The following is a 55345-nucleotide window of genomic DNA, read 5'->3' as shown; positions in this document are numbered from 1 at the left end:
CCTGGCGCAGGAGGGCGAGGCGCTCGGCTACGGCTACGCCACCGTCAGCGACCATGTGGTGATCCCGACCGACATCCACGCGAAATACCCCTATACCGACACCGGCGAATTCCCGGCCAGCAGCCGCGGCGAGCGGCACGAGCAGCTCACCCAGGCGATGTTCGTGGCGGCGAAGACGACGCGGCTGCGCATCGTCACCTCGGTCATGGTGGTCCCGCACCGTCCGGCCATGCTGGCGGCGAAGATGATCTCCACCATCGACGTGCTCTCGGGCGGGCGGCTGACGCTTGGCATCGGCGCGGGCTGGCTGCAGGAGGAATTCGAGGCCCTGCAGGTCCCCGACTTCGCCGCCCGTGGCCGGGTGACGGACGAATACATCCTGGCGGCGAAGGAGCTCTGGACCTCCGCCGCGCCGCGCTTCGAGGGCGAGTTCGTGCGCTTCCACGACATCGGCTTCGCACCGAAGCCCGTCCAGCCCGGCGGCCCGCCGATCTGGGTGGGCGGGGAGAGCGGCCCGGCCCTGCGGCGCACCGCGAAGCTCGGCGATGCCTGGTACCCCATCGGCACCAACCCGTCCTTCCCGCTCGACAGCCTGGCGCGCTACCGCTCCGCCATCGCCAAGCTGCACGGCCTGGTGGAGAAGGCGGGCCGCGATCCCGCCAAGGTCGGCCTCGCCTACCGCGTGCAGAAATACGGGCCGGAGGTGCCGGCCACCGCGGGCGATGGCGAGCGCCGCCTCTTCTCCGGCCAGCCCGGGCAGATCGCGGACGACCTGAAGGCGATGCGCGACCTGGGCGTGCAGGGCCTGGACCTGACCTTCCCCGGCGCGACGGTCGAGGAGGTGGTCGCCGGCATGCGGGCCTTCCGCGACGAGGTGATGGGGAGGCTCTGACCATGCGGCTTGGCCTCACCCTCAGCCTCGGCGCCGGCGTGGACACCGCGCTGGTGCTGGAAGCCGAACGCCTCGGCTACAGCAGTGTGTGGTGCGGGGAGAGCTATGGCAGCGATGCCGTCTCGCCCGTCGCCTGGGTGCTGGCGCGCACCACGCGCATCAAGGCCGGCACCGGCATCATGCAGATGCCCGGCCGCACGCCGGCCTGCGCGGCGATGACGGCGATGACGCTGCAGCAGCTCTCGGAGGACCGCTTCCTCTGCGGCGTCGGCCCTTCGGGGCCGCAGGTGGTGGAGGGCTGGCATGGCCAGGCCTATGGCACGCCGCTGGAGCGGACCCGCGAGTACATATCGATCATCCGGGCCATCGTGGCGCGGGAGAGGCCGCTGGAGCACCAGGGGCAGCATTACCGCATTCCGTATGACGGGCCGGATGCGACCGGCCTCGGCAAGCCGCTGAAGAGCATCCTGCATGGCAAGCCGCTGAAATTCTACTGCGCCTCCATCACTCCGGGCGGCATGCGGCTGGCGGGCGAGGTCGCCGACGGCAACCTGCCGATCTTCATGTCGCCAGAGGGCGCCGACCTGATAACGAAGCCGACCTTGGAGGGCATGGCGAAGGCCGGCAAGGCGGCCGACCTGACGCAATTCGACGTCGCGCCCTATACCAAGATCCGCGTCGGCGACGACCTGCAGGCCTGCCGTGACGCGGTGAAGCCGGAACTCGCGCTCTATATCGGCGGCATGGGCGCGCGCGGGAAGAACTACTACAACGACTATGCGAAGCGCCTGGGCTATGGCGAGGCCGCGGCCGCCATCCAGGACGCCTATCTCGACCGTCGCCACCGCGACGCCGCGGCGCTGGTGCCGGACAGGCTGGTCGATGAGATCGCGCTGGTCGGCCCGCCCGACCGCATCCGCGCCCGGCTGCAGGACTGGAAGGCAGTGGCGAAGGACGGCAAACTCGGCACACTGGTCCTGACCGGCGCGACGCAGCAGGCGCTGCGGGTCGTGGCCGAGGCGGTGCTCTAGGCGTTTGATCTGCAGAGCAGATTCACACCTTCGAGTGTTTCCACTCTGCGGCGATCTGCTCTAGCGCACCGCCTCCACCAGCTTCGCCCAGCGGTCGAGCTGCGGCAGGATCGCCTCGGATCCGGCCGCATCGAGGCTGAGGACCACGCGCTCCACGCCGAGGTCGCGGTCGGCGAGCAGCGCGTCCCGGTCCTCCTTCACGCCCCAGATGGTGATGGGGCAGTCCTCCTCCCGCCGTCCCGCCTCGGCCAGCAGGGCGCGGAATTGCGGGACCAGCGCCGCCACGTCGGCATAGTGCTTGCGCACGCGGTGCGGCATCCAGCCATTGCCGTAGCGCACCGCGCGCTTCGCGCCCCAGGGGAAGGCGCCGCCGACGATGATGGGCGGGTGCGGCTTCTGCACCGGCTTCGGCCAGGTCATCATCGGGCCGAAGGCCACGAACTCGCCGTGGTATTCGGGCTTCGTCTGGGTCCAGATCGCCTGCATGGCCTCGATCCGCTCCCGCGCCAGCTTGTGGCGGGTGGCGAAATCGGTGCCGTGGTCCTCGATCTCGTCCTGGTTCCAGCCATTGCCGACGCCGAAGAGGAAGCGCCCGCCCGAGACCTGGTCGATGGAGGCCACCAGCTTCGCCGTCTGGATCGGGTCCCGCTGCACCACCAGGCAGATGCCGGTGCCGACCTTCAGTGTCCGCGTCGCGGCCACCGCGGCGGTCAGCGTCACGAAGGGGTCCATGACGTCGTAGTACATCTTCGGCAACTCGCCGCCGCCGGGATAGGCGGCGCTGCGCGCCAGCGGGATATGGGAATGCTCCGGCGCCCAGACGCTCTCGAAGCCCCGCTCCTCCAGCGCCATGGCGAGTTCCGCCGGTGTCATGGAATAGTCGGTGAAGAACATGGCCGCGCCGACCTTCATGGCCTTCCCTCCCGCCCTCGTTGCCGGGAAGGCTGGACCGCGGAGCCGGTGGCGGCAAGGGCTCATGCCGGGCAGCATGAGTGCTGGCCGGCATGGCGTATTGCCCGGCGCGCAGCTGCCACACCGGGCTCCCATCGCAGCCAGGCTGCGATAGGGACCGAGCATCAGGCCGCGAGCGCGCTCTTCCCCGGCATCGCGCCGCCGCGCAGCGCGCCCGCCCGCACATCGCCCCACTGGTCCGCATGGCCCGCCGGCAGGGCGCGGCTGAGCGGGCTCGCCAGCCAGATGCGCAGCAGGTTGCGCTTCCCGCCCGCGCCGTCGGCATAGGCGGTGCGGCCGTGATAGGTGACGTGCTGGTTCATGAGCTGGATCTGCCCGGGCTCGAAGGGCATCTCGATGCAGAGCTCGTCGGCGATCGCGGCCAGCAGGTCCATGGCCTCCACCTGCTCCGGCCGCAGCGGCGGCACGCTGGGCTGGCCCTGCGCCAGCTCGACATAGGTGCGGCTGTATTGACTGGTGAAGTCGCCCTTCGGCCCGCGGGCGAAGACCGGCATGGGGAAGGGGCGGGCGGCCATGCCCTCGCCCTCCTCGTCGGCCGAGCGGGCGCGCCAGAAATCCTGGTAGAGCACCGCCAGCAGGTCGGGCCGCCGCGCCGCCATGGCGTCCTGGACCGCCACCGTGGAGACGATGCGGGAGACGCCGCCCTCGATCCCGTTGGAGGCGCAGAGCAGCGTCAGCAGGTCGCATTTGTCGGTGTGCCAGCGCAGCGGCCCGGTGGAGCGGCTGCGCGCCCGCGCCGTGCCGCTGGCCACCGCCGCGCCGGTGCCGGTCTCGTCCTTCACCTCCGCCAGGATCTCGCCCGTGGTGTTCTGCGGCAGCGGCGTGCCGAGATGACACATCAGCCCCCAGAAGACCCGCTTGAGGTCGGGCAGCGAGTAGCGCGCCGGGTCGAGGCCGGTGAGGCGCACCAGGCCGCGGCCATGCTCGAGCTCCTCGGCCACCTGCGCCAGGAAGCCGGCGGTCTCCGGCAGCGGGAAGTCGCGGGCGTCGAAGCGCGGCGGGGCGCGGTCGCCGAGGCCGGCCAGCGCCGAGTCGATCTCGCGCGCCGCGGCGGCAGGAAGCTGCATGATCCAGGAGGGGTCGCGGGCCAGCTCGGCGCCGGTCCAGGCGGCACGGCCGCCGATGGGGGAGAGCAGTTCGGGCGTCATTCCGGCAGCCTACATGCCGCCCCGGCGCCTGTCTCGCCCCTGCACGGCTTGGCGGGGCGCCGCCGCTCGCGCAGACTTCGCAGATGCAACGACGCGCCCTCCTCGCCGCCTCCCTCGCCCTGCCCCTGGCTGTCCGCGCCCCCATCGCCCATGCCCAGGGCGCCTGGCCCGACCGCCCCGTCCGCTTCGTCGTCCCCTGGCCGCCGGGCGGGCTGAACGACCTGGTCGCGCGCGCCTTCAACGACCCGGTCTCCCGCGCCCTCGGCCAGCCTATCGTCAACGACTTCCGCTCCGGCGCCGGCGGACGGATCGGGGTGGCGGAGGTCGCGCGCGCCGCCCCGGATGGCTACACCATCGGCATGGGCAACCTTGGCCCGTTGACCATCTTCCCGCATCTCTTCAAGGACATCCCCTACGATGCCGGGCGGGACCTGGTGCCGGTGGTGATGTTCGCCGCCTCGCCCCTCGTGCTGGTGGTGGCGAACGACGTGCCGGCGAAGACGGTGCCGGAGTTCATCGCCTGGATCCGCTCCCGCCCCGGCCATGCCAATTACGCCAGCGTCGGCGTCGGCACCGCCCAGCACCTGATCTTCGAGATGTTCAGGCAGCGCGACGGCATCGCCATGGAGCACGTGCCCTTCCGCGGCACGAACGAGAGCCTGCCGGCGATGATGCGCGGCGACATCCAGGCGATGTTCGACACCCTGCCGCTGATGCTGCCGCAGATCCGCGACGGCGCGGTGCGGGCGCTCGCGGTCACCACGCCGGTGCGCGTGCCGCAACTGCCCGATGTGCCGACGCTGATCGAATCCGGCTACCCCGATATCGACGTCTCGACCTGGTATGCGGTGATCGCCCCGGCCGGGACGCCGGCGCCCATCCTGGAGCGGCTGCACAGGGAGTATGTCCGCGTCGCCCTGCTGCCGGAGACGCAGCAATTCCTCGCGGCCCAGGGCCTGATCTACCTGCCCAACGACCCCGGAGTCTTCGCCGCGCGCGTGGCGGCGGAGCGGGCGCGCTGGGGCGAGATCATCCGCAGCCAGGGCATCAAGGTGGAATAGGCTGCCCCAGGAGCGCGAGAGGGGGGCGTGACAGGCGGGCGGGTTCGGTCCTAGCGTTGTTGCTTCGCAGCAAGCCGCCGAGGCCGCCCGATGTCCCTCACCAACCAGCCCGATCCCGAAGCCCGCCGCCGCGTCGTCGAGCAGGACCTGGGCAACGTCATGCACCCGCTGGTCCAGCACAAGGCGCTCGAGCAGAAGCAGATGGTGGTGACCGGGGCGCAGGGCTCCACCATCGTGGACGCCGACGGCTCGACCTATCTGGACGCCATGGCGGGCCTCTGGTGCGTCAATATCGGCTATGGCCGCACGGAGCTCGCGCAGATCGCCGCCGAGCAGATGCAGGCCATGGCCTACTATCCCCACACCGCCATCAACCTGCCCGCCGCGCAGCTCGGCGAGCAGGTGAACCAGTTGATGGGCGGCGACTACCACGTCTATTTCGTCAATTCGGGCTCCGAGGCGAACGAGGCCGGGTTCAAGATCGCCCGGCAATACGCCAAGCACGAGTTCCCCGGCGAGTTCCGCTTCAAGACGATCAGCCGCTACTACGCCTATCACGGCACGACGCTGGCCACGCTGGCCGCCGGCGGCATGGGCGACCGCAAGACGAAATTCGAGCCCTATGCCGGCGAGTTCGTCCATGTCCCCGCGCCGACCTGCTACCGCTGCCCGCTCGGCCTCGAGGCCGGGAAATGCGGCATCGCCTGCGCCAAGCTGATCGAGACGACAATCCAGGGCGAGGGGCCCTCCACGGTCGCCGAGGTGATCGTCGAGCCGATCATGTCCGCCGTCGGCGTCGCCGTGCCGCCCGACGAATACCTGCCGATGGTCGAGGAGATCTGCCGCAAGTACGACGTGCTGCTGCATGTGGACGAGGTGATCAACGGCTTCGGCCGAACCGGCAAGATGTTCGCCCACCAGCACTGGGGCATCAGCCCGGACATCATGGCGGTGGCCAAGGGCATCGTCTCCGCCTACCTGCCGATCGCCGCCACCGTGGTGAAGAACGAGGTCTTCAACAGCTTCCTCGGCGAGGTCGCGGAGGCCCGCCAGGTAATGCAGGTGAACACCTACGGCGGCCACCCGGCGGCGGCGGCCGTCGCGGTCCGCAACATCGAAATCATGCTGGAGGAGAAGCTGCCCGAGCGCGCCGCCAGCATGGGCGCCTACCTGATGGAAGGGCTGAAGGACCGGCTCTTCCGCCACGGCATCACCGGCGACATCCGCGGCAAGGGCCTCCTGATCGGCATCGAGCTGGTGACGGACCGCGAGAGCAAGGTCCAGCTCGACGGCGCGCTGGTGCAGGGCGTGGTGGATACCTGCAAGGCGCATGGCGTGATCGTCGGCCGCTCCGGCGGCGGCGCACGGCATTCCAACACCATCGTCCTCTCGCCCCCGCTGGTGATCACCCGCGGCGAATGCGACACGCTGATCGAGGTGCTGGACCGCGCGCTGGAGGATGCGGTGGCGAAGATGGCCGGCCGCGCCTGACGCGCTGCCGCCGCTGCGGCGGCTCCGCCTGCGGGGCCGCTGCCGGCGACGGGGCGCCCGGCCCTTGCCCACGGGGGCAGGGCACCACGCTCCGTGGGCGCGGGACGGCGCTTGCGGTGCCGGGCCGGCCCGGCATGATGGGTCGCATAACGACATCACGAGGAACGTCATGCGACCGAGACTGGGCCGGCGCGCCGCGCTGGCCCTACCCCTTCTGCCGGCCATCGGGCGGGCGCAGGATTTCCCGCAACGCACCGTCACCATCCTCGTGCCCTCCGCCCCCGGCGGCACGCTGGACGCCCTGGCGCGCTTCTTCGCCCAGGCCATGGCCCCCTCGCTCGGCCGCAGCGTGGTGGTGGAGAATGTGGGCGGCGCCGGCGGGCTGATCGGCATGCAGCGCGCGGCCCGGGCGGAGCCGGACGGCCATACGCTGGCCTTCGGCAATATGGGCGTCATGGCGGTGGCCTATGCCCTCAACCCCAACAGCGGCTTCGACCCGCGGCGCGACATGGCGCCGGTCTCGCTGGTGGCGGATGTGCCGATGGTGCTGGCGGCCAGCCCGCGCGGCGGCATCCGCAGCCTGGCGGCGCTGCTGGACCACATCCGCCGCAGCGGCGAGAAGGCGACCTTCGGCACCGCCGGCCTCGGCACCACCAGCCATCTCGCCCCGGGCTACCTGCTGCACCTGACGGGGTTGAAGGCGACGCTCGTCTCCTATCGCGGCGCCGGGCCGGCGCTGAGCGACCTGGCGGCGGGCACGGTGGATGCGGTGATCGACCAGACCGTGACCATGATCCCCGGCCATCGCGGCGGCACCGCCGTGGCGCTCGCGGTCAGCGGGGCGCAGCGGATCCCGCAATTGCCGGATGTGCCGAGCTTTGCCGAGGCCGGCCTGCCCGGCTTCGACCTGGTGATCTGGAACGGCTTCGCCGCGCCGCCCGGCACGCCGGCCCCGATCCTCGCGCGGCTGGCCGCGGCGATCGAGGCGGCGCAGCAGGACCCGGCGCTGCAGGCGCGGCTTGCGGAACTCGCCAGCACCGCGCCGTCGCCGGAGCAGCGCGGACCCGCGTCGATGCGGGCGCGCATCGACGCCGACGTGGCGAAATGGACGGAGCTGGTGCGGGTCGCCGGGCTGAACCGGGATTAGCCCACCGGCGCCGCGTCAGCCCGCGCGGCGCGGGATCACGCCACCTCCCGCTTCGCCGCCTTCAGGTCGGCGACGAAGCGGGCATATTCCCGCTCCTTGCTCTCCGGATCGGGCAGGCGGAGCAAGTAGGAAGGATGCACGGTCGGGAAGATGCGCAGCCCGTCCGGCGTCTCGATCACCTCGCCCCTGACCTTGGTGATGGCCAGCGGCTTGCCGGTGAGGGATTTCAGCGCTGTCGCGCCGAGCGAGACGACGAGCTGCGGCGCGACGATCTCGATCTCCCGCTTCAGGAAGGGGCGGTAATAGGCGATGTCGCCGGCATCCGGGCTCTGGTGCAGGCGGCGCCGCCCGGTCGGCTTGAACTTGAAATGCTTGACCGCATTGGTGACGTAGGTGGTGGGGCGGTCGATGCCGGCCTCCACCGCCGCGCGGTCGAAGAGCCGCCCGGCGGGGCCGACGAAGGGACGGCCGGCCAGGTCCTCCTCGTCGCCGGGCTGCTCGCCGACGAAGAGCAGCGGCGCGCCCGGCGGGCCCTCGCCGAAGACCATCTGCGTCGCGCTGCTGGTCCAGGGCGGCAGGTCGTTGCGGCGCTCGAGCTCGGCGCGAAGCGCGGCGAGGGCGGCGGCGGGGTCCTCGGTGCGGGAGAAGAGGTCGGGGGACATGCCCTCCGCAACGTCCGGCGGCGCGATCGGCTGCGCCGGGACATGCAGGTTGCGCTGGCGCCGGGCGGCGGCGGGGGTCGCGCCGCGCTCGACCATCTCCGCCACGCGCCGCGGCGCCTCGGCCATCAGCCGGGGGATGTCCCGCGCCTCCGGCAGGTTCTTCCAGTACTTCACCGGCATCTCGGCCCGCATGGCGGCGGGCTTCAGCCGGGCAGGGTTGAAGATACTGGCATAGTAGGCGCGCCAGAGTTCCTCATGCGCGTCTTCCGGCGGTGCCTCCCGCCGCGTGCCGCCGGGGCCCATGCGCAGCGTCTCGCCGTCCCAGTGCGCGCTCGCCTCCGGCGTCAGGATGGACCAGCGCAGCCCGGCGAAGCGGCGGATGAAGAAGCCGGTCTCCGCTTCCAGGATGTGGTGCTCCGGCTCGAACCAGGCGACGTATTTCGGGCCGGCCATGTCCGGCCCGGCCGATTCACGGCTCCGGACGCCGTCCTCCGCTGATCGGGCGGGCGTCTCGATGCAGCGGAAGCGGAGGAAGGCGTGCAGCTTGTGCGCGTCCCGCCGCACGGATTTCGCCATGGCCTGCAGCCGCACGACCTCCGCGTCGGTCGCCATCTGCATGAGGCCGTGCTCGCCATGCGTGATGCGCCAGAGCATGCGGTAGAGCAGGGCGAAGCGCGCGGGGTCGCGGTGGCGGATGCCGATCTCCGCCAGCTCCAGGAAGCTGCGCGGCACGCTGGCGGTGACCGGTGCGGCATCGGGCGCCGGCGCGCCGGCGAAGAGGCCAGGGCTCTCGCCCGCGACGCGCCAGTCCACGCGCTCCGGCGGCACCTCGGCCGCCAGCAGCCGCCGGGCCTGCAGCCGCCAGGCACCGAAATCGGCCGGGCCGGGTAGCAAGATGCCGATGCCGTCGCTCATCGCTGCCTCCGCGACCTGCGGGATGGTCAGGGCCTGGGACATGATGCCGGTCTGCAATGCGGGGTCTGAAGAGGGGCGGGCGGACGCATGGGCTAGAGCAGGGCGAGCTGCTGCGGCCGGGCGCGCGCGGCGAAGGCGGTCTGCGGCGCGAGGCGGGCGCGCAGGTCGGTCCGGTCCAGCAGGCCGCCGCGCGGCCGGTGGTCGGCGGTGACCAGGAAGGGCAGCAGCTTGCCGAGCGGCAGGCGGAGCCGCGCGAGGTCGTCGCTGCGGATGCTGCGGTGGCGGCGCGCCGAGAGCAGCCGGTCCACCGTCTTCGCGCCGAGGCCGGGCACGCGCAGCAGCATCTCCCTGGGCGCGCGGTTCACGTCCACCGGGAAGCGGTCCCGGAGCTTCAGCGCCCAGGCGAGCTTGGGATCGATGCCGAGGTCGAGCATCCCGCCCTCGCCGCCGGCCAGGATCTCGTCCAGTTCGAAGCCGTAGAAGCGGAGGAGCCAATCCGCCTGGTACAGCCGGTGCTCCCGCACCAGCGGCGGCGCGGCCGGCGGCAGCAGCGATGACGCATCCGGGATCGGCGAATAGGCGGAGTAGTAGACGCGCCTGAGGCCATAGCCGGCATAGAGGTTGGCCGAGGTGCCGAGCACCGCGCGATCGTCGGCCGCGTCGGCGCCGACGATCATCTGCGTGCTCTGCCCGGCCGGCGCGAAGCGCGGGGCGGCGGCGCGGCGCTCGGCCCGCCTGGCCTCCTTCGCCTCCTCGATGCACAGGCGCATGCGCGCCATGGCGCGGCGGATGCCGGGGGCGTCCTTCTCCGGCGCCAGCGATTTCAGGCTCCGCTCCTGCGGCAGCTCGATGTTGATCGAGAGCCGGTCGGCATAGAGGCCCGCCCTGGCCAGCAGCTCCGGCGCCGCGTCCGGGATGGTCTTGAGGTGGATGTAGCCCTGGAAGCCATGCTCCTCCCGCAGCAGCCGCGCGACCTCCACGATCTGCTCCATGGTGTAGTCGGGGGAGCGGATGATGCCGGAGGAGAGGAAGAGCCCCTCGATGTAATTGCGGCGGTAGAAGTGCAGCGTCAGCTCCACCAGTTCCTTCACCGTGAAGCGGGCGCGCGGGACGTTGGAGCTGGCGCGGTTGATGCAGTAGGCGCAGTCGAAGACGCAGGCATTGGTCAGCAGCACCTTCAGCAGCGAGATGCAGCGGCCGTCCGGCGCATAGGCATGACAGATGCCCATCCCCTCCGTGCTGCCGATCCCGCCTTTCCGGCTGTCCCGCTTCTCCGTGCCGGAGGAGGCGCAGGAGGCGTCGTACTTGGCGGCGTCGGCGAGGATCTCGAGCTTGTGGCGCAGGTCCATGAGGGGAGCAGGGCTCTCTGGGAGTTCACTATATGTTCCCTGCGCCCGCTGAGGCAAGCCCCCTTGGAGGTCGCCCCGCCCCGGCGCAGGATGCCGGCAACGCCACGGGAATGAGGGGACGTCCATGGGCAAGCGCATCGCCATCATCGGCGCGGGGGCGGTCGGCGGCTATGCCGGCGCGCATATGGTCCGGGCCGGGGAGGACGTGACCTTCGTCGACATGTGGCCCGAGCATGTCGAGGCCATGCGGGCGAAGGGCCTGCGCATCACCCATCTGAAGGACGTGGAAGAGTTCACCGTGCCGGTGAAGGCGATCCACATCACCGACCTGCAGCAGGTCGCGAAGGAACGGCCCTTCGACATCGCCTTCATCTGCGTCAAGGCCTACGACACGGCCTGGGCGACCATGATGGTGAAGCAGTACCTGGCGCCGGGCGGCTATTGCGTTTCCCTGCAGAACTGCATGAACGAGGAGACCATCGCCGGCGTGGTCGGCTGGGGCCGCACGCTCGGGTCCATTGCCTCCTCCATCACGGTCGAGCTGATGACGCCCGGCCATGTCCACCGCAATTCCGGCAAGGGCGGCGCGGCGCATACTGTCTTCCGGGTCGGCGAGGTGCATGGCCGCATCACCGACCGCGCGCAGGAGGTGACGGCGCTGGTGGCCCATGCCGACAGCGCGCTCACCACGACGAATCTGTGGGGCGAGCGCTGGTCGAAGCTGGTGATCAACGCCATGGGCAACGGCATGTCCGCCAGCACCGGGCTGATCAGCAAGGAGATCCTGCTGGACGACACGCTGCGCCACTTCACCGCGCGACTCGGCAGCGAGGCCATCCGCACCGGCCAGGCGCTGGGCTATGTGCTGGAAGAGATCTTCCACATGGACCCGGAGGTCATCGCCCGCGCCGGCGAGGGCGACCCGGCGGCGAAGCGCGACTACGACGAGCACCGGATCAAGGAGGCCAGCAAGCCCGGCGGCGGCGCGCACCGCCCCTCCATGGGCCAGGACATGGTCAAGGGAAGGCGGACGGAGATCGAGTTCCTCAACGGCTTCATCGTGGACAAGGCGCAGGCGATCGGCCTCGCCACGCCAGCCAATGCGGCGCTGACCGAGATCGTCAAGCGCGTGGAGCGCGGCGACCTGCAGCCCGACCCGCGGCACATCAAGGAGCTGCGGCTGAACTGACCGCGGGCCCGGGAGCGGCCATGGCCGCTCCCCCACAAGGAAGAACGAACCCACGGGAGATCCACGTCCATGCGCCTGCCGCGCCGCATCCTGCTCGCCGCCCCGCTGCTCCTCGCCGCGCCCGCAGCGCTGGCCCAGGGGCTGGGCGATTACCCGAGCCGCCCCGTCACCCTGATCGCCGCCGGCGCCGCTGGCGGGCCGACCGACACCATCACCCGCATCGTCGCGGACAGCATGGGGAAGCATCTCGGCCAGCCCGTCGTCGTGGAGAGCATCGGCGGGTCCGTCGTCGGGCCGCAGCGCATGGTGCAGTCCAAGCCCGACGGCTATACGCTGCTGATCAACAACATCGGCATGGCCGCCAGCGCCACGCTCTTCCGCAAGCTGCCCTACGACGTCCCCGGCAGCTTCGCGCCGCTCGGCCTCGTCTCCGACGCCGCCATGACCATCGTCACGCGCCCCGGCTTCCCGGCGCAGGATCTCAAGGGCGTCATGCAGCGGCTGACCACGGAGGCGGAGGCGCTGAACCTCGCCACTGCCGGCCTCGGCTCGGCCGCCAATCTCTGCGGGTTGCTGGTGCAGCAGGCGGCCGGGGCGCGGGCCACCGTCGTCGTCTTCCGCGGCACCGCGCCGGCCATCGCCGAGCTCATGGCCGGGCGCATCGACCTGCTCTGCGACCAGGCGACCAACACCATCCCCTATATCCGAGACGGCCGCGTGCAGGCCTGGGGCGTCAGCAGCCCCGCGCGCCTGGCCGGCCTGCCGGAGGTGCCGACCACCGCCGAGGCCGGCTTCCCCGGCATCGCCATGAGCACCTGGCATGGCCTCTACGCCCCCGCCGGCACCCCGGAGCCGATCCAGGAGCGCCTCTCCGCCGCGCTGCGCGAGACTCTGAAGGAGGAGAAGCTGCGCCAGCGCTATGCCGAATTGCTGACCGACGTACCGTCGGAGGAGCGGCAGACCATCGCCTTCCACCGACGGTTCCTGGTGGAGGAGGTGGCCCGGTGGCGGCCCGTCATCCAGGCCGCGGGCGCCTACGCCGACTGAGCGAAGGCGACCAGCGGCGCTGCGCGCAGGGCGGGAAGGCCGCGCCGGCAAACGCCTTTGTGCGCGCCATGCCGCGCGCAACGGCTTCGGCGACAGCGTCGCCGCACCTACCCTCCGCGCCGTGAACCATCCCGGCCGGGCGCGGTTAACCCGGCATCGCCCGCCCGGCGGCGACAACCCTGCGGAGCCGCGCCATGATCCCTGTCCGCCGTCCTGCCACCCTGCTCCTGGCCCTGCTCCTCGCGGGCCCGGCCCTCGCGCAGCAGCAGGAGCGCGCGGACCCCGCCTGGCTCACCGCCGATCAGGTGCGCACGGTGCTGCGGGCGCGCGGCTACACGGAGCTCGGCAGCCTTCAGCGCGAGGGCGACACCTATCGGGTGATGGAGGCCATCCGCTACGGCGAGAAGGTGCCCGACCTCCGCATCGACGCGCTGACCGGCCTGCCGCGGGAGCAGCCGCCGCTGACCGAGGGCCAGGCCCGCAGCCTGCTGCTCGAGCGCGGCTATACCGGGGTCGAGGAGGTGGGCCGGGAGGGCGAGACGATCCGCCTCCGCGCCTCCCAGAGTGGCACGCCGGTGGAGGTGCGGGTGAATGCGCGCACCGGCACGGTGACGCGCTGAACCGTCCGGCCCTCTGTCGCAGCGAGCCCATGACGGCGCCTAAGGCGTGCCGATGACCGAAGGGCCGAAGGAGTCCCCACGAAGCGCCGCTTCGTGGGGTGCTCCGGATGGCCCGGAGGTCTGAATCGGCTCGCCCAACATACAAGGGCGGCCAGTCGGACAGCCTTCGCATCGGCCGACGGTCCGGCTGACATCGCGGTAACCTGCCGCTGCGGCAGGCAGAGGCGCGCGCCGCCGCCCAGAGGGCGCGCAACGACGCGGCCTCGTCGGGCCTTTCCTGCCCTCGCGCCCATGGCACAATTGCTGCAACCTGAGCGGCAGGAGGGCTCGCGATTGCGCGACTGCGAGGGTCTTGAGCCGGTTCCGGCGGCATGCCGGATCGGATGCCGCTGATGCATCAGCAGGTCCTGCCGCCGCGGCTGGCGCTGACGGGCATCGTCAAGCGCTACGGCAGCATGCTGGCGAACAACGACGTCACGCTGAGCGTCGCCGCCGGCGAGATCCACGCCCTGCTCGGCGAGAACGGCGCCGGCAAGTCCACGCTGATGAAGATCGTCTATGGCGTGGTGAAGCCCGATGCGGGCGAGATCGCCTGGGAAGGCGAGCCGGTCGCCATCCCCGACCCGAATGCCGCCCGGCGCCTGGGCATCGGCATGGTCTTCCAGCACTTCTCGCTCTTCGAGACGCTGACGGTCGCCGAGAACATCGCCCTTGGCCTCGGCAGCACCAGGCCGCTGGCGGAGCTGACCGCCGAGATCCGCGCGGTCGCGGCGCAATACGGGCTGGCGGTGGAGCCGGGGCGGCACGTCCACCACCTCTCGGTCGGCGAGCGCCAGCGCGTGGAGATCCTGCGCTGCCTGCTGCAGCGGCCGAAGCTGCTGATCATGGACGAGCCGACCAGTGTGCTGACGCCGCAGGAGGCGGACGGCCTCTTCGTCATGCTGCGCCGGCTGGCCGCGGAGGGCTGCTCGGTCCTCTACATCAGCCACAAGCTCGAAGAAATCCGCGCCCTCTGCACCGCCGCGACGGTGCTGCGGGCGGGGCAGGTGGTGGCGCGCCGCGACCCGCGGATCGAGACCGCCGAGTCCCTGGCCGAGATGATGATCGGCGGCGGCCTGACCCATACCAGCCGCCCCGCGGCGCGGGAGGCCGGGCCGCCCAGCTTGGTGGTGGACCGCCTGACCCTGCCGAGCGACGAGCCCTTCGGCACCGCCCTGCGCGGGATCGCCTTCGAATTGCGGGCCGGCGAGATCCTCGGCATCGCCGGTGTCGCGGGCAATGGCCAGAAGGAGTTGCTGGCGGCCCTCGCAGGGGAGCGGCGCGCGCCCGCCGGCAGCATCCTGCTGGACGACCGGCCGATCGGCGGGTTCGGCCCGGCGGAGCGGCGCGCCAGGGGCCTGCATTTCATCCCGGAGGAGCGGCTGGGCCGCGGCGCCGTCGCCGAGTATTCCCTGGCCGAGAACGCGCTGCTGACGCGCGTGGACGACACGACGGCGCCGCGCGGGCTGATCGACCTCAAGACGGTCGCCGCCCTCGCGGCGCGGCTGATCCAACGCTACGGCGTGCGCTGTTCCGGCACCGCGGCGCAGGGCCGCAGCCTTTCGGGCGGCAACATGCAGAAATTCATCGTGGGGCGGGAGATCGATGCCGGCCCGCGCGTGCTGCTGGCGGCGCATCCGACCTGGGGCGTCGATATCGGCGCCGCGCTGGCCATCCGGCAGGCGCTGATCGACCTGGCGGCGGGAGGCGCCGGCGTGCTGGTGGTGAGCGAGGACCTCGACGAGTTGCTGGAGATCGCCGACCGCATCGCGGTGCTGAGCGGCGGCCGCCTCTCCCCGCCGGTGCCGGTGGGGGAGACCAGCGTGGAGGCGATCGGCCTGCTGATGGGCGGCGCGGAACAGGTGGCGCATGCGCCTGCGGCTTGAGGCGCGGCCGGAGCCCTCGCGCGCCATGCTCTGGCTCTCCCCGGTGCTGGCGGCGCTGCTGGCGGCGGCCGGGGGCGGCGTGGTCTTTGCCCTGCTGGGCTACGACCCGTTGGTGGCGCTCGGCACGCTGTTCCTCGAGCCGCTCTCGACGCTGGACGGCCTGACCGAGCTGGGGCTGAAGGCGACCCCGCTGCTGCTCTGCGCCATCGGCATCGCAGTCGGCGTGCGCGCGCAGGTCTGGAACATCGGCGCCGAGGGGCAGCTCACCATGGGCGCCATCGCTGGCGGCGGCGTGGCGCTCGCCTTCGGCGGGGAGGGGCACTGGTGGACCCTGCCGCTGATGCTGCTGGCGGGTGCCGCGGGCGGCGGCGCCTGGGCCGCCATCCCCGCGCTGCTGAAGACCCGCTGCAACGCGCATGAGATCCTGACGACGCTGATGCTGAGCTACGTGGCGATCCAATTCCTCGGCTGGCTCGTCCACGGCCCCTGGATCGATCCTGAAGGCTTCAATTTCCCCCAAACGAAGATGTTCGACGAGGATGCGCTGCTGCCGGTGCTGATCGAGGGCTCGCGGCTGAATGCGGGCTTCCTGCTGGCGCTGCTCTCCGTCCCGCTGGCCTGGCTGTTGCTGAGCCGCACCGTCACCGGCTTCCGCCTGCGCACCGTGGGGCAGGCCCCGGCCGCGGCGCGCTATGCCGGCTTCTCCGCCGAGGGCGCGGTCTGGTTCAGCCTGGTGCTCTCGGGCGCGCTGGCCGGCCTTGCCGGCGTCTGCGAGGCGGCGGGGCCGGTCGGGCAACTGCAGCCGCTGATGTCGCCGGGCTATGGCTTCGCCGCCATCATCGTCGCCTTCCTCGGGCGGCTGAACCCCTTCGGCATCCTGCTTGCGTCGCTGCTGATGGCGCTGCTCTACCTCGGCGGGGAGCAGTTGCAGGTCTCCATGCAGCTCCCCATCGCGGCCACCGGGACCATCCAGGGCATGCTGCTCTTCTTCCTGCTGGCGACCGATGTCTTCGTGGACCAGCGGCTGGTGATCGGGGAGGCGCGGCATGGCTGACGGCTTCGCCATCCTGGCCCTGCTGGTCGCCACCATCCGCGCCGCGACGCCGCTGCTGCTGGCCGGCTTCGGGGAACTGGTAGCGGAGCGCGCCGGGGTGCTGAACCTCGGCGTCGAGGGGATGATGCTGGTCGGCGCGGCCGCCGGCTTCATCGCCGCCGCCGGCACGGGCAGCCCGACGCTCGGCCTGCTGGTCGCGGCGCTGGCGGGCCTCGTCATGGCGTTGCTCTTCGGCGTGCTGACCCTGACCCTGCGGGCGAACCAGGTGGCCTGCGGCCTGGCGCTCACCATCTTCGGCATCGGCCTCTCGGCGCTGATCGGCCTGCCCTACCAGGGGACGCCCATCACCGGCCTTGCCACCGTCCTCTGGCCGGGCCTGGATGCGGCCGATCCGGTGACGCAGCAGTTCATGCTGCTCGATCCCGTGGTCTGGCTGGCCGTGGCGGTGCCGGTGCTGGTCTCCCTCTTCCTCTACCGCAGCCGGCGCGGGCTGGTGCTGCGCGCGGTCGGCGAGAGCCACGACGTCGCGCATGCACTCGGCTATTCCGTGCTGCGCGTGCGCTATGCCGCGGTGCTGTTCGGCGGCGCGATGAGCGGCCTCGGCGGCGCCTATCTCTCCCTGGTCTATACGCCGATGTGGACCGAGAACATGGTGGCGGGGCGCGGCTGGATCGCCCTGGCGCTGGTGGTCTTCTCCGCCTGGAAGCCGGCCTGGCTGGCGCTCGGCGCCGTGCTCTTCGGCTTCGTCACGATCGCGCAATTCCATGCCGGCGCCTTCGGCCTCGATGTCTCGCCGCACCTGCTCTCGATGCTGCCCTACCTCGCCACCGTGGTGGTGCTGGTGCTGATCTCCCGCGATGCGACGCGGCTCAAGCTCAATGCCCCGGCGGCGCTGGGCAAGCCCTTCACCGCCGCCGGCTGAAACCCCGAACCGTCAATTGGGACCACGCCTATGACGCTCCACCGACGTTCCCTCCTCGCCGCGCCGGCGCTGATCGGCGCCGCCGCGCTCGCCCGTGGCGCCGCGGCGGCCGACCCTTACAAGGTCGGCTTCCTCTATGTCTCGCCGATCGGCGATGCCGGCTGGACCTACCAGCACGAGCTCGGCCGCCGCGCCGTGGATGCCGCGCTGGGCGCCGCGGTGAAGACCAGCTATGTCGAGAACGTGCCCGAGGGCGCGGATGCCGAGCGCGTCATCCGCCGCATGGCGCAGGACGGCAACCAGCTCATCTTCACCACCAGCTTCGGCTACATGAACCCGACCGAGAAGGTCGCCAAGGCCTTCCCGAAGATCCGCTTCGAGCACGCGACGGGCTACAAGCGCGCCACCAACCTGGCGACCTATTCCGCCCGCTACTACGAGCCGCGCTACCTCACGGGCCTCATCGCCGGCCGCCTCTCCAAATCCGGCATCATCGGCTATGTCGCGGCCTTCCCGATCCCGGAGGTGATCCAGGGCATCAATGCCGTCCTGCTCGGCGCCCGCAGCGTCAACCCGAACGCCACGATCAAGGTGATCTTCACCTCCTCCTGGTTCGATCCGGGCAAGGAGCGCGCGGCGGCCGACACGCTGGTGGCGCAGGGCGCCGACTACCTGACGCAGCACACCGACAGCACCGCCGTGGTCCAGGCCGCGGAGGAGAAGGGCGTGTGGTGCAGCGGCTATGACAGCGACATGCTGAAATACGCGCCGAAGACCCACACGACGGCGGTCGAGATGCACTGGGACGACTACTACATCGACCGGGTGAAGAAGGCGATCGCCGGCACCTGGACCAGCGGCGATGTCTGGGGCGGCATGGCGAGCGGGATGGTCAAGCTCTCGAAGTTCAACCCCGCCCTGCCGGCGCCGCTGCTGGCGGAGGTGAACGCCAAGGCCGAGGAGATCAAGTCCGGCAGGCTGGTGGTCTTCGGCGGCCCGCTGAAGGACCAGGCGGGCGCGGTGAAGGTGCCGGCCGGCAAGGCGCTGACGGATCCGGAGATCCTGTCGATGAACTGGTTCGTCGAGGGCGTGCAGGGCAAGATCTGACGCGCCTCGGCGGGGGCGTCATACCGGCCAGCATGAATGCTGCCCGGCATGGCTTCATGATTGGCGCGCAGCCGCCACGCCAACCCTGCGCGCGATACCGGCCTGCAGACGTCACGACGTCCGCAGGCCTGTATCAATGCCCCCGCAGCACCTCCAGCGCCTGGGAGGTATAGAAGCCCCGCGCGACGCGCTGCGTGCGCGCGGTGCGCCAGCCCGCGAGCGCCGGCTCCGCCTCGATCCGCCGCCGCAGGGTCCTCTCCGCCACCGGCACGATGGCCGGGCTGCGGTCGCCGCGCGGCACCAGCCGCCCGACCGCGAGGAAGGCCTGCAGGAAGGCGCTGCTCGGCGCGAAGGTGAAGAGCATGGATTGGCCGGTGCGGCCGGCGAGGCCCGCCAGCACCCGCACCACATCGGCCGGCCGGTAGTGGATCAGGCTGTCCATGCCGACGACATGGTCGAAATGGCCCAGGGCAGGGTCGAACATGTCGCCGACGCGGAACTCGATCCGGCCATGGCCGTGGTCGCGCCCGATCCTCTCCTGCGCCAGCCCGACCAGGTTGGGCGAGAGGTCGATGGCCACCACATGCGCGCCACGCCGCGCCGCCTCCACCGCCAGCGCCCCGGTGCCGCAGCCGGCATCGAGAATGCGCCGTCCCGCGAGGTCGCGCGGCAGCCAGTCCAGCAGCGTGGCGCGCATCCGGTCGCGCCCCTCGCGCACCGTGGCGCGGATGCCGCTGACCGGCGCGTCGGAGGTCAGGCGCTTCCAGGCCTCGACCGCCGTGCGGTCGAAATAGTGCTCGAGCTGCTCGCGGCGGTCCGCATAGGTGGCGGTCGGCATCGTCCCTCTCCCGTCATACCGGCCAGCATAGATGCTGACCGGTATGATTTGTCGTTCGGCGCGCAGCCGCCACGCCAACCCTGCGCGCGATACCGGGCGGCAGACGTCAAGACGTCTGCCGCCCGGTATCAGGCGGCGGCGCTGACGCCCTCCAGCCGGTCTTCCAGCTCCTCGCCCGCGCGGCGCAGGCGGTCGAGCATGTTGGCATCCGGCGACCAGTAGTTCCGTTCCTGCGCCTCGATCAGCCGGTTGGCGATCTTGGCGGAGGCGGTCGGGTTCAGCTTCGCCATGCGGTCCCGCATCTCCGGGTCCAGCACGAAGGTTTCCGCGAGTTTCTCATACACCCAAGGCTGGACGTCACCCGTGGTCGCGGACCAGCCCATGGTATTGGTCACATGCGCCTCGATCTCGCGCACGCCCTCGAAGCCGTGCTTCAGCAGCGCCTCGTACCACTTCGGATTCAGCGCGCGCGTCCGCGTCTCCAGCGCGACCTGCTCGGAGATCGTGCGCACCACGCCGTCGCCGCGGGTCTGGTCGCCGATATAGGTGCTGGCGGCGCGGCCGCCGCGGGCGCGCCGCACGGCGCGGCTGATCCCACCCAGCGTGTCGAAATAGTGGTCCACGGTGGTCACGCCGACCTCGATGCTGTCGAGGTTCTGGTAGGTCACCTCCACCGTCCGCAGCACGGCGGCGAGCACCGCGTCCTGCCGCGCCGGCCGGCCGTCCACGCCATAGGCGAAGCCCTTGCGCTTGACGAAGGCCTCCGCCAGTTCGTCCTCGTCGTTCCAGGCGCCCTCGCCGACCAGCGCATTGACATGCGCGCCATAGGTGCCGTCGGCATTGCAGAAGACGCGCAGCGCCGCCTGCTCGAGGCTGCCGCCATGCTGCGCCATATGCGCCAGGGCATGGGCGCGGAGGAAGTTTTGTGAGTCGGGCTCCTCGGCGCTCGCCGCCAGCAGGGCCGCCTCGGCCAGCAGCTTCATCTGCAGCGGCAGGAGGTCCCGGAAGATGCCGGAGAGCGTCACCACCACGTCGATCCGCGGCCGCCCCAGCACCTCCAGCGGAATCAGTGCGGCGCCGGCCAGCCGCCCGTAGCTGTCGTAGCGCGGCGCCGCGCCCATCAGTGCCAGCGCCTGGGCGATCGGTCCGCCCTCGGTCTTCAGGTTGTCGGTGCCCCAGAGCACCATGGCCACCGTCTCCGGCAGCCCGTTGCCCTCGGCCATGTGCCGGTCCAGCAGCCGTTGCGCCTGCCGGGCGCCGTCCTGCACCGCGAAGGCGCTGGGCAGCTTGAAGGGGTCGAAGCCGTGCAGGTTGCGCCCCGTCGGCAGCACGTCGAGGCTGCGCAGCAGATCCCCGCCCGGCGCCGGCCGGATGTAGCGGCCGTCCAGCGCCCGCAGGATGCCGGGGATCTCGTGGTCCTCGCCGAGCAGCGCGTCGTAGCGCGCCCGCGCCTCCGGGTCGGCGACGCCGGCCGCGTCCAGCATCTCGGCCCGCTGCGCCGCATCCGGCGGTTCGCCCACCACATGCAGCCCATGCGGGATCAGGGTGTATTCCAGCTCCAGCAGCGCGCGGCCGAGCGCCGCGATCGCCGCCTCGGCATCCTCGCCCCAGACCGGCTCGGCCTGCGCCAGGTTCACCTCGGTCGCCTGCGCCTGGATCAGCCCGGCGAGGGCGGCGCGCTGCCCGATATCCGCCTCCGGCTCCAGGCTCCGCCAGCGGTCGATGCTGGCCTTCAGGTCCAGCAGCCCGCGATAGAGGCCGGCCGCGGCGACCGGCGGGGTCAGGTAGCTGATCAGCGTGGCGCCGGCGCGGCGCTTGGCCAGCATCCCCTCGGACGGGTTGTTGGAGGCATAGAGGTAGAGATTGGGCAGGTCGGCGATCAGCCGGTCCGGCCAGCACTCCCCGGACATTCCCGCCTGCTTGCCCGGCATGAATTCCAGCGCACCATGGGTGCCGAAATGCAGCACGGCATGGGCGCCGAATTCCTCGCGGATCCAGCGGTAGAAGGCGGCGAAGGCATGGGTCGGGGCGAAGCCGTGCTCGAAGAGCAGGCGCATCGGGTCGCCCTCGTAGCCGAAGCCGGGCTGCACGCCGACGAAGACATTCCCGAGCTGGACGCCGAGGACGAAGATGTTCCGCCCGTCGCTCTGCACCTTGCCCGGCGCCGGGCCCCAGCTCCGCTCGATCTCGGCCAGCCAGGGCGTGCGGCGAAGCTGGTCCTCGGCGCTGACCCGCGCCGCGACATTCGCCGTGGTGCCGAAGCGTTCCCGGTTGCCGTTGATCACCATCTCCCGCAGCGTGTCGGCGTCCGGCGGCACCTCCACGCTATAGCCGGCGGCCTGCATCGCCTTCAGCGTGTTGTGCAGGGAGGCGAAGACGCCGAGATAGGCGGCGGTGCCCGTCGTGCCGGCATTGGGCGGGAAGTTGAACAGCACGCAGGCGACCCTGCGCTCCGCCCGCGCGCTGCGCCGCAGCGCCACCAGCCGCGCGACGCGCGCCGCCAGCATCCCGGCGCGCTCGGGGTGCGGCACCATGTCGCGGGCGCAGTCGACGCCGTCGCAGCCGGGGCAGCGCTCCTTCGGGATGTCGGAGGCGCCGCAGCGGCCGCCGAAGGTCATGGGCCAGATGCCGCCGTCGAGTTCCGGGATCGCGACCATCATGGTCGCCTCCACCGGCAGCAGGCCGCGGCGGTCCGCCTGCCACTGCCGCATGGTCTGGAATTCCAGCGGATGCGCGGTGACGTAGGGCACGTCGAGGCGCGCCAGCGCTTCCTCGGCCGCCTGCGCGTCGTTGTAGGCGGGGCCGCCGACTAGGCTGAAGCCGGTCAGCGACAGCACCGCGTCCACGCAGGGCACGCCGTCCCGCAGGAAGAACCGCTCCATCGCCGGCCTGGCGTCGAGGCCGGAGGCGAAGACCGGCACCACGTTCAGCCCGCGCGCCTCCAGCGCCGCGATCATGCCGTCGTAGTGCCGGGCGTTGTTCGCCAGCACATAGGCGCGCAGCAGGATCAGCCCGACCGTGCCGGCGCTGCCGGGGCGGGGCAGGGCGGCCGGGTCCTCCCCCACGCGCCCCGGCATGTGGGGGTGGTAGAGGCCGACCTCCGGATACTCGATGGGCGGCGCCGCGGTCACCGCACCGGCCAGCGCCGCGCGGGGCCCGGCGGCATAGCGGCTGACCAGCAGCGCCACCATGTTCGCCAGGTTGTCCGAGGAGCCGGCCAGCCAGTATTGCAGCGTCAGGAAATAGGCGCGCAGGTCCTGCGCCGTGCCGGGGATGAAGCGCAGGAGCTTCGGCAACTCCCGCAGCATCTTCATCTGGCCCTTGCCGCTGGCCCCCGCGCCCTTCGACTTGCCGCGCAGCCGCTTCAGCAGGCCGACGATGCCCTTGGCCTCGCCCGCCATGCTGAACTTGCCGAGGCGCGTCAGGCGCATGATCTCCGGCGCCGAGAGGCAGCAGGCGATGGCGTCGCACTGCTCCCGCCGCGCGGCCAGCGCCGGCGCGACCAGGCGGATATGGTCCTCGAGGAAGAGCATGCCGACGATCAGGATGTCGGCCCGGGCGATGTCGTCGAGGCAGTGGCGCAGCGCCGCGGGATCGGCGGCGAACTCGTCCGCCGCATGCATGACGAGGTCGAGGCCCGGGAGGCTGCGGCGCAACTGCTGCCGCGCGGCGGTGACGGCGCCGCCGAAATGGCTGTCCATGGTGACGATGGCGACCCGGATCGGGGTCGCGCCCGAAGCCGGGCCGGCGGGCTGGATCAGCATGCCCTGCCGCCTCTGTCGCCCTGCCGCGTCTGGCAGCCGCCGATCACGTCCACGGACCCCCCTTGGAGCAGGCTTTTCTCGGAGGGGTATTTTGGTCCGGCTTCGGCGGGTGTCAATCTAAACTGACGTCCAGTCCGATTGACGTTCGAGCGGGGGGCGCGGTGGCCCGGCGGCGAGCCGCCGCGGAGGGCCACATCGCCGGACGCACAGGCAGGCGGCCCGGCACAGCCTCCGGGAGTCGCGCCCCGGCTCTCTGTCATCAGTCCGTGACAGGCTTCCCGCGCAGGCGCTTGACATCGCCGCGCTTCGTCTTGCCCTCCAGCCGGCGGACCTTCGACCCGAGGGTCGGCCGGGTCGGCCGCCGCGGCGGCGGGGGCGGGGTCGCCGCCTCGCGGATCAGGGCGAAGAGGCGCTCCCGCGCATCCTCCCGGTTGCGCTCCTGCGTCCGGTGGCGCTGGGCGGTGATGACCAGCACCCCCTCCTTCGTCACCCGCCGCCCGCCGAGTCGCAGCAGCCTCTCTCGCACCGGCTCCGGCAGGTTCGGGCTGCGGGCGACGTCGAAGCGCAGCTGGACCGCGGTCTCCACCTTCTGGATGTTCTGGCCGCCGGCGCCCGAGCTGCGCAGGAACTCCTCCTGCAGCTCGCTCTCCTCCAGGCTGATGCGCGGCGTGACCGGGATCATCATGGCGGCAGCGGCGGCGCGGAGGGCTGCTCGTCCTTCAGCGCCACGCCCGTCTCGCCCAGCCGCAGGGCGGCTGCCGCCAGCCAGGCCAGCTTCTCCGCCGCCTGTGCCGCGGAGAGGCCGCCGGGCCGGATGTTGGAAATGCAGTTGCGCTCCGCATCCGTCCGGCCGCGGCGCGGATTGCCGGTGAGGTAGAGGCCGAGGCTGTCCAGGGCGGTGAGCCCCGGTCGTTCCCCAATCAGCATGGCCAGCATGACGGCGCCCATGGCCCCGCCGATCTCGTCGCCCAGCGCCACCCGGGCCTGGTCGGCGAGGATGACCGGCCCGACCTCCAGCCCCGCCCGGCGCAGCAGGGGCAGCGCGGCGGCGATCACCGCCGGCGCCTGGCGCTGCACGCCGGTGGCGCAGAGCCCGTCGGCGACGACGAAGACGAAGGCGCCCGGCGCCGCGGGCAGGCCCGCCAGATCCTCCGGCCGCAGCCGCCGGCCGAGATCGGGGCGGAGGAGGAAGCTCCGCCGGTCCGGCGCCTGGCTCGCCACCCGCACCACCGGCAGGCCGAGCGGGGCGAGCGCCGCGCCGAGCGCCGGATGGTCGAGGGTGGACTGCACCGCATCCCGTGCCTGCGCATGGGCTTCCTGGAAATCGAGATGCGCGGCCGTGGGCAGGCCGTTGCCCGCGCGGCCGAGCGCGACCCGGGCGGCGGTGAAGCGGCGCAGCTCCGCCCAGCGCGCCGGCGCGCTGCCCGCCGGGCGCGTGCCTTCGGCCGGCGCCAGGGCCGCGTCCTCCGGCGGCGTCACGAGAGGCCCACCAGCGCCGGAGCCATGCGCCCGGGCAGCTCGCCCGCGCCGCTCGCGGCCTCGATGCCCATGCGCTCCATCCAGGCCTCGAATTCCGGCGCCGGCCGCTTGCCGAGGGCCGCCCGCAAGTAGAGCCCGTCATGGAAGGAGGTGCTCTGATAGGCCAGCATCACGTCATCCGCCCCCGGCACGCCCATGACATAGGTGACGCCGGCGACGCCGAGCAGCGTCAGCAGCGCGTCCATGTCGTCCTGGTCGGCCTCGGCATGGTTGGTGTAGCAGACATCCACCCCCATCGGCAGGCCGAGCAGCTTGCCGCAGAGATGGTCCTCCAGCCCCGCCCGGGTGATCTGCTTGCCGTCGAACAGGTATTCCGGCCCGATGAAGCCGACCACGGAGTTCACCAGCAGCGGCGAATATTCCCGCGCGACGGCATAGGCCCGCGCCTCGATCGTCTGCTGGTCGCAGCCATGATGCGCCTCGGCCGAGAGGGCGCTGCCCTGCCCGGTCTCGAAATACATCAGGTTGTCTCCAAGCGTGCCGCGCCGGAGCGAGAGGGCGGCCTCCCGCGCCTCCCGCAGCAGGTCGAGCGAGATGCCGAAGCTGCGGTTCACCCCCTCCGTCCCGCCTATGGACTGGAAGACGAGATCGACCGGCGCGCCGCGCTCGATGGCCAGCAGTGACGTGGTGACATGCGCCAGGACGCAGGTCTGGGTCGGGATGGCGTAGCGGTCCCGCACCGCGTCCAGCAGCTCCAGCAGGCGCACCGTGTTCTCGATATTGTCGGTCGCCGGGTTCACGCCGATCACCGCATCGCCGGCGCCGAGCAGCAGCCCGTCCAGGATGGCGGCGGCGACGCCGCGCGGGTCGTCCACCGGGTCGTTCGGCTGCAGCCGGATGGAGAGCCGGCCGGGCAGGCCGAGGGTGTTGCGGAAGCGCGTGGTCACCCGGCATTTCGCGGCGATCGCCACCAGGTCCTGCAGCCGGCAGATCTTGGCGAGTCCCGCCGCCATCTCGGGCGTCAGGCCGGGGGCGAGCGCCGCCAGGGCTTCGGGCGTGGCGGCCTCGGACAGCGCCCAGTCCCGGAAGCCGCCGACGGTCAGATGCGCGACCGGCGCGAAGGCAGCGGCGTCGTGGCGGTCCTGGATCAGGCGGGTGACCTCGTCCGCCTCGTAGGGGATCACCGCCTCCGTCAGGAAGTGCCGCAGCGGCAGGTCGGCGAGCGCGCGCTGCGCCGCCACACGTTCCTGCGCGCTGCCGGCCGCGACGCCCGCCAGCAGGTCGCCCGAGCGGAGCGGGGTCGCGCGGGCCAGCAGGGTGCGGAGATCGGGGAAGACGTAGCGCGTCCCGCCCACCACCTGCGCGAAGCCCATCCCAGCCTCCTCTGCCGCCCTCGCCGGGCCGATGCGCCAGCCTTGGAAATCCCGCCCACGCCGGTCAAGCCCGGCATGGACGCGCCCGGGGCGGGCCTTGCCAGAGGCGGCGGGGCGCGGGATGGTCGCGGGGACGCGGACCGCGCCGGCCAGCCCGGTGCGCGGCCCGCTCGCCAATGCCCGGCCGCGGCGCCGGCGTCCAGTCCGGATGCCGGCGCCGGCCACCGAGGGGAAACGTATGTCAAGCGCGCCGGACGCGGCCACGGACTGGCCCGACCAGATCTTTGCCCTGTTGAAGGAACACGACATCCGCCAGGTCGCCCTGGTCCCGGATGCCGGCCATTCCCGCCTGATCAAGCGGTGCCTCGCCGACAACGACATGAAGGTGGTGACGCTGACCACCGAGGAAGAGGGCATCGCCATGCTCTTCGGCGCCTGGCTGGGCGGCGAGAAGGGCGTGCTGCTGATGCAGTCCAGTGGCGTCGGCAACTGCATCAACATGCTCTCGGTGCCCATCGCGCACCGCACGCCCTGCCCGATGATCGTGACCATGCGGGGCGACTATGGCGAGTTCAACCCCTTCCAGGTGCCCATGGGCAATGCGACCCAGGCGGTGCTGGAGGCCATGGGCACGCTGGTGAAGCGCGCCGATGCGGCGGAGGACGTGGCGCCGACCGTCAACGCCACGCTGCGCCTTGCCTTCAACACCTACCGCCCGACCGCGACGCTGATCGGCCAGCGCGTGATCGGCGCCAAGACATTCGGGAAGTGACGGCCATGACCATAGACCTGGCGCCGAGCGGGCGGCTGGAGCGGCGCTCCGTGGTGCGGGCGCTGCTCGAGGACCGGGGCGAGTTGCTGGCGATCGGCGGCCTTGGCGCCCCGGCCTGGGACATCACCGCGGCGGGCGACGATGCGCGCAACCTGCCGCTCTGGGGCGGCATGGGCGGCGCCGCTATGATGGGCCTCGGCCTGGCGCTGGCGCAGCCTGCGCGCCCCGTGCTGGTTGTCACCGGCGATGGCGAGATGCTGATGGGCGTGGGATCGCTGGCCACCATCGCCACGAAGCAGCCCCGCAATCTCTCCATCGTCGTGCTGGACAACGAGCATTACGGCGAGACCGGGATGCAGGAGACGGCGACGCGCCATGGCGTGGACCTGGCCGGCATGGCGCGGGCCGCCGGCATCGCCGACAGCCGGCAGGTGACGACGCCGGCGGAGGTGCTGGCGCTGCGCGAGGCCATCCGTGCCGGGCGGGGGCCGCTCTTCGCCCAGGTGAAGATCGACGCGGCGAGCCTGCCGCTGGTCCTGCCGCCGCGCGAGGCCAGCATCCTGCAGGCGCGCATGCGGGAGGCGATCCTGGGCCCGGACGCGCACCTGAAATGAGATAACGCCGGCCAGCCGGAGGGGAGGGAAGAAGGGATGCGGCGTCGGCTCCTGCTCGGCTCGGTCGGCGGCCTGGCGCTGGCGCGCGCCGCCCGTGCCCAGGGAACATCGGGCGCATGGGCACCGGAGCGGCCGGTCCGCCTTCTCGTCGGCTTCGCCGCCGGCGGCAGCTCCGACGTCACGGCGCGGCTGGTGGCGCAGGCGATGGGCGAACGGCTGGGCCAGCCGGTGGTAGTGGAGAACCGCCCCGGCGCCGCCGGCAACATCGCAGCCGAGGCGGTGGCGCGCGCGGCGCCGGACGGGCATACGCTGCTCTTCGGCGTCAGCAGCGCGCTCGCCGCCAACCGCGCCCTCTACAAGTCGCTGGCCTTCGACACCTTGCGCGACTTCGCGCCGCTGTCGCAGGTGGCGGTCATCCCCAACCTGATTGTGGTGAACCCCGCGCTGCCGGTGCGCAGCATCCCGGAGCTGATCGCCTATGCCAGGGCGAATCCGGGCAAGCTGAACTATGGCAGCGCGGGTGCCGGAACCTCGCTGCACCTGGCCTCCGCGAGCTTCGCGGCGCGCGCCGGCCTCGACATGGTCCATGTGCCCTACCGCGGCGGCGCGCCGGCGGCGACCGACCTGATCGCCGGCAAGATCCAGATGATCGCCTCCCCCATGGTGGAAGTGATCGGCGCGGTGCAGGCCGGGCAACTTCGCGCGCTGGCCGTGACGACCGCCAAGCGCTCGCCGCTGCTGCCCGAGGTGCCGACGGTGGCCGAGACGCTGCCGGGCTTCGAGGTCCCGCTCTGGAACGGCATCCTCGCCCCGGCCGGCACGCCGCCGGCGGCGATCGTGCGGCTCTCCGACACCATCCAGGATGCGCTGCGCAGCGAGGAGGTCCGCCGCCGCCTGCTGGAGCAGGGCAGCGAGCCCGCACCGAGCACGCCCGAGCAATTCGCCGACTTCATCCGCGCCGAGATTCCGCGCTGGGCGGAGATCGTCCGCGTCTCCGGCGCCTTCGCCGACTAGGTCAAGGGAAGAACAGCATGCCCCATGTCGTCTGCCTCCGCTCCGTCCATGAGGAGGCGCTGGCCATGCTGCGGAACGCCCCCGGCGTGACGCTGGAGGTGCTGGACCCGGTGAATGCCGAGACCATCGCCCGCGCCATGCCGAAGGCGGACGCCATCATCGTCCGGGCAACGCGGATCGACCGCGACTTCCTGCAGCACGCGCCGAACCTGCGGATCGTGGCGCGGCACGGCGTCGGCTACGACGCGGTGGATGTGGAGGCACTGACCGAGCGCGGCATCCCGCTGACCGTGACGCCGGACGCCAATGCGGTCTCCGTCGCCGAGCATGCCATGATGCTGATGCTGAACATCGCCCGCGGCACGGCGGCCTACGATGCCAAGGTGCGGAAGCTGGAATGGATCACCCCGCCGGTGCCGGCGACCTTCGACCTGGCGGGCCGGACCGTGCTGGTCATGGGCTTCGGCCGCATCGGCGGGCGCGTCGCGCGGCTCTGCGCCGCCTTCGGCATGAACGTCCTGGTGCGCGACCCCTATGTGCCGCAGAACACCATCAAGGGCGCTGGCTTCACCCCGGTGAAGGACCTGCATGCGGGACTGGCCGCGGCCGACATCGTCACCGTCCACCTGCCGAGCAACAAGGAGACGAGGGGCTTCGTGAACGGCGAGTTCATCGCCGGCATGAAGCGCGGCGCGGTGCTGATCAACACCGCCCGCGGCACGCTGGTGGAGGAGAAGCCGCTGGCCGCCGCCCTGGCGAACGGCCATCTGGCGGCGGCAGGCCTCGACGTCTTCTGGGAGGAGCCGGCGAAGGCCGACAACCCGCTGCTCAAGCTGCCGAACGTGGTGCTGACGCCGCATTCGGCGGCGGCGACGGAGCAGTCCTTCCGGCGCATGGGCCTCTCCTGCGCCGATAGCATCCTGGCCTGCTTCGAGAACCGGCTGGACGAGGACGTGGTCATCAACAAGGAGGTGCTGCGCGGCAACGCGTAGCCCCGTCCGATCGGCGGAGGATCTGGCGCCGACGGCGCCAGGTCCGAGGCCGTGAATCGGCCGGGCAAACAAGGAGACGCCCATGGTGGACAACCCGCTTCTCACCCTCGCGGAACACGCGGCCTCCTGGCGCACCCGCCCGCTGCCGGCGGAGGTCGCCCACCACGCCCGGCGGGCGCTGATCGACTGGTTCGCGGCGCTGCTGCCGGGGCTCTCCAAGCCGCCGGCGACCCTGCTGGCCGCCGCCATGGCGGCGGAGCGGGGCCCTGGCCGGTCCATCTGCTACGTGGACGGCCAGCCCGGCCCGCTGCGGCACGCCGCGCTGCTGAACGCGACGGCGAGCCACACCGTCGAGTTCGACGACATCTTCCGCGATGCCGGCTACCACCCGGGCTGCCCCACGATTGCACCGGCACTCGCCGCCGTGCAGCAGCAGGGCGGGTCCATGGAGGACCTGCTGCGCGCCATCACGGCGGGTTACGAGGTTTCCTGCCGAATCGGCATGGCGGTGCAGCCGAGCCACTACAAGAACTGGCACACCACCGGGACGGTAGGGACCTTCGGCGCCGCGGTGGCGACCGCGGTCGCGCTCGGCTGCGACGCGGACAGGATCGGGCATGCGATCGCCACCGCCGCGACCTTCGCCGGCGGGCTCCAGCAGGCCTTCCTGTCGGATTCCATGTCGAAGCCCCTGCATCCCGGCCATGCCGCGGATGCCGGCGCCCTGGCGGCGATCGGCGCCGCGGCAGGGGTGACGGGCGCGCTGGATGCGCTGCACGGGCCGAAGGGCTTCGCCGCCGCGACCAGCGAGGACACGGGCAAGTGGGACAAGGCCCTCGCCGACCTCGGCAGCCGGGTCTGCATCACCGAGATGACCTTCAAGAACCACGGCTGCTGCGGCCATATCTTCGCCGCGCTGGATGCCGTGCGCGACCTGCAGCGGGAGAATGGCTTCACCGCCGAAGACGTCACCCGCATCCATGTCGGCGGCTATGGGCCCACGAAGAGCATCTGCGACCGGCCGAGCATCACGACCGAGCAGGAGGCGCGCTTCTCCGTCCAGTTCACCATGGGCGCGCTGCTGGTCCTCGGCGGCGTGCGCATCGCGGCCTTCGCGCCGGAGAACCTGGCGAACCCCGCGATCCGCGCTGTCATGCCGAAGGTGACGGTGGAGCTGGATCCGGAACTTGCCGATGCCTACCCGGCGAAGCGCGCCGCAAAGGTCTGGGTGGACCTGGCCGACGGGCGGCAGCTCTACCGCTACCAGCCGACGCGGAAGGGCGACCCGGACTCGCCGTTGAGCGATGCCGAACTGTCGGAGAAGTTCCGCGAGCTCTGTGCGCCAGTGATCGGGGCGGAGGCGGCCGATACCCTCATCCACAGCCTCTGGCACGGACAGGATGCGCCAGGTGCCTTGCCGCAAACGCTGAAGGCCGCTGCCGAATAGATATCGGGGGCTCTGCCCCCGAACCCCCGCCGGGGGGTCGAGCGACCCCCCCGGACCCCGGCCTGAGTCAGCGGAACTGGGCGGGGAGCCAGAGGGACAGGCCGGGGATGTAGGTGACCAGGGCCAGCACGATCAGCATGGCAAGGTAGAAGGGGCCACTGGTCTTGGTCGCATCCCACATGCTGACCTTGCCGACGGCGCAGGCGACGAAGAGCGCCGGTCCGACCGGGGGCGTGATCAGCCCGATGCCGAGATTGACGATCAGCACCACGCCGAACTGCACCGGGTCCATCCCCAGCGCCTTGACCACCGGCAGGAAGATCGGCGTGCCGATCATGATCAGCGGCGCCATGTCCATGAAGGTGCCAAGCACCAACAGGATGACGTTGATCAGCAGCAAGGTGAGCAGCGGGTCCTCGGTGATGCCCTTCATCAGCGCCACCGTCTGCGCCGGCACCTGCAGCAGGGCCATCAGCCAGCCGAAGGCGGTTGCCGTGCCGATGATCAGCATGACCATGCCGGTGGTGCGCACCGCGCCGCCCACGGCCTCGGTGAAGCCGCGCCAGTTCAGGCTGCGATAGACCAGGACCGTCACCAGCAGGGCATAGAGCACGGCGACGCAGGCGCTCTCGGTCGCGGTGAAGATGCCGCTGCGCACGCCGGCGAAGATGATGACGATCAGCATCAGCCCGGGCAGCGCCGCGACCGCCAGCCGGATCAGCGCGGCCCAGCCCGGGAAGGCCTCCCGCGGGTAGCCGCGGCGGATGGCGACGATCCAGGCGACGACCATCAGCGTCGCCATCATCAGGATGCCGGGGATGATGCCGGCGGTGAAGAGGTCTGCCACGCTGATCGCGCCACCGGCGGCGATGACGTAGAGGATCATGTTGTGGCTCGGCGGGATCAGCAGGTCGATCAGCGCCGCATTCGCCGTGATGTTCACCGCATAGTCCGGCGCATAGCCGCGCGCCTTCATCTGCGGGATCATCACGCCGCCGACCGCCGAGGCATCGGCGACCGCCGAGCCGCTGACGCCCCCGAACAGCGTCGCCGCCACGATGTTCACCTGCCCGAGGCCGCCCCGGAGGTGCCCCACCATCGCGGCCGCCAGCGCCACCAGCCGATCGGCGATCTGGCCGCGCAGCATCAGGTCGCCGGCGAAGACGAAGAAGGGGATGGCCAGCATGGAGAAGACGTTCATGCCGGAGGCAAGCTGCTGGAACACCACGACAGGCGGCAGGTCCATGTAGAGCACGGTGGCGAGCGTCGCGCCGCCGAGCGCGAAGGCGACCGGCGTGCCGATGAGCAGCAGCAGCGTGAAGCCGCCGAGGAGTACCGTGAGTTCCAAGGGGGAATCTCCTGGGATCCAAGGGCCTTAAGCCCTTGGCGGTGGGAGCGCGAGGGAGGCAGAGCCTCCCTCGCTTAGGCGTCGGTCAGCAGCGTGTGCTCGGGCATGCCGGCGGGAGCGTGCCCCGTGACGGCATGCGCCAGCAGCCTCTCCAGCCCGAAGAGCGTGATCAGCACGCCGCCCAGTGCCAGCGGCAGGTATTCGACGGTCCCCGGCAGGCCGAGCGTCGGCAGCGTCGCGTCCCAGACCTCGAGCGCGAGGTCCGCGCCGTACCAGGCCATGGCCGCGCCGAATAGCGTGACCACCAGGTCCGACAGGACCTGGAACACCCGCGTCACCGGCGCGGGCAGCACGTCCCGCAGCGTGTCGAAGCCCATGTGGAAGCCTTCGCGGACGCCCGCCGCCGCCGCGCCCAGGATGACCCAGGCGAGCAGCAGCAGCGCCGAGGCCTCGGCCCAGGCCGGGGTGTCGTTCAGCACGAAGCGGCCGAAGACGCCCCAGGCGACGACCAGCACCATGACCACCATGGCGATGCCCGCCAGCAGGATGGCGCCGCGCGCCACCAGCGCCAGCGCGCCGCCGACGCCGCGATGCAGGGCCTGCATGGCGCTCAGGCCGCCCGGATGCGCTCGACCAGCGACTTCAGCTTGGCGTCCTTGACGAACTGGTCGTAGATCGGCTGGGACAGCTTCTCGTAGGCGGCCTTGTCGGCGTCCAGGATCTGCGCGCCGCCGGCGACGACCTTGGCGCGGGCCTCCTCCTCCATCGCGGTCCAGAGCTTGCGCATATGCGGCACGCTCTCCTTCGCCGCCTGGCGCAGGATTTCCTGGTCGGGCTTGGCCAGCTTGTCGTAGCTGCGCTTGCTCATCGCCAGGATCTCGGGGGAGTTGCTGTGCTCCGTCCGGGTGTAGAACTTCGCCACCTCGAAGTGGCGGGAGGTGAAGTAGGTCGGCTCGTTGTTCTCGGCGCCGTCCACCACGCCGGTCTGCAGCGCGGAATAGACCTCCCCGAAGGGCAGCGGCGTGGCATTGGCGCCGAAGGCGCGCATCAGGGCCACCCACATGTCGGATTGCTGCACGCGGATCTTCAGGCCCTTGAGCGCATCAGGCTCCTGCACCGAGCGGGGCTTGGTATAGAAGCTGCGCGCGCCGCTGTCGTAATAGGCCATGGTGACCAGGCCGTAGGAGGTGGTGTCGCGGCCGATCTCCTCGCCGAGCGGGCCGTCCATCACCTTGTGCATGTGGGCGGTGTCGCGGAACAGGAAGGGCAGGCCGAGCGCGATGGTCGCCGGCACCAGGTTGTTCAGCGGCGCGGTGTTCACGCGGGTGAAGTCGATGACGCCGAAGCGGGTCTGCTCCAGCGTGTCCTTCTCCTCGCCGAGCTGGCGGGAGTGGAACATCTGGATCCTGATGCGGCCGCCGGTCCGCTCCTCGACCAGCTTGCCCATGAACTTCACGCCCTCGATGGTCGGGTAGCCGTCGGGGTGGATGTCGGCGGCGCGGAGCGTGATGCCCTGGGCGGCGGCGCGGTTGGCGATCCAGGGGGTTGCCAGTGTCGCTGCCAGCAGGGCGCGGCGGGACGGGGTGAGCACGGTCATCGGAAGCCTCCTCCTCGGCCCAGGCGGTCTTGCGCCGCCCGGGTGATCTATCGCTGCCATAGCAGATGGCAGAGGGCGCCGGGAAGCACCCTCCGCCGTTCCTATTCCGCGGCCGCGCGCGGCAGCAGGCCCCAGCCGGCCAGCAGGTCGCGCAACGCGGCGGCCGAGCCGGGCGGCAGCGGCCAGGCGGCCGGCGCCCGCGCCGCGCCGACATCGATGCCGGAGAGCGTGAGCGCCGCCTTCACCACCGCGACATTGGCGCCGTTCTGCTCCTCGGACCGCAGCGCCTCGAAGGCATGGATCGCCGCGATCCCGGCATTGGCGCGGGCGAAGTCCCCGGCTCGCAGCGCCTGCAGGATGGCGACCGACTTCTCCGGCACGACATTGATCAGGCCGGAGGTGAAGCCCTGCGCGCCGAGCGCCGTCATGGGCGGCGCCCAGGGCTCGGCCAGGCCGCAGATGAAGGAGACATCGGGCCCGGCGCGGCGGATGGCCTGGGCCAACACCATGACGTTCGGCGTCGCCCATTTCACGCCGACGACGCCGGGCACCCGGCACAGCGACTCGATCGCCGGCAGGCCGATGCCGTCGTTGCGCAGGTAGAGCACCACGGGCAGGCCCGCCGCCTCCGCGACCCTGGCGACATAGGCGACGACGCCGCGGGGCGCGACGAAGGGATCGGGCGGCTGGTGGACCATGATGGCATCGGCGCCATCGGCCCTGGCGCGGCGGGCCAGCGCGCAGGCCTCGACCAGGCTGCGGCCGACGCCGGCCACCACGGCGGTGCGCCCTTCGATCAGCGCCGGCACCTCGGCCTGCATCCGCTCGGCTTCCGCGAAGGAGAGGCCGTAGAACTCCCCGGTATTGCCGTTCACGGTCAATGCATCGACGCCGGCCGCGGCGGCGCGGGCGATGATGGGCGAGAGGCGCTGCGGGACGATCCGGTCCTCGGCATCCATGGGCGTGACCAGGATGCCGGAGATGCCGGTGAGCGCCTTGCGGACGCCCTCGAGCGGCAGGGTCATGGGGCGTGGTTCCTTGTCGAGGTCGTGGGCAGAAGGCCGCCGACCTCGAGCGAGCGCAGCACATGCGCGCGCATCCGGGTCTCGGCCAAGTCGGGGTCGCGCGCCTGCAGCGCGGCGAGGATGCCGGCATGCTCCTCCAGCGCGCGGGGCAGTTCGGTCGGCGTGGCGTTCAGCGCCCGCACCCGGCCGAAATGGTCATAGGCCCGCAGCGCGGCGAGTGAGCGGATGAGGAAGACGTTGCCCGTCGCCTCATGGATCAGGCCGTGGAAGCGCTCGTTCGCCGCGGAGACGAGGTCCGGCTTCCCCGCCGCCGTCGCCTCCCGCATGGCCGCAAGCTGCGCGGCGAGCGCGGCCAGCGCCTCCGCGTCGGCGCGCCCGGCGGTCAGCGCGGCGGCGGCGCCTTCGAGAGCGGCGCGGATGCGGCCCATCTCCGCCTGCCGCTCCGGCCCGAAATCGGCGACGACGGTGCCGCGGCGGGGCAGGGTGACGACCATGCCGTCCTGTTCCAGGCGCCGCAGCGCCTCCCGCACCGGCTGGGCGGAAATGCCGAGCGATGCAGCCAGGCTGCGTTCCGAGATGCGGCTGCCGGAGGGAAGGGCGCCCTGGACGATGGCGTCGCGCAGCCGGCGGTAGGCCCGCTCGGCCAGCGACAACGTATCCTCCTCGGCGAGCCTTGCGACCGGGTGCGGTGCGGCGGCGCTCATGTCCAACTGCTATAGCAGATGGCAGAGCCGATGAACAACCCGCTAGTGGTGGAACATGCCTCCACCCTCGGCATTGTCACGGTGGAACCACCCCGGGGAATTGCGACATGAGCGACGACAGGTCGGACGCGGCATCCGAAACGGAAGAGGGCTTCGTGCTTCTCGAGGGCTGGATGTTCGGCGCGCTGATGTACCCCGCGGCGGTCGAGCGCATCGAGCAGTTCCCGCCCGCCAACGACGACGATCCCACGGGGTAACGCCATCTTGCCCGCCGGCCGCGGCGCGGCCAGCATCGGCGCATGCAGCACATCGCCGACGCCGCCGCCGCCCTGGCCACGGGCCGCATCTCCGCCGCCAGCCTGGTCGATGCCGCGCTGGACCGCATCGCCGATCCGGGCGGGGAGGGCGCACGCGCCTTCACCACCGTGCATGCCGAGGCCGCGCGCGCCCAGGCCCGCGCCATGGACGCGCTGCGCCATGCCGGCCGCGCGCCGAGCCCCTGGGCCGGCATCCCCGTCACGATCAAGGACCTCTTCGACGAGCATGGCCACCCGACGCCGGCCGGCTCCGCCGCGCTAAAGGATGCGCCGCCGGCGGCCGCGGACGCGCCGGTGGTCGCGCGGCTGAAGCGGCTGGGCTTCGTCGTCATCGGTCGCACCAACATGACCGAGTTCGCCTTCAGCGGCCTCGGCATCAACCCGCATTACGGCACGCCGCGGAGCCCCTGGGACCGAAGGACGGGGCGGATCCCGGGCGGCTCCTCCTCGGGCGCCGCGGTCGCCGCCGCCGACCATATGGGCTTCGGCGGCCTGGGCACCGATACCGGCGGCTCCTGCCGCGTGCCGGCGGCGATGTGCGGCGTGGTCGGCTACAAGCCGACGGCGCGGCGCGTGCCCATCAAGGGCGTGCTGCCGCTCTCGCCATCGCTCGATTCCGTCGGGCCGCTCGCGCGCAGCGTCGCCTGCTGCCACCTGCTGGACGCGGTGATCAGCGGCGAGGAGAACCCGGCGCCGCTCGCGCCGCGCGGCGTCGCCGGGCTCCGCCTCGGCCTGCCCCGCGGCACCTTCCTGACCGAGGACATGGACGACACGGTCGCCGGCGCCTTCCAGGGGGCGCTCGCCCGCCTCTCGGCCGCCGGCGCGCGGATCGAGTTGTTCGACATCCCCGAGCTTGCCGAACTGCCGGTGGTGAACGCCACCGGCGGTTTCGCGGCCAGCGAGGCCTGGGCCTGGCATCGCGGCCTGATCGCGGCGAAGGGCGGGCAGTACGACCCGCGCATCCTGGCCCGCATCCGCCGCGGCGAGCGCATGTCGGCCGCCGACTACATCGACCTGGCGCAGCATCGCGCCCGGTTGATCGCCGCCATCGCCGCGCGCACCGGCGCCTATGACGCGGTGGTCACGCCGACCTGCCCGATCATCCCGCCCGCCATCCCCGCGCTGGAGCCGGAGGCGGAGTACAACCGCGTGAACCTGCTGCTGCTGCGCAACACCGCGGTCGGCAATTTCCTCGACCGCTGCAGCATCAGCCTGCCGATCCATCGGCCGGGCGAGGCGCCGGTGGGGCTGATGCTGACCGGCGAGGCGATGGCGGATGCAGCGCTCTTCGCCACGGCAGCGGCGGTGGAAGCGACGCTCGCGCCGCAATGACGCAGCGGTGCGCGAGCATTCCACGTCATCAACCTGCGGATCCGAGACGAGGCACCGCATTGCCGCGTTGTAAGCGGCGTCACATCTTCCGTTGAGCCGTGTTGGGTGAGACTTCGGATGTCGTCCTGATGCCCTGCAGGGGTTCGGACGGACGGCGTTCGGTGACGGCTATTTCCCGGCAAGCCGTTGCCAGACTGGCGGCCCCAACAGGCAGCCAACGGGCCGGCTGGATGCGTCCGGCCGGCCCGCTTTCTTTTCCGCTTGCGGCGACTCGTGCGAAGCTGTTTCGGTGCGGCTCCGTTCCGGGAGACGCATGGATGCTGTCGCGCCGCGCATTGCTCGCTGCCCTGCTCGCCGCCGCGCCCATGGCCGCCCATGCCGCGGCGGCGGTGCGGCCGCAGCCGCCCGATCCCCCGGATACCGTGCAACCGGTGCGCGGCGGCGCCCGCTTCGGCGGCTCGGGCCGCAGCCACAGCCGCAGTGGCAGCCGGCATTTCACGCGCGACTACCGCTTCCGGCAGAAATCCAACCGCTTCTAGCTCCGGGCCGCCGGCGGGGCGCCCTTCGCGGGCGATGCTTGCGCCTCCAGCAGCGCCAGCAGGCCTTCCAGCATCTGCGTCGGCGTCGGCGGGCAGCCAGGGATCACCAGGTCGACCCGCAGCGCGGCGCCGATGCCGCCTTCGACCGCATAGGAGCCCTTGAAGACGCCGCCATCCACCGCGCAGTCGCCGACCGCGACGACGAAGCAGGGGTCGGGCGTGCAGGCGCGGGTGCGCAGCAGCGCCTCCTTCATGTTGCGCGTCAGCGGGCCGGTCACCAGCAGCACATCGGCATGGCGGGGAGAGGCGACGAAGCGCAGCCCGAAGCGCTCGAGGTCGTAGACCACGTTGTTGAGCGCGTTGATCTCGAGCTCGCAGCCATTGCAGCTCCCGGCATCCACCTGCCGGATGGCGAGGCTGCGGCCGAGGCTCGCCCGCGCCGTCTCCTCCAGCCGCTTCGCCAGGGCCCGCACCACCTCGTCCGAGACGACGGGCGCGGGATCGGTCAGCGGCCGGCCGAACAGCCCGCGCGCCAGTTGCGGCCAGAGCATGCGCCTCAAGGGCTGCATCAGAGATCGACACCGCTGTAGGAACAGTTGAAGCTCTTGTTGCAGAGCGGGAAGTCGGCGACGATGTTGCCCTCGATCGCGGCCTCCAGCAGCGGCCATTGCAGCCAGGAGGGATCGCGCGGGAAGACCCCGCGCAGCACGCCGCCCTCGTCCAGCGAGACCCAGTGCAGGCAGTCGCCGCGGAAGGCCTCGACCAGGCCGATCCCCTCGCCGGCGCGCGGCGGCAGCGGCACCAGCAACTCGCCCGCCGGCAGGTCGGCCAGCAGCGCGCGCAGCAGGCGGACGGATTCCCCGATCTCGGCGATGCGCACCCGCACCCGCGCATCGACGTCGCCCTGCGGCAGCACGGGCACTTCCGGCGGCATGGCGTCATAGGGCGCGTAGCGCGCCGCCGTCCTGGCATCGAAGCCGCGGCCGGCGGCGCGGCCGACATGACCGCCTGCCGCGAAGCGCGCGACCAGCGGCGCCGCCACGATGCCGGTGCCGACCACGCGGTCCTGCAGGCTGGCATGCGAGTCGTAGATCGCGACCAGCGCGGGGCTCTCCGCCTCGACCACTTCGAGCACGGCGAGGATCGCCTCCGCTCCGCCGGGCGCGAGGTCGCCGCTGACGCCGCCCGGGACCACGCGGTCCATCATCAGGCGGTGCCCGAAGGCGGCCATGCAGGCGCGCAGCACGCCCTCCCGCAGCGCGCCGCAGCGGGCATGGGGATAGGCGAAGGCGGCGTCGTTGCAGACGAAGCCCCAGTCGTTCAGGTGGTTGTGGATCCGTTCCAGCTCCGCCATGACGGCCCGCAGCGCCAGGGCGCGGGGCGAGGGCACGGCGCCCGTCGCCCGCTCCACCGCCTGCGCGAAGGCCCAGGCATGCGCGACCGTGCTGTCGCCCGAGAGCCGTGCGGCGAAGCGCGCCGCGGCGCGCGCCGGCTTGCCCAGCATCAGGCCGATATGGCCCTTGTGCAGGTAGCCCAGCCGCTCCTCCAGCCGCGCCACCGTCTCGCCCTGGACGTGGAAGCGGAAATGCCCCGGCTCGATGATGCCGGCATGCACGGGCCCGACCGGGATCTGGTGCACGCCCTCGCCCTCGACGGGGAGGAATTCCGGCTGCGGCGGTGCCGCCGTGACCGCGGCGGGCCTGGCCGAGAGCGGCGCCGCCTGCGGCCAGTGGCCATGGTCGAGCCAGGGGCGGAGGTCGACCGCCCCTTCCGCCACATGGCCCCAGAGGTCGCGGACCATGCGCTCGAACCGCACCGCGCCGGGCCGGGCGGGCGAGAGGGCGGGGTAGCGGCCATCGGGTGCCGGGCAGCTTGCCAGCAGCAGGCCGCGCTCGGCCTCGATCCAGAAGGCGGCATGGATCATCGCCGGCTCGGCCCAGAGCGCCATCAGCGCCGGCGCCTCCCCGGCCGGCAGCGCCTCGGCCAGTGCGCCCCATTGCGGGCGGGTCAGCAGGAAGCGGGGCCAGGGCCGGCAGTCCTGCGGCGCGCCGCGGCGGATGATGTCGAGCGCGCTCATCCCGGGATCCTCGCGGCGGCGGCGAGCAGCGCGGCAAGCGGGCCGGGCAGGGCGATGCCGAGCACCAGGGCGAGGCCGAGATGCAGCCAGATCGGCCCGAGCGTGGTGCGGTCCGTCCAGCGCGCCGGGGCGTCGGCTGCATCCCGCGTCGGATCGCCCAGGCAGAGCGCCTGAAGCGTCTGGATCTTGGCTGCCGCGGCCGTCAGCAGGCCGACGCCGAGCGGCAGGATGAGCCACCAGCGCATCGCCGCGGCCTCGGTCAGCAGCAGGAATTCGGAGGCGAAGAGCGCGAAGGGCGGCAGGCCGGCGACGGCGGCGATGGCCAGCGCCAGGCCCCAGCCGAGCGCCGGATCGCTGGCCGCCAGCCCGCCGATATCGGCGACCTTCTGCGAGCCCTTGCGCTGCGCCGCATGGCCGATGCCGAAGAAGACCGCCGACTTGGTCAGCGAGTGCCCCAGCATGTGCAGCAGCCCCGCGAGGTTCGCCGTGGCGCCGCCGAGGCCGAAGGCGATGGCGGCGAGGCCCATATGCTCGATGCTCGACCAGGCGAAGAAGCGCCGCGCGTCGCGCCGGCGCCAGAGCGCGAAGGCGGCGACGAGGAGCGAAGCGAGGCCGAAGGCGAGGAGGAAGGGCTCCGGCGTGACGGCGCCGGGATGCGCGCCGACGATCGCCTTGGCCCGCACCACGGCATGCAGCGCGGCGTTGAGCAGCAGGCCCGAGAGCACGGCGGAGATGGCGATCGGCCCCTCGGCCTCGGCATCCGGCAGCCAGGAATGCAGCGGCACGAGGCCGGCCTTGGTGCCGTAGCCGACGAGGAGGAAGACGAAGGCGAGGTTCAGCACCCCCGGGTCGCAGCGCGCGGCCAGGCCGCGCAGCACCGACCAGGAGAGGCCGGAATCGCCATGCCCGACGAAGGGCTGCGCCGCGAGGTAGAGGATGATGGTGCCGAACAAGGCCAGCGCGATGCCGACGCCGCAGAGGATGAAGAGCTTCCAGGCCGCCTCGATCGCCGGCGGCGTGCCGTGCACGGCGACGATCAGCACGCTGGCCAGCGTCGCGATCTCGATCGCCACCCACATGACGCCCATGTTGTCGGCGAGCAGCGCGAGGGCCTGCGCCCCCATGAAGACCTGGAAGGCGACGTGGTAGGCGCGCAGCCTGAGCGCATCGAAGCGCTCGGCGGCGATGGCGCCGAGCGAGAAGACGGCGCTGGTCAGCCCGATGAGGAAGGAGAGGACGACCAGCGGCGTGTTCAGCGCGTCGATATGCGTCCAGCCCTGGTTGCCGCCGGGATGGCCGGGCAGGGCGAGCGAGAGCAGGAAGCCGGCGGCCGAGACGGCGATATTGGCGAGCGCCGCCGGCCTCTCCTGCCGGATGACGGCCAGCAGCACCGCCCCCGCCCAGGGCAGGAAGACCAGCGCCCAGGACAGCGGCATCAGCCGGACTCCCCGCGATGGCGCTCGAGGAAGCCGATATCGACCGTGTCGAAGCGCTCCCGGATCTGGAAGACGAAGACGCCGCCGACCACCAGCAGCATCATCACCAGGGCGGCGGTCGAGAGCTCGACCACCAGCGGCATGCCGGCGACGCCGACGGCGGCGAGGATCAGGCCGTTCTCCAGCGTCATCAGCCCGACCACCTGCAGGATGGCGTTGCGCCGGGTGATCATCATCAGCATCCCCAGCAGCACGACCGAGAGGGCGAGCGCCAGGTCCTCCCGCGCGATGGCGCGGCTGCCAGCGGTGATGGGCAGGACGACGAGAATGGCGAGCGCGACCAGCGCCACGCCCGCGACCAGGCTGGGCCCGACGCCGAAGGCGGTCTCCACCGTGCGGTGCAGGTCGAAGCGGCGCAGCAGGCTGCGCAGCGCGAGCGGGATCAGCACCGCCTTGGCGGCGAAGGCGATCAGCGCCGTCAGGTAGAGCTGCGGCGCCGACTGCACGAAGCCCTGCCAGGCCGCCGCCGAGGCCAGGACGGCGCCCTGCAGCGCCAGCGCATTGATCACCGCGCCGACCCGCCGCTGGTAGAGCAGCACGAAGGAGAGCAGCAGCATGGCGCCGCCCAGCAGGTGGGCGACGTCGTAGGGAAGCTGGCCGAAGGTCATCGCCCGGCATTCCCCTGCATGGCCTGCTTCATCACGCCAGCCCCGTCGAGACGAAGAGCAGCGCCGCCGCCAGCAGCGCCAGGAGCAGCGCGGCGCCGAGGAATTCCGGCACGCGGAAGACGCGCATCTTGGCGATCGCGCTCTCGAAGACCGCCAGGGCGACGCAGAGCGCGCCCATTTTGAGCAGCCAGGCGAGGAGCCCGCCCAGCCAGGCGACCGGCCCGCTGCCGGCCGGCGCCATGCCGAAGGGCACGAAGACCGCGGCGACCAGGCTGAGCCAGAGGGTCAGGCGCAGCGCCGCGCCATAGTCCCACAGCGCGAGGTGGCGGCCGCTGCTCTCCAGCAGCATCGCCTCGTGCACCATGGTGAGCTCCAGATGGGTCGCCGGATTGTCCACGGGGATGCGGGCATTCTCGGCGACCGCGACGGCCAGCATCGCCATGGCGGCGAGGCCGAGCGAGACACGCAGGCCGAGCGCCCCGTCGCGGAAGACCGCGGCGATCAGGTCCAGGTTCGTCGTGCCCGCCAGGATGGCGAAGGTCAGGACGCAGAGCAGCAGCGCCGGCTCGGCGAAGGCGGCAAAGCTCATCTCCCGCGCCGCGCCGAGGCCGCCGAAGGCCGTGCCGACATCCATCCCCGCGAGCGCGAGGGCGACGCGGGCCAGCGCCAGCAGCCCCGCCAGCAGGATCAGGTCGGAGAGCGGGGCGAAGACCATGCCGCGGGCGAAGCTCGGCACCAGGGCGATGGCCAGCAGGCAGGCGGCGAAGGCGGCATAGGGCGCGGCCTCCGAGACCACGGAGGCATTGTCGGCCAGCACCGGGCGCTTGCGCAGCAGCTTGTCGAGGTCGAGGAAGGGCTGCAGCGGGGAGGCGCCGCGCCGCCCCATCATCCGCGCCTTCAGCCAGCGGGTGACGCCGACCAGCAGCGGGGCCGCCGCCAGCATCAGGGCAAGATGCAGCAATTGCGTCAGCAGCGCGCCGAAGGTCTGCACTACCGGCCCTCCAGCCAGGCCAGCAGGGCCAGCAGCCCGACCAGTGTGGCGAAGGAGAGCGACAGGCAGCGGCGGATGGTGAAGTCACGCAGCCGCTCCACCTGCGCCGAGATCCGCTCGCGCAGCGCCGCGGCGGGGGCGATCAGCAGCGGGCCGGAGGGGTCCTCGAAGCCCGAAGCATAGGCGCCGGCCCGGGTCTCGCCCGGGCGGGGCATGTCCACCCTCTCGCGCGCCGCCAGCAACGGCTCGCCCAGCATGCGGCGCAGCGGCTGGGCGATGCCGCCGGCGGTCGGCTGGGTCAGCGGATCGCCGAAGGGGAAATGCGGCGGCGGGTCGATGAAGCCGCAATTCCAGACCGGCCCGCGCGCCGTCGGCAGCGGGGAACGGCGGCGCACCGCGAACCACAAGGCGACCAGCGCCGCGGCCAGCAACAGCAACACGGCGAAGGGCGCATAGCCCGCGGCCCCTTCGCCCGCGGTCAGCCAGAGGCCGCGCACCGGCATCTCCGCCGCCCGCCCGGCCAGGATCCGCACCGCCGGCGCGGCGAGGCCGAGCAGCAGGCCGGGGAAGAGGCCGAAGAGCACGGTCAGGCCCGCCGGCAGCAGCAGCGCCGCGCGCTCGGTCGCGTTCACCTCCTCCGCGCCGGCGCCGCGCGGGCTGCGGGGACGGCCGAGGAAGACCAGGCCGAACATCCGCAGCATGGCGGCCGCGGCCAGCGCCGCCGCCATGGCGGCCAGCGCCGCGGCGGCGGCGGCCAGCACCTGGAAGGCGATGGCGCTGACCCGCCAGCCCGCCAGCAGCGACTGCAGCAGCAGCCATTCCCCGGCGAAGCCAGAGAGCGGCGGCAGGGAGGCGGCGGCACAGGCCCCGACCAGCGCGGCGCCGGCCGTCGCCGGCATGGCATGGATCAACCCGCCCAGCCGGTCGAGCCTGCGGCTGCCGGCGCTGTGCTGCACGGCACCCGCCACCAGGAAGAGCAGGGTCTTGAAGACACCGTGGTTCAGCGCGTGCAGCAGCGCCGCGCCCGCGGCCAGCGCCGCCAGCGGGCCCAGGTCGGCGCCGCGGAAGGCGAGCGCGAGGCCGAGGCCGAGCACGACGAAGCCGATATTCTCGATGGTCGAGCAGGCCAGCAGCGTCTTGATGTCGCCCTCCAGGTTGGCCCGCAGCGCGCCGAGCAGCGCCGAGCCCGCGCCGAGGACCAGCAGCGGCACGCCCCACCAGGAGGGCTGCGCCGGGCCGCAGAGGTCGAGCAGCAGCCGCGCCAGCATATAGAGCGCGACCTTGGTCATGGCCCCCGACATCAGCGCCGAGACATGGCTCGGCGCCGCCGGATGGGCCAGCGGCAGCCAGGCATGCAGCGGCACGAGGCCGGCCTTGGCGCCCGCGCCGGCGAGGCCGAGGGCGAGCACCGCCACAGCGCGCCAGCCCTCGGGCGGCGCAGCGCGCATGGCCTCGAAGGTGATGGCGCCGGCGCCGCCGGCGAGCAGCCCGAAGGCCGGCACCAGGCAGGCGCCGGCCAGCACCGCGAAGGTAAGGTAGAGGCGCGCCGCGGCGCGGTTCTCCGCCTTGTCGTGCTCGGCGGCCACCAGCGCCCAGGAGGCGAGCGACATCGCCTCGAAGCCCAGCAGCAGGGTGAAGGCATCGGTCGCGGCCAGCGTCAGGCCCATGCCGGCGAGGAAGAGCGGGAAGGGCGGCAGGGTGCGCGGCGGCCCGGCCCGATGGCCCAGGGCGAAGAGCGAGGCGCAGGCGGCGGTGATGCCGAGCAGCAGCAGGAACCAAGCCGAGAGCCCGTCGAGCGCGAGGCGCGTCGCCGCCCAGGGTGGGCCGAGGGGGAGCGTCAGACCCTCCGGCGCGGTGCCGCCGAGCAGCGCGGCGACCGAGACGCCGAGGAACCCGACCGCGGCGATCAGGCATCCGCCATGGACGACCAGCCCCGCCCTGGGATGGCGGCCCAGCACGACCGCGGCGGCGGCGACCAGGACCAGGAGCCCGAGACAGAAGGCGAGCGCCGTCAGCACGGGTGCGGGAGGCAGGCAATCACGGCAACGAGTGTAACCCCCGATGCGCCGGGCTGCGAAGGGGGGAGGTCCGTGGAGTTCCGGACGGGAGCGCTTCAGATCGGACGAAAAACATCCGGCGAAGCACGCGGACGAGGCGATTCACGCCCTTAACAATCCTCCGCGGCACGTCTAATGGGGCGCGCGGCTCCCGCTTCGGGTACCGCAATGGGGAACATGTCGTCCATGGACCGTCGTGGTTTCGTCGCCGGCGGGGCGCTTGCCGGGACCGTTGCCCTGGCCGCACCCGCCCTGGCCCAGGGGGCCTTGCCGGAAATCCGGTGGCGCTGCGCCTCCTCCTTCCCGCGCTCGCTGGATACCATCTACGGCGCCGGCGAGCATGTCGGGAAGCGGGTCGCCGCCCTGACCGACGGCAAGTTCCAGATCCGCACCTTCGCGGCCGGCGAGATCGTCCCGGGCCTCGCGGTCGCGGATGCCGTGCAGGCCGGCACGGTCGAATGCGCCCATACCGCCAGCTACTACTTCGTCGGCAAGGACCCCACCTTCGCCTTCGACGCCACCATCCCCTTCGGCATGAACACCCGCCAGATCAATGCCTGGCTCTATGCCGGCGGCGGGCGGGACCTGCTGCGCGACTTCTTCGCGGGCTACAACATCGTCTCCATCCCCTGCGGCAGCACCGGGGCCCAGATGGGCGGCTGGTTCCGCAAGGAGGTCCGGACGGTCGCCGACCTGCAGGGCCTGAAGATGCGGATCGCCGGCATCGCCGGCAACATCATGCAGAAGCTCGGCGGCGTGCCGCAGCAGATCGCCGGCGGCGACATCTACCCGGCGCTCGAGAAGGGTACGATCGATGCTGCCGAATGGATTGGCCCCTATGACGACGAGAAGCTCGGCTTCAATCGCGTCGCCCCCTTCTATTACTACCCCGGCTGGTGGGAAGGCGGCCTGAACCTCTCCTTCTACGTCAACCAGGCGAAGTTCGACGAGCTGCCGCAGCAGTACAAGGAGGTCCTGGAGAGCGCCTGCCGCGACGCGACTATGGAGACCATGGCCAAGTACGACGTGCAGAACCCGCAGGCGCTGCGCCGTCTGGTTGCGGCCGGCACCCAGCTCCGCGCCTTCCCGCGGGAGGTGATGCAGGCCTGCTACAAGGCCGCCTTCGAGCTCTACGAGGAGACGGCGGCGCGGAACGCCAACTTCAAGAAGGTCTACGAACCCTGGAAGTCCTTCCGGGACAGCCAGTACCAATGGTTCCGGGTGACCGAGAGCACATTCGACAATTTCGTCTACTTCATGCACGCTCAGGAACAGCAGCAGCGCCGCTGAGACGCTGCAAACACGCAAGCGGCGCCGCCCGGGGAGGGGTGGCGCACGCCTGGGAGGAAGCTTCGGTATGGGTCCCCTGCTCGCCTTCAGCCGCGGCGTGGACAGGCTGAACGCCGCGGTTGGCCAACTGGCCAATTGGGCGGTGTTCCTGTCCTGCGCCATCAGTGCCGGCAATGCCTTCGTCCGCTACGGCATCTCCTATTCCTCCAACGCCTGGCTGGAGGTGCAGTGGTACCTGTTCGGGGCGACGGTGATGCTCGGCGCCTCCTATACCCTGTTCCGGAACGAGCATGTGCGGGTGGACCTGCTCTATTCCAGCGTCTCGGACCGCACCCGGCTCTGGATCGACGTCTTCGGCTTCATCTTCTTCATGCTGCCGGCCGTCATCCTGCTGGCCTGGATGACCTGGCCCTTCTTCCTCGACAGCTTCGTCCGCAACGAGGGCAGCCCGAATGCCGGCGGCCTGATCCGCTGGCCCGTGAAGATCCTGCTACCCATCGGCTTCGTCCTGCTGACGCTGCAGGGCATCTCCGAACTGATCAAGCGCGTCGCCCTGCTGCGCGGCGAGGATCCGCATGCCGAGGTGGTGGTCGAATACCACCGCCCCGAACAATAACCCGCGCGCCAGGACACGCCCCCCGATGACGCTCGACATGGACGTGATGGCGCCGCTGATGTTCGGCGGCCTCGTCGTCTTCCTCCTCCTCGGCTTCCCCGTCGCCTTCAGCCTCTCGGCCGTCGGCCTCTTCTTCGGCTTCCTGTCGATCGAGCTGGGCTTCTTCACCTCGGCCTATCTCGGCAACCTGCCGCTCCGGGTCTTCGGCATCCTGGCCAACGACCTGCTGCTGGCGATCCCCTTCTTCACCCTGATGGGCGCGATCCTCGAGCGCTGCGGCCTGGCGGAGGACCTGCTGGAAGGCACCGGCCAGCTCTTCGGCAAGGTGCCGGGCGGCCTCGCCTATGCCGTCATCCTGGTGGGCGCGGTGCTCGGCGCCATCACCGGCACGGTCGCGGCCAGCGTCATCGCAATGGGCATGATCAGCCTGCCCATCATGATGAAGTACGGCTACGACATGCGCATCGCCACCGGCGTCATCGCGGCCAGCGGCACCATCACCCAGGTGATCCCGCCCTCCCTCGTGCTGATCGTCCTCGGCGACCAGCTCGGCAAGTCGGTCGGCGACATGTATGCCGGCGCCATCGGGCCGAGCATCCTGCAGGTGCTGCTCTTCATCGGCTTCATCGTCGGCGTCAGCATCTTCGCGCCGCACCGGGTGCCGCCGCTGCCGGACGAGGCGCTGACCATGCGCGGCTGGCCGCTGATCTGGCGCGTCGCCAAGGGCATGGTGCCCTCGATCGTCCTCATCTTCCTCGTGCTCGGCACCATCTTCCTCGGCCTGGCGACGCCGACCGAGGCGGGCGCCATGGGCGCGGTCGGCGCGGTCGTGCTGGCCTGGGCGAATGGCCGCTTCACCTGGGACCTGATCTGGCAGGCGACGCAGAACACCGCGCGCATCACCGCCATGGTGATCTTCATCCTGATCGGCGCCACCGTCTTCTCCCTGGTCTTCCAGGGCGTCGACGGCGCGATCTGGATCGAGCACCTGCTGTCCAAGCTGCCGGGCGGCCAGGTCGGCTTCCTGATCTTCAGCCAGATCTTCATCTTCTTCCTGGCCTTCTTCCTCGACTTCTTCGAGATCGCCTTCATCATCATTCCGCTGCTGGCGCCGGTCGCGGCCAAGCTGGGGATCGACCTGGTATGGTTCGGCGTCCTGATCTGCGTGAACATGCAGACCAGCTTCATGCACCCGCCCTTCGGCTTCGCCCTGTTCTACCTGCGCGGCATCGCCCCGAAGGAGGTCAAGTCCTCCGACATCTACTGGGGCGCCATTCCCTGGGTGGGGCTGCAGCTCATCCTGGTGGCCATCACCATCTTCTGGCCGGAGAGCGTGACCTACTGGATCGACAAGGGCACGGGCGTGGACCCGAGCACGGTGCGCATCGAGGTGCCGCTGCCCGACCTGCCGGAGGACGACGCGCCGCCGGTGTTCAAGTAGGCAGCGCGGTCCGGAAGCGTCATGGCCGGGCCATGTCCGGCCATGATGGCATCGGGGCCGTGTGACTCAATCGTCCCTGAGGGCGGCCGTCCGCAGCGGCGGCGTCACCTCCGGCACCTGCGGCGGCGCATAGGTCAGCCCCGTCCGCTCGGCGATCGCTGGCAGCTCGCCGGCCTCGCGCATTCGGGTGACCGCCGCCCCCGCCGCCTGCACCAGCGGCGCGGCGGTCGAGAGGCCGACGAAGCCGAAATTGAAGGCGATGGGGTGGCGGTACTCGGTCAGCGTCAGCCCGCTGTCCGGGTGCCGCGCCCGCCAGGCGTCGTAGCGGTGCAGCTCGACCACCACCGCATCGTAGTCGCCGCGCGCCAGCCCCTCGAAGAGCGGCCGGCCGGCGGTGACATGCGTCACCGTCCCGAGCAGCATCCCGCCGCGGTAATGCGTGACGATCGCATCCGGCAGCGTCTTCTCCTCGACGCCGATGCGCAGGCCCTGCAGCTCCGCGAGGTGCCGGAATTGCGGCGCGGGCTTGCCCGGCGCCATGACCACGCCGATCGCGCCCGCCCGGTAGGCAGGCGTCGGCACCAGCGTCCCGAGCGCCACCCAGCGTCGCCGGTCCTCCGGCCGGGCGCCGTCGAAATCGGGCAGCTTCGCCCGCTCCGCCATCGGCCGGCCCAGCGCGCGGGCGGCCAGCGGATAGCCGCCGGCGAGGTCGCATTTCCCGTCCGAGAGCAGCGCATTCACCTGCCGGTCCGGCTGGCTGTCGGGATCGGCCTCGGTCTCGTACCACTGGACCCTGAGCGGCCGGCCGAGCAGCGCGGCGACGCGGCGCGCGACCTCGAGGTCGAAGCCCGCGCCCTCCTTGCCGCGCTTCATCGAGAGCGGCGGCACGTCCTCCTCGAGGCAGACGGTCAGCGCCTCCTCGGCCGAGGCGGCGCCGGACAGGGTGGCGAGGAGGAGCGCGGCCGCGGCGGCGCGCCTCACGAATGGCCTCCGGTGAGGATATAGGCCCAGAGATGCTCGATCTCCTCGGGCTTCAGCATGTCGCCCCAGGCCGGCATGGTGTTCTTGCCCTTGGTGACCGAGTTCAGGAACCGTGCCTTGTCGTCATGCGGGAATTTGCGCAGGTCGAAGGAGGAGGTGCCGGGATTGACCATGCGGATCCCGTGGCAATGCGAGCAGAGCTGGGAATAGAGGCGGCGGCCCTGCGCCGCCTCCCCGGCCGAATGCGACGCGGCGGGCGCGGTGGCGGCGCCGGCCTGCGCGTCGCCCGGCGCCGATTGCGCGAGGACGACCGGCGCGGCGGCGAGCAGGGCCGCGCCGAGGGACAGGGCGGAAAGCCAGCGGGTCGAGGTCATACATTCTTCCTGGACATGAAGGGCGGGCCACGGTCCCCCACGGCCCGCCCGGTTTCCTCACGCGTCGGACCGGCCGCTCACTTCGGCAGGGCGAAGACCCAGAGCGAGCTGCCGGCGGGGACATTGGCCATCCGCTCGTCGCCCGAGTGGATGGAATAGACGCCGCCGATGCCGACCGAGACGGCGACATACTGCGTGCCGTCCTGCTCCCAGGTCACCGGCATGCCCTCGATCCCCGAGCCCGCCTGGAACTGCCAGAGCTTCTCGCCGGTGTCGGCGTCGAAGGCCTCGAACTCGCCGGTCAGCTTGCCGGTGAAGACGACGCCGCCCGCGGTCGACAGCACGCCGGAGAAGCGCGGGATGTCGCTCGGCGCCTCCCACTTCGCCTTGCCGGTCAGCGGGTCGATCGCCGAGAGCTGGCCGCGGGCGCCCTGCGGGAAGACCCACTCGATCTCGGCGCCCCAGTAGGTCGCGCCGGCGCGGTAGGTCTCCCGCGTCGGGGTGTATTTCATGCCGATGTTGAGCGTATTCGCGTAGACGAGGCCGGTATTCGGGTTGAAGGAGACCGGGCTCCAATTCTTGTTGCCGAGCACGCTCGGCCAGACCTCGACCGTCTGCTCGGTGGCGCGGACATGCTTCGTGACCTCCGAATCGATCGGCCGGCCGGTCTTCATGTCGATGCCTTCGGCCCAGTTGATCTGCTTGCCATAGGCATTGGCCGTGAGCAGCTTCCCGTTGGTGCGGTCGAGCACGTAGAAGAAGCCGTTGCGGTTGGCGTTCATCAGCGCCTTGGTCGGCTGGCCGTTCACGTTGATGTCGGCCAGCACCATCTCCGCCACGCTGTCATAGTCGTAGAAGTCGTTCGGCGAGAACTGGAAGTGCCACTTGATCTTGCCGGTCTTCGGGTCGAGCGCGAGGACCGAGCAGGTATAGAGGTTGTCGCCGGGCCGCGTGTTCGAGTTCCAGGAGCCGGCATTGCCGGTGCCCCAGAAGACGGTGTTCTGCTCCGGGTCGTAGGAGCCGGTGATCCAGGCCGAGCCGCCGCCGCGTTCCCAGGTGTCGCCCGGCCAGGTCGAGGCATTGGCATCGCCCGGCCCGGCCACCGTGTAGGTGCGCCAGAGGTGCTTGCCCGTCGCCGGGTCCCAGCCGTCGATGAAGCCGCGGATGCCGTATTCCGCGCCGGAGATGCCGGTGATGACGACGCCGTCGGCGACCAGCGGCGCGACGGTGAAGGAATGGCCGGTCTTGAAGTCCTCGGCCTTGGAGCGCCAGAGCTCCTTGCCGGTCTTCGCGTCGAGCGCGATGACATGCGCGTCGAGCGTGGTGCGGAAGAGCTTGCCGTCGAAGAGCGCGGCGCCGCGGTTGATGATGCCGCAGCAGACGATGCGCGGCGTCTCCGGCGGATACTCGACCTTGGTCTTCCAGAGCTGCTTCCCGGTCTTGGCGTCGACCGCCATGGTCGCGGCGTGCGAGGTCACGTAGATGACGCCGTTGTAGACCAGCGGCTGCGACTGCGCCGCGCGGTTGTCGTCGTAGCTGTAGTTGAAGACCGGCACCAGGCGCTTGACCGACTGCTTGTCGATCTGCCGCAGCGGGCTGAAGCGCTGCAGGTTGTAGCCCATGCCGTAGTTGAGGACGTTCTTGGTGTCGGCCGCGCCGCGCTGCAGGTCGGCGGCGGTCTGGGCCTTGGCACCCGGCGCGACGCCGAGCGCCGCGAGGATGGTGGCCGCCAGCAGGACTCTTCTCATCCCTTTCTCCCTCCCGTTCATGGCCGGCACCGGAATGGGCGCCGGCAGGACGCAGTGGGGGAGCCGCCCGCATCGCTGCGGAACATCGTGATCTGCCTTGGACGCCACCGGTCGGTCCCGCCGGCGATCGTGTTCCCCCACCAACCGACGGCGCATCCGGCGCGCCCATGGGGGGCACGTCGGAAGCCCCGCCGGCTGCCTGGCGAGGATGGTAGGCGTGCACCGATCACGGCTTCAACGCGCAATGCGTGTGCGATATACGAAAAATGTTGTTCGAAACGAACCCGCGCCGGTCAGCGCGGATCGAGCGGCGTCGGCATGGGGCAGGCGGCCTCGATCGCCTCGGCCGCGGCCAGCGCCAGGTCCTCCCGCCAGCGCGGCGCCACCACCTGCACGCCCATCGGCAGGCCCTCCGCGACGCCGGTTGGCACGGAGACGCTGGGCAGGCCGAGCAGGACGGTGGGAAAGAGCGGCTGCTGCGCCCGGATGACGCGGGCGAAGTCGGTCTCGTCCAGCCCCTGCGGGAAGGGCGGCTCGGCGGAGGTCGGGATGACCAGCAGCGGCCGCTCCTGCATCCAGGCCGCCCAGGCGCGCTGGTGGGTGGCGCGGGCGGCCAGCAGCCGCATGTAGTCGGGCAGCGCGGGCAAGTCGCGCTCGCCCATCACGCCGAAGATCGCGCGCGCCTTCGCGTCGGCGAGGCTGCGGAAGCCCTCCGCCATGAAGACCGTCGCCTCGGCATGGATGAAGGCGTCCCAATCGGCGGCGACGGCGGCGAAGCCGGGCGGCGCCGCTTCCTCGACCACGTAGCCCGCGCGCTCCAGCGCCTCGCCCGCCGCCCGCACCGCGGCCGCGACGGCGGGGTGCACGCCGGTGCCGGCGGGATCGGCGCAGAGCGCGACGCGGCGGGGCAGGGGCGGGCCCTCCAGCGGCACCGGCGCCTGCCAGGGGTCGCGCCAGTCGGGCGCGGCCATCGCCTCCAGCGCCAGGCGCAGGTCGCGCACCCGCCGCGCCAGCGGGCCCTGGGTCGAGAGGATCTGGGCCGAGAGCGAGCGTTCCTGCTTCGCGCCGGGATTGTAGGCTGGGATGCGGCCGAGGGAGGGACGCAGGCCGGCGACGCCGCAGGCATAGGCGGGATAGCGGACGGAGCCGCCGATGTCGTTGCCATGCGCGACGGCGCCGATGCCGGCGGCGACCGCGGCGCCCGCGCCGCCCGAAGACCCGCCCGGAGTATGCCCCGCGCTCCAGGGGTTCAGCGTCTTCCCGTGCAGGTCGTTGTCGGTGAACCAGCGCCAGGAGAAGGCCGGCGTATTGGTCCGGCCGATAACGATGGCCCCGGCCTTGCGGAGGTTGCCGACCACCGCGCTGTCCTCCGGCGCGATGGCGTCCTTGAAGGCGACCACGCCATTGGTGGTGGCGCGGCCCCCCATATCGGCATTGACCTTCACCGTGACCGGCACGCCGTGCAGCGGGCCGAGCGCCTCGCCCCGGCTGCGGGCGGCATCGGCGGCCTCGGCCGCCGCGAGGGCGAGGTCGGGCAGCGGGTCCACCACCGCGTTGATGGCGGGGTTCACGGCCGCCAGGCGGGCGAGCGCGTCCTGCGTCGCCTCCTTCGCCGAGAGCGCGCCGAGGCGGATGGCGCGGGCGATGTCGGCGGCGTCCCAGCGCCAGGTCTCAGGGGGCAGGTGCTGCATCGGGCGGTCCTTGCGGTAGGCCGCCAAGGCTAGCGGAATCGCCGGAGCGGTCGAGCCGGGGTGTCGCCCGGAACCGCGACGCAGCCGGGTCGTTGCAGCCGCATGACCCTGCAGCCCGCCCTCATCGCCGCCGCGCTCCTGCTGATCGCGGCCTGCGAGATGTCGCCCGCGAACCGTCCCGGCCTGCCCGGCGAGCCGCTCGCCCCTTCCGCCGCCTCGCCCACCGGCTCGGCCGGCGGCACCGCCTCGGGCGGTGGCGTGCCGGTCCCGACCGCCCCGGGCGGCGCCGGGGGCGTCGGCAGCGGCAACCAGCCGGGCCGCGCCGGGACGCGCTGAGCGCCGGGCCTCAGCCCGGCGGGCCGCCCCGCTTCCAGGTGATGACCAGCACGTCGCGGCAGGAGGGGAGGGCCGGATCCGCCGGCCCCACCGGCGTTACCCCGTGCTTCACCCTGATATCGTCGACGAAGGCGGTGTCCAACCGGTCGAGCAGGGTGAAGCGCGCCAGCTCGCGGTCCTCGTCGTCGGTGATCAGCGTCTCGCCACCCAGCAGGTTGGTGCGCGCCATCATGCCGATCAGGACATAATCCACGCCGTCATGGTGCACGCCCTCGGGCGTCGGGAAGCCGGGCGCGCCGGCCGCGGCCTCGATGCGGAACTGGTGTACCTCGACGAACCAGTCGGCGCCGGGGCTCCGCGCATCGGCGACGCCGCGGCCGAGGTCGAGCAGCGCCTGCATCGGCGCGCTGTCGGCGACGGCATCCTCCATCGGGCCGAACCAGCGCTCCACCCCGCCATTGAGGCTGTTGTGCACCACCGCCTGGAAATGCGGCCGGTGCGGGCCGCGGAGATGGCCGGGGATGCCGGCGCGGGCGGTGAAGTTCGCGTGGCGGCGGCGCCGGTAGCGGCCGCCATCGGCCATGAATTTGTCGACCTCCAACCGCTCCCAGCTCGCGGCGAAACCGTCGAGCGCGGCGGGCGCAAGGCCGAGGCGCGCGGTCATCTCGGCGCTGCGGAGCAGGGCGAAGCCTTGCGCCGAGACCTGCTCGAGCAGCGGGTCGGCGGCGGCGGTCTCGAGGGCAGCGCTCATGTCGCGTCACCGATGGCTGGCGCCTCGCCGGTGCGGCCGGCCAGCACCTCGGCCACGTGCCGCACCTTCACGGCCGAGCCCTCCCGCTTCAGCCGTCCCGCCATGTTCAGCAGGCAGCCCAGGTCGCCGGCGAGCAGCGTGTCGGCGCCGGTCGCAGCGATATTGGCCGCCTTGTCGGAGACCATGCGGGTCGAGATGTCCGGGTACTTCACGCAGAAGGTGCCGCCGAAGCCGCAGCAGATCTCGGCATCCGGCAGCTCCTTCAGGGTCAGCCCCTGCACCGTGCCGAGCAGCCGCCGCGGCTGCTGCTTGACGCCGAGCTCGCGGAGGCCCGAGCAGGAATCGTGGTAGGTGACGGTGCCGTCGTACCGCGCGGCGACCTTCTCGACGCCGAGCACGTCCACGAGGAAGGAGACCAGCTCGTGCGTCTTCGCGGCCAGCGCCTCGGCCTTGCCGCGGTATTCCGGGTCGTCCTCGAACAGGCCGGCATAGTGGTGCCCGATCATCCCGCCGCAGGAGCCGCTGGGGACGACCGTGTAGTCATAGGGCAGGAAGGCGTCGATGACCGGCCGCGCCAGGTCGCGGGCGGTGGCGCGGTCGCCGCTGTTGTAGGCCGGCTGGCCGCAGCAGGTCTGGGTCTCCGGCACCTCCACCAGGCACCCCGCATCCTCGAGCAGCCGGATGGCGGAGAAGCCGACATTCGGCCGGTAGAGGTCGACGAGGCAGGTGACGAAGAGCGCGACGCGCGGCCGGGTCTGGAGCATGCCGGCAATCTAGGCTCGCCCGCGGGGGCCTGGAAGCGCGCGAACAGCATGGCGGGCCGGAACGAAGCGCGGCCCGCGGGGGAGGCGGGGCGGGCCGCCCCGCCCCGGCGGTTCAGGGCTGGCCGCTGCCGCCGGCCGCGCCATAGACCTGGCCCGTCGCGTAGCTGGCATCGGCCGCGGCGAGCTGGACATAGATCGAGGCGAGCTCGGCCGGCTGGCCCGGCCGGCCCATCGGCGTCTGGCCGCCGAACTTCTCCAGCTTCTCCATCGTCGCGCCGCCCGAGACCTGCAGCGGCGTCCAGATCGGCCCCGGCGCCACGCCGTTCACCCGGATGCCCTTGGGCGCGAGCTGCTTCGCCAGCGACTTCACGTAGTTCATCGTCGCCGCCTTGGTCTGCGCGTAGTCGTAGAGTTCGGGCGAGGGATCATAGGCCTGC

Annotated in this window: 51 protein-coding genes (2 of these 51 cut by a window edge); 24 read left to right on the top strand and 27 right to left on the bottom strand. The window is 71.8% G+C overall.

The window, feature by feature from the left end:
• Together Q7A36_RS12910 and Q7A36_RS12905 are read left to right on the top strand one after the other, a co-directional pair.
• Window positions 1–892 carry the 3' portion of a TIGR03619 family F420-dependent LLM class oxidoreductase gene (locus Q7A36_RS12910; RefSeq protein ID WP_305104109.1) on the top strand. 62 nt of this gene lie to the left of the window's left edge, so the window shows 892 of its 954 coding nt (coding positions 63–954); its start codon lies beyond the left edge, outside the window; it ends in the stop codon at window positions 890–892.
• A gap of 2 nt (window positions 893–894) precedes the next feature.
• Window positions 895–1923 carry an LLM class F420-dependent oxidoreductase gene (locus tag Q7A36_RS12905; protein WP_305104108.1) on the top strand — a complete coding sequence of 343 codons (1029 nt, stop codon included), beginning with the start codon at window positions 895–897 and terminating at the stop codon, window positions 1921–1923.
• A gap of 60 nt (window positions 1924–1983) precedes the next feature.
• Here the strand turns inward: Q7A36_RS12905 and Q7A36_RS12900 are convergent, their stop codons facing one another.
• Both Q7A36_RS12900 and Q7A36_RS12895 read right to left on the bottom strand, forming a co-directional pair.
• Window positions 1984–2835 (bottom strand): LLM class F420-dependent oxidoreductase, encoded by an 852-nt coding sequence (locus tag Q7A36_RS12900; protein ID WP_305104107.1) that lies wholly within the window; start codon window positions 2833–2835, stop codon window positions 1984–1986.
• Window positions 2836–2999: 164 nt separating this feature from the next.
• Window positions 3000–4043: a TauD/TfdA family dioxygenase gene (locus Q7A36_RS12895; RefSeq protein ID WP_305104106.1), complete on the bottom strand. Its 1044-nt coding sequence runs from the start codon at window positions 4041–4043 to the stop codon at window positions 3000–3002.
• 83 nt (window positions 4044–4126) lie between these two features.
• Here Q7A36_RS12895 and Q7A36_RS12890 point away from each other — a divergent pair, with 83 nt between their 5' ends.
• The 3 genes from Q7A36_RS12890 (at window position 4127) to Q7A36_RS12880 (ending at window position 7742) form a co-directional block, all read left to right on the top strand.
• Entirely contained in the window at window positions 4127–5104 is a 978-nt protein-coding gene (locus Q7A36_RS12890) for a Bug family tripartite tricarboxylate transporter substrate binding protein (RefSeq protein WP_305104105.1), read from the top strand.
• Between the two features lie 90 nt (window positions 5105–5194).
• Window positions 5195–6595 (top strand): aminotransferase, encoded by a 1401-nt coding sequence (locus Q7A36_RS12885; RefSeq protein WP_305104104.1) that lies wholly within the window; start codon window positions 5195–5197, stop codon window positions 6593–6595.
• A 169-nt stretch (window positions 6596–6764) separates the two neighbouring features.
• Window positions 6765–7742: a Bug family tripartite tricarboxylate transporter substrate binding protein gene (locus tag Q7A36_RS12880; protein WP_305104103.1), complete on the top strand. Its 978-nt coding sequence runs from the start codon at window positions 6765–6767 to the stop codon at window positions 7740–7742.
• A gap of 35 nt (window positions 7743–7777) precedes the next feature.
• On the opposite strand, the gene Q7A36_RS12875 is transcribed toward Q7A36_RS12880, so the two are convergent.
• Both Q7A36_RS12875 and Q7A36_RS12870 read right to left on the bottom strand, forming a co-directional pair.
• Window positions 7778–9361 (bottom strand): UdgX family uracil-DNA binding protein, encoded by a 1584-nt coding sequence (locus Q7A36_RS12875; RefSeq protein WP_305104102.1) that lies wholly within the window; start codon window positions 9359–9361, stop codon window positions 7778–7780.
• Window positions 9362–9411: 50 nt separating this feature from the next.
• Window positions 9412–10668 carry a putative DNA modification/repair radical SAM protein gene (locus Q7A36_RS12870; RefSeq protein ID WP_305104101.1) on the bottom strand — a complete coding sequence of 419 codons (1257 nt, stop codon included), beginning with the start codon at window positions 10666–10668 and terminating at the stop codon, window positions 9412–9414.
• Between the two features lie 124 nt (window positions 10669–10792).
• Between Q7A36_RS12870 and Q7A36_RS12865 the strand changes: the two genes are divergently transcribed.
• The 7 genes from Q7A36_RS12865 to Q7A36_RS12835 all read left to right on the top strand — a co-directional run bounded on the left by Q7A36_RS12865 (window position 10793) and on the right by Q7A36_RS12835 (window position 18532).
• Complete coding sequence (locus Q7A36_RS12865) at window positions 10793–11857, top strand: ketopantoate reductase family protein (RefSeq protein WP_305104100.1); 1065 nt, start codon at window positions 10793–10795, stop codon at window positions 11855–11857.
• Between the two features lie 69 nt (window positions 11858–11926).
• Complete coding sequence (locus Q7A36_RS12860; RefSeq protein WP_305104099.1) at window positions 11927–12904, top strand: tripartite tricarboxylate transporter substrate-binding protein; 978 nt, start codon at window positions 11927–11929, stop codon at window positions 12902–12904.
• 194 nt (window positions 12905–13098) lie between these two features.
• The gene (locus Q7A36_RS12855; RefSeq protein WP_305104098.1) at window positions 13099–13524 is read left to right on the top strand and encodes a PepSY domain-containing protein; all 426 of its coding nucleotides are present in this window, start codon (window positions 13099–13101) and stop codon (window positions 13522–13524) included.
• A 392-nt stretch (window positions 13525–13916) separates the two neighbouring features.
• Complete coding sequence (locus tag Q7A36_RS12850; protein ID WP_305104097.1) at window positions 13917–15449, top strand: ABC transporter ATP-binding protein; 1533 nt, start codon at window positions 13917–13919, stop codon at window positions 15447–15449.
• Window positions 15433–16503, top strand: coding sequence for an ABC transporter permease (locus Q7A36_RS12845; RefSeq protein WP_305104096.1), 1071 nt, complete (start codon window positions 15433–15435; stop codon window positions 16501–16503). The genes Q7A36_RS12850 and Q7A36_RS12845 overlap by 17 nt, the downstream gene beginning before the upstream one ends.
• Entirely contained in the window at window positions 16496–17425 is a 930-nt protein-coding gene (locus Q7A36_RS12840) for an ABC transporter permease (protein WP_305104095.1), read from the top strand. The genes Q7A36_RS12845 and Q7A36_RS12840 overlap by 8 nt, the downstream gene beginning before the upstream one ends.
• Window positions 17426–17455: 30 nt before the next feature.
• Window positions 17456–18532 (top strand): BMP family ABC transporter substrate-binding protein, encoded by a 1077-nt coding sequence (locus Q7A36_RS12835; RefSeq protein ID WP_305104094.1) that lies wholly within the window; start codon window positions 17456–17458, stop codon window positions 18530–18532.
• Between the two features lie 133 nt (window positions 18533–18665).
• Here Q7A36_RS12835 and bchM read toward each other — a convergent pair whose 3' ends face one another.
• The 5 genes from bchM to Q7A36_RS12810 form a co-directional block, all read right to left on the bottom strand.
• On the bottom strand, window positions 18666–19370 hold the full coding sequence (gene bchM, locus Q7A36_RS12830) for a magnesium protoporphyrin IX methyltransferase (protein WP_305104093.1): 705 nt from the start codon (window positions 19368–19370) through the stop codon (window positions 18666–18668).
• 128 nt (window positions 19371–19498) lie between these two features.
• The gene (locus Q7A36_RS12825; RefSeq protein WP_305104092.1) at window positions 19499–23134 is read right to left on the bottom strand and encodes a magnesium chelatase subunit H; all 3636 of its coding nucleotides are present in this window, start codon (window positions 23132–23134) and stop codon (window positions 19499–19501) included.
• A gap of 259 nt (window positions 23135–23393) precedes the next feature.
• On the bottom strand, window positions 23394–23819 hold the full coding sequence (gene arfB, locus Q7A36_RS12820; protein ID WP_456306792.1) for an alternative ribosome rescue aminoacyl-tRNA hydrolase ArfB: 426 nt from the start codon (window positions 23817–23819) through the stop codon (window positions 23394–23396).
• Window positions 23816–24613, bottom strand: a complete 798-nt coding sequence (gene eutC, locus Q7A36_RS12815; protein ID WP_305104091.1) for an ethanolamine ammonia-lyase subunit EutC — start codon at window positions 24611–24613, stop codon at window positions 23816–23818. Before eutC ends, arfB begins: the two co-directional genes overlap by 4 nt.
• A complete protein-coding gene (locus Q7A36_RS12810) occupies window positions 24610–25986 on the bottom strand; it encodes an ethanolamine ammonia-lyase subunit EutB (protein ID WP_305104090.1) in 1377 nt (458 codons plus the stop codon). The genes eutC and Q7A36_RS12810 overlap by 4 nt, the downstream gene beginning before the upstream one ends.
• A gap of 238 nt (window positions 25987–26224) precedes the next feature.
• Here Q7A36_RS12810 and Q7A36_RS12805 point away from each other — a divergent pair, with 238 nt between their 5' ends.
• The 5 genes from Q7A36_RS12805 to Q7A36_RS12785 all read left to right on the top strand — a co-directional run bounded on the left by Q7A36_RS12805 (window position 26225) and on the right by Q7A36_RS12785 (window position 30825).
• Window positions 26225–26758: a phosphonopyruvate decarboxylase gene (locus tag Q7A36_RS12805; protein WP_305104089.1), complete on the top strand. Its 534-nt coding sequence runs from the start codon at window positions 26225–26227 to the stop codon at window positions 26756–26758.
• 5 nt (window positions 26759–26763) lie between these two features.
• Window positions 26764–27372, top strand: coding sequence for a thiamine pyrophosphate-dependent enzyme (locus Q7A36_RS12800; RefSeq protein WP_305104088.1), 609 nt, complete (start codon window positions 26764–26766; stop codon window positions 27370–27372).
• Between the two features lie 36 nt (window positions 27373–27408).
• Window positions 27409–28386 carry a Bug family tripartite tricarboxylate transporter substrate binding protein gene (locus Q7A36_RS12795; RefSeq protein ID WP_305104087.1) on the top strand — a complete coding sequence of 326 codons (978 nt, stop codon included), beginning with the start codon at window positions 27409–27411 and terminating at the stop codon, window positions 28384–28386.
• A gap of 17 nt (window positions 28387–28403) precedes the next feature.
• A complete protein-coding gene (locus tag Q7A36_RS12790) occupies window positions 28404–29378 on the top strand; it encodes a hydroxyacid dehydrogenase (protein ID WP_305104086.1) in 975 nt (324 codons plus the stop codon).
• A gap of 82 nt (window positions 29379–29460) precedes the next feature.
• A complete protein-coding gene (locus Q7A36_RS12785) occupies window positions 29461–30825 on the top strand; it encodes an MmgE/PrpD family protein (protein ID WP_305104085.1) in 1365 nt (454 codons plus the stop codon).
• 67 nt (window positions 30826–30892) lie between these two features.
• Here Q7A36_RS12785 and Q7A36_RS12780 read toward each other — a convergent pair whose 3' ends face one another.
• The 5 genes from Q7A36_RS12780 to Q7A36_RS12760 all read right to left on the bottom strand — a co-directional run bounded on the left by Q7A36_RS12780 (window position 30893) and on the right by Q7A36_RS12760 (window position 35499).
• Complete coding sequence (locus tag Q7A36_RS12780; protein WP_305104084.1) at window positions 30893–32173, bottom strand: TRAP transporter large permease; 1281 nt, start codon at window positions 32171–32173, stop codon at window positions 30893–30895.
• A gap of 74 nt (window positions 32174–32247) precedes the next feature.
• The gene (locus Q7A36_RS12775) at window positions 32248–32778 is read right to left on the bottom strand and encodes a TRAP transporter small permease (protein WP_305104083.1); all 531 of its coding nucleotides are present in this window, start codon (window positions 32776–32778) and stop codon (window positions 32248–32250) included.
• Window positions 32779–32783: 5 nt separating this feature from the next.
• A complete protein-coding gene (locus tag Q7A36_RS12770; protein ID WP_305104082.1) occupies window positions 32784–33770 on the bottom strand; it encodes a TRAP transporter substrate-binding protein in 987 nt (328 codons plus the stop codon).
• 101 nt (window positions 33771–33871) lie between these two features.
• Window positions 33872–34795, bottom strand: a complete 924-nt coding sequence (locus Q7A36_RS12765; protein WP_305104081.1) for a dihydrodipicolinate synthase family protein — start codon at window positions 34793–34795, stop codon at window positions 33872–33874.
• On the bottom strand, window positions 34792–35499 hold the full coding sequence (locus tag Q7A36_RS12760; RefSeq protein WP_305104080.1) for a GntR family transcriptional regulator: 708 nt from the start codon (window positions 35497–35499) through the stop codon (window positions 34792–34794). The genes Q7A36_RS12765 and Q7A36_RS12760 overlap by 4 nt, the downstream gene beginning before the upstream one ends.
• A gap of 107 nt (window positions 35500–35606) precedes the next feature.
• Between Q7A36_RS12760 and Q7A36_RS12755 the strand changes: the two genes are divergently transcribed.
• The 3 genes from Q7A36_RS12755 (at window position 35607) to Q7A36_RS12745 (ending at window position 37687) form a co-directional block, all read left to right on the top strand.
• A complete protein-coding gene (locus tag Q7A36_RS12755) occupies window positions 35607–35756 on the top strand; it encodes a hypothetical protein (protein WP_305104079.1) in 150 nt (49 codons plus the stop codon).
• A gap of 42 nt (window positions 35757–35798) precedes the next feature.
• Window positions 35799–37148 (top strand): amidase, encoded by a 1350-nt coding sequence (locus tag Q7A36_RS12750; protein ID WP_305104078.1) that lies wholly within the window; start codon window positions 35799–35801, stop codon window positions 37146–37148.
• 317 nt (window positions 37149–37465) lie between these two features.
• Window positions 37466–37687, top strand: coding sequence for a hypothetical protein (locus Q7A36_RS12745; protein WP_305104077.1), 222 nt, complete (start codon window positions 37466–37468; stop codon window positions 37685–37687).
• On the opposite strand, the gene Q7A36_RS12740 is transcribed toward Q7A36_RS12745, so the two are convergent.
• The 6 genes from Q7A36_RS12740 to Q7A36_RS12715 are packed head-to-tail and all read right to left on the bottom strand — an operon-like array spanning window position 37684 to window position 44877.
• Window positions 37684–38238 (bottom strand): NADH-quinone oxidoreductase subunit B family protein, encoded by a 555-nt coding sequence (locus Q7A36_RS12740; protein WP_305104137.1) that lies wholly within the window; start codon window positions 38236–38238, stop codon window positions 37684–37686. The genes Q7A36_RS12745 and Q7A36_RS12740 overlap by 4 nt on opposite strands.
• Before the next feature lie 17 nt (window positions 38239–38255).
• On the bottom strand, window positions 38256–39764 hold the full coding sequence (locus Q7A36_RS12735) for a hydrogenase large subunit (RefSeq protein ID WP_305104076.1): 1509 nt from the start codon (window positions 39762–39764) through the stop codon (window positions 38256–38258).
• Window positions 39761–41200: a hydrogenase 4 subunit F gene (locus Q7A36_RS12730; protein WP_305104075.1), complete on the bottom strand. Its 1440-nt coding sequence runs from the start codon at window positions 41198–41200 to the stop codon at window positions 39761–39763. The genes Q7A36_RS12735 and Q7A36_RS12730 overlap by 4 nt, the downstream gene beginning before the upstream one ends.
• Entirely contained in the window at window positions 41200–41868 is a 669-nt protein-coding gene (locus Q7A36_RS12725; protein ID WP_305104074.1) for a hydrogenase-4 component E, read from the bottom strand. The genes Q7A36_RS12730 and Q7A36_RS12725 overlap by 1 nt, the downstream gene beginning before the upstream one ends.
• A 31-nt stretch (window positions 41869–41899) precedes the next feature.
• The gene (locus Q7A36_RS12720; RefSeq protein WP_305104073.1) at window positions 41900–42859 is read right to left on the bottom strand and encodes a respiratory chain complex I subunit 1 family protein; all 960 of its coding nucleotides are present in this window, start codon (window positions 42857–42859) and stop codon (window positions 41900–41902) included.
• Window positions 42859–44877, bottom strand: coding sequence for a proton-conducting transporter transmembrane domain-containing protein (locus Q7A36_RS12715; RefSeq protein WP_305104072.1), 2019 nt, complete (start codon window positions 44875–44877; stop codon window positions 42859–42861). Before Q7A36_RS12715 ends, Q7A36_RS12720 begins: the two co-directional genes overlap by 1 nt.
• Window positions 44878–45102: 225 nt before the next feature.
• Between Q7A36_RS12715 and Q7A36_RS12710 the strand changes: the two genes are divergently transcribed.
• The 3 genes from Q7A36_RS12710 to Q7A36_RS12700 all read left to right on the top strand — a co-directional run bounded on the left by Q7A36_RS12710 (window position 45103) and on the right by Q7A36_RS12700 (window position 48263).
• Window positions 45103–46206, top strand: coding sequence for a TRAP transporter substrate-binding protein (locus Q7A36_RS12710; RefSeq protein WP_305104071.1), 1104 nt, complete (start codon window positions 45103–45105; stop codon window positions 46204–46206).
• A gap of 67 nt (window positions 46207–46273) precedes the next feature.
• Complete coding sequence (locus Q7A36_RS12705) at window positions 46274–46822, top strand: TRAP transporter small permease subunit (protein ID WP_305104070.1); 549 nt, start codon at window positions 46274–46276, stop codon at window positions 46820–46822.
• Window positions 46823–46847: 25 nt separating this feature from the next.
• Entirely contained in the window at window positions 46848–48263 is a 1416-nt protein-coding gene (locus Q7A36_RS12700) for a TRAP transporter large permease (RefSeq protein ID WP_305104069.1), read from the top strand.
• Window positions 48264–48329: 66 nt separating this feature from the next.
• Here the strand turns inward: Q7A36_RS12700 and Q7A36_RS12695 are convergent, their stop codons facing one another.
• From Q7A36_RS12695 to Q7A36_RS12680, 4 genes are all read right to left on the bottom strand, one after another.
• The gene (locus tag Q7A36_RS12695) at window positions 48330–49244 is read right to left on the bottom strand and encodes a type 2 periplasmic-binding domain-containing protein (RefSeq protein WP_305104068.1); all 915 of its coding nucleotides are present in this window, start codon (window positions 49242–49244) and stop codon (window positions 48330–48332) included.
• Window positions 49241–49618: a c-type cytochrome gene (locus Q7A36_RS12690; protein ID WP_305104067.1), complete on the bottom strand. Its 378-nt coding sequence runs from the start codon at window positions 49616–49618 to the stop codon at window positions 49241–49243. Before Q7A36_RS12690 ends, Q7A36_RS12695 begins: the two co-directional genes overlap by 4 nt.
• Before the next feature lie 77 nt (window positions 49619–49695).
• Window positions 49696–51366, bottom strand: coding sequence for a methanol/ethanol family PQQ-dependent dehydrogenase (locus Q7A36_RS12685; RefSeq protein WP_305104066.1), 1671 nt, complete (start codon window positions 51364–51366; stop codon window positions 49696–49698).
• Window positions 51367–51659: 293 nt separating this feature from the next.
• Window positions 51660–53057 (bottom strand): amidase, encoded by a 1398-nt coding sequence (locus tag Q7A36_RS12680; RefSeq protein ID WP_305104065.1) that lies wholly within the window; start codon window positions 53055–53057, stop codon window positions 51660–51662.
• 102 nt (window positions 53058–53159) lie between these two features.
• Here Q7A36_RS12680 and Q7A36_RS12675 point away from each other — a divergent pair, with 102 nt between their 5' ends.
• Window positions 53160–53393: a hypothetical protein gene (locus Q7A36_RS12675; protein WP_305104064.1), complete on the top strand. Its 234-nt coding sequence runs from the start codon at window positions 53160–53162 to the stop codon at window positions 53391–53393.
• A gap of 10 nt (window positions 53394–53403) precedes the next feature.
• On the opposite strand, the gene Q7A36_RS12670 is transcribed toward Q7A36_RS12675, so the two are convergent.
• The 3 genes from Q7A36_RS12670 to Q7A36_RS12660 form a co-directional block, all read right to left on the bottom strand.
• On the bottom strand, window positions 53404–54144 hold the full coding sequence (locus Q7A36_RS12670) for a 2OG-Fe dioxygenase family protein (RefSeq protein WP_305104063.1): 741 nt from the start codon (window positions 54142–54144) through the stop codon (window positions 53404–53406).
• Complete coding sequence (locus Q7A36_RS12665; protein ID WP_305104062.1) at window positions 54141–54908, bottom strand: (Fe-S)-binding protein; 768 nt, start codon at window positions 54906–54908, stop codon at window positions 54141–54143. Before Q7A36_RS12665 ends, Q7A36_RS12670 begins: the two co-directional genes overlap by 4 nt.
• 112 nt (window positions 54909–55020) lie before the next feature.
• Window positions 55021–55345: the 3' portion of an SDR family oxidoreductase gene (locus tag Q7A36_RS12660; RefSeq protein WP_305104061.1), read on the bottom strand. 698 nt of this gene lie beyond the right edge of the window; only the last 325 of its 1023 coding nucleotides appear in the window; its start codon lies beyond the right edge, outside the window; it ends in the stop codon at window positions 55021–55023.

Source organism: Paracraurococcus lichenis, assembly GCF_030657435.1.
Classification (GTDB): Bacteria; Pseudomonadota; Alphaproteobacteria; order Acetobacterales; family Acetobacteraceae; genus Paracraurococcus; species Paracraurococcus lichenis.
This window is presented reverse-complemented; position numbering and strand designations above follow the sequence as displayed.

Bases quoted from the DNA above. Each gene is read 5' to 3' on its own strand.
- Q7A36_RS12905 (WP_305104108.1), top strand. From the start codon at position 895: ATGCGGCTTGGCCTCACCCTCAGCCTCGGCGCCGGCGTGGACACCGCG.
- Q7A36_RS12900 (WP_305104107.1), bottom strand. From the start codon at position 2,835: ATGAAGGTCGGCGCGGCCATGTTCTTCACCGACTATTCCATGACACCG.
- Q7A36_RS12895 (WP_305104106.1), bottom strand. From the start codon at position 4,043: ATGACGCCCGAACTGCTCTCCCCCATCGGCGGCCGTGCCGCCTGGACC.
- Q7A36_RS12890 (WP_305104105.1), top strand. From the start codon at position 4,127: ATGCAACGACGCGCCCTCCTCGCCGCCTCCCTCGCCCTGCCCCTGGCT.
- Q7A36_RS12885 (WP_305104104.1), top strand. From the start codon at position 5,195: ATGTCCCTCACCAACCAGCCCGATCCCGAAGCCCGCCGCCGCGTCGTC.
- Q7A36_RS12880 (WP_305104103.1), top strand. From the start codon at position 6,765: ATGCGACCGAGACTGGGCCGGCGCGCCGCGCTGGCCCTACCCCTTCTG.
- Q7A36_RS12875 (WP_305104102.1), bottom strand. From the start codon at position 9,361: ATGTCCCAGGCCCTGACCATCCCGCAGGTCGCGGAGGCAGCGATGAGC.
- Q7A36_RS12870 (WP_305104101.1), bottom strand. From the start codon at position 10,668: ATGGACCTGCGCCACAAGCTCGAGATCCTCGCCGACGCCGCCAAGTAC.
- Q7A36_RS12865 (WP_305104100.1), top strand. From the start codon at position 10,793: ATGGGCAAGCGCATCGCCATCATCGGCGCGGGGGCGGTCGGCGGCTAT.
- Q7A36_RS12860 (WP_305104099.1), top strand. From the start codon at position 11,927: ATGCGCCTGCCGCGCCGCATCCTGCTCGCCGCCCCGCTGCTCCTCGCC.
- Q7A36_RS12855 (WP_305104098.1), top strand. From the start codon at position 13,099: ATGATCCCTGTCCGCCGTCCTGCCACCCTGCTCCTGGCCCTGCTCCTC.
- Q7A36_RS12850 (WP_305104097.1), top strand. From the start codon at position 13,917: ATGCATCAGCAGGTCCTGCCGCCGCGGCTGGCGCTGACGGGCATCGTC.
- Q7A36_RS12845 (WP_305104096.1), top strand. From the start codon at position 15,433: ATGCGCCTGCGGCTTGAGGCGCGGCCGGAGCCCTCGCGCGCCATGCTC.
- Q7A36_RS12840 (WP_305104095.1), top strand. From the start codon at position 16,496: ATGGCTGACGGCTTCGCCATCCTGGCCCTGCTGGTCGCCACCATCCGC.
- Q7A36_RS12835 (WP_305104094.1), top strand. From the start codon at position 17,456: ATGACGCTCCACCGACGTTCCCTCCTCGCCGCGCCGGCGCTGATCGGC.
- bchM (WP_305104093.1), bottom strand. From the start codon at position 19,370: ATGCCGACCGCCACCTATGCGGACCGCCGCGAGCAGCTCGAGCACTAT.
- Q7A36_RS12825 (WP_305104092.1), bottom strand. From the start codon at position 23,134: ATGCTGATCCAGCCCGCCGGCCCGGCTTCGGGCGCGACCCCGATCCGG.
- arfB (WP_456306792.1), bottom strand. From the start codon at position 23,819: ATGATGATCCCGGTCACGCCGCGCATCAGCCTGGAGGAGAGCGAGCTG.
- Q7A36_RS12810 (WP_305104090.1), bottom strand. From the start codon at position 25,986: ATGGGCTTCGCGCAGGTGGTGGGCGGGACGCGCTACGTCTTCCCCGAT.
- Q7A36_RS12805 (WP_305104089.1), top strand. From the start codon at position 26,225: ATGTCAAGCGCGCCGGACGCGGCCACGGACTGGCCCGACCAGATCTTT.
- Q7A36_RS12800 (WP_305104088.1), top strand. From the start codon at position 26,764: ATGACCATAGACCTGGCGCCGAGCGGGCGGCTGGAGCGGCGCTCCGTG.
- Q7A36_RS12795 (WP_305104087.1), top strand. From the start codon at position 27,409: ATGCGGCGTCGGCTCCTGCTCGGCTCGGTCGGCGGCCTGGCGCTGGCG.
- Q7A36_RS12790 (WP_305104086.1), top strand. From the start codon at position 28,404: ATGCCCCATGTCGTCTGCCTCCGCTCCGTCCATGAGGAGGCGCTGGCC.
- Q7A36_RS12785 (WP_305104085.1), top strand. From the start codon at position 29,461: ATGGTGGACAACCCGCTTCTCACCCTCGCGGAACACGCGGCCTCCTGG.
- Q7A36_RS12775 (WP_305104083.1), bottom strand. From the start codon at position 32,778: ATGCAGGCCCTGCATCGCGGCGTCGGCGGCGCGCTGGCGCTGGTGGCG.
- Q7A36_RS12770 (WP_305104082.1), bottom strand. From the start codon at position 33,770: ATGACCGTGCTCACCCCGTCCCGCCGCGCCCTGCTGGCAGCGACACTG.
- Q7A36_RS12765 (WP_305104081.1), bottom strand. From the start codon at position 34,795: ATGACCCTGCCGCTCGAGGGCGTCCGCAAGGCGCTCACCGGCATCTCC.
- Q7A36_RS12760 (WP_305104080.1), bottom strand. From the start codon at position 35,499: ATGAGCGCCGCCGCACCGCACCCGGTCGCAAGGCTCGCCGAGGAGGAT.
- Q7A36_RS12755 (WP_305104079.1), top strand. From the start codon at position 35,607: ATGAGCGACGACAGGTCGGACGCGGCATCCGAAACGGAAGAGGGCTTC.
- Q7A36_RS12750 (WP_305104078.1), top strand. From the start codon at position 35,799: ATGCAGCACATCGCCGACGCCGCCGCCGCCCTGGCCACGGGCCGCATC.
- Q7A36_RS12745 (WP_305104077.1), top strand. From the start codon at position 37,466: ATGCTGTCGCGCCGCGCATTGCTCGCTGCCCTGCTCGCCGCCGCGCCC.
- Q7A36_RS12740 (WP_305104137.1), bottom strand. From the start codon at position 38,238: ATGCTCTGGCCGCAACTGGCGCGCGGGCTGTTCGGCCGGCCGCTGACC.
- Q7A36_RS12735 (WP_305104076.1), bottom strand. From the start codon at position 39,764: ATGAGCGCGCTCGACATCATCCGCCGCGGCGCGCCGCAGGACTGCCGG.
- Q7A36_RS12730 (WP_305104075.1), bottom strand. From the start codon at position 41,200: ATGCCGCTGTCCTGGGCGCTGGTCTTCCTGCCCTGGGCGGGGGCGGTG.
- Q7A36_RS12725 (WP_305104074.1), bottom strand. From the start codon at position 41,868: ATGACCTTCGGCCAGCTTCCCTACGACGTCGCCCACCTGCTGGGCGGC.
- Q7A36_RS12710 (WP_305104071.1), top strand. From the start codon at position 45,103: ATGGACCGTCGTGGTTTCGTCGCCGGCGGGGCGCTTGCCGGGACCGTT.
- Q7A36_RS12705 (WP_305104070.1), top strand. From the start codon at position 46,274: ATGGGTCCCCTGCTCGCCTTCAGCCGCGGCGTGGACAGGCTGAACGCC.
- Q7A36_RS12700 (WP_305104069.1), top strand. From the start codon at position 46,848: ATGACGCTCGACATGGACGTGATGGCGCCGCTGATGTTCGGCGGCCTC.
- Q7A36_RS12690 (WP_305104067.1), bottom strand. From the start codon at position 49,618: ATGACCTCGACCCGCTGGCTTTCCGCCCTGTCCCTCGGCGCGGCCCTG.
- Q7A36_RS12685 (WP_305104066.1), bottom strand. From the start codon at position 51,366: ATGAGAAGAGTCCTGCTGGCGGCCACCATCCTCGCGGCGCTCGGCGTC.
- Q7A36_RS12680 (WP_305104065.1), bottom strand. From the start codon at position 53,057: ATGCAGCACCTGCCCCCTGAGACCTGGCGCTGGGACGCCGCCGACATC.
- Q7A36_RS12675 (WP_305104064.1), top strand. From the start codon at position 53,160: ATGACCCTGCAGCCCGCCCTCATCGCCGCCGCGCTCCTGCTGATCGCG.
- Q7A36_RS12670 (WP_305104063.1), bottom strand. From the start codon at position 54,144: ATGAGCGCTGCCCTCGAGACCGCCGCCGCCGACCCGCTGCTCGAGCAG.
- Q7A36_RS12665 (WP_305104062.1), bottom strand. From the start codon at position 54,908: ATGCTCCAGACCCGGCCGCGCGTCGCGCTCTTCGTCACCTGCCTCGTC.